The 54903-nt window shown below is 72.0% G+C and carries 55 protein-coding genes (2 of these 55 running past the window's edge); 28 read left to right on the forward strand and 27 right to left on the reverse strand.

What is annotated here, in order from left to right; all coding sequences use genetic code 11:
* Positions 1–19, forward strand: the final stretch of a protein-coding gene (locus AC0VYN_RS29955) for a hypothetical protein (protein WP_475533480.1). Its footprint begins 950 nt before the window's first position; the window shows 19 of its 969 coding nt (coding positions 951–969); its start codon lies beyond the left edge, outside the window; its stop codon occupies positions 17–19.
* A gap of 506 nt (positions 20–525) precedes the next feature.
* Here AC0VYN_RS29955 and AC0VYN_RS29960 read toward each other — a convergent pair.
* The 4 genes from AC0VYN_RS29960 to AC0VYN_RS29975 form a co-directional block, all read right to left on the reverse strand.
* Positions 526–654: a hypothetical protein gene (locus tag AC0VYN_RS29960; protein ID WP_475533481.1), complete on the reverse strand. Its 129-nt coding sequence runs from the start codon at positions 652–654 to the stop codon at positions 526–528.
* Positions 654–995: a hypothetical protein gene (locus AC0VYN_RS29965; protein WP_475533482.1), complete on the reverse strand. Its 342-nt coding sequence runs from the start codon at positions 993–995 to the stop codon at positions 654–656. The genes AC0VYN_RS29960 and AC0VYN_RS29965 overlap by 1 nt, the downstream gene beginning before the upstream one ends.
* Positions 992–2440, reverse strand: a complete 1449-nt coding sequence (locus AC0VYN_RS29970; RefSeq protein WP_475533483.1) for an AAA family ATPase — start codon at positions 2438–2440, stop codon at positions 992–994. Before AC0VYN_RS29970 ends, AC0VYN_RS29965 begins: the two co-directional genes overlap by 4 nt.
* Before the next feature lie 70 nt (positions 2441–2510).
* The gene (locus AC0VYN_RS29975; RefSeq protein WP_475533484.1) at positions 2511–2756 is read right to left on the reverse strand and encodes a hypothetical protein; all 246 of its coding nucleotides are present in this window, start codon (positions 2754–2756) and stop codon (positions 2511–2513) included.
* 304 nt (positions 2757–3060) lie between these two features.
* Between AC0VYN_RS29975 and AC0VYN_RS29980 the strand changes: the two genes are divergently transcribed.
* The 3 genes from AC0VYN_RS29980 to AC0VYN_RS29990 all read left to right on the forward strand — a co-directional run bounded on the left by AC0VYN_RS29980 (position 3061) and on the right by AC0VYN_RS29990 (position 5379).
* Complete coding sequence (locus AC0VYN_RS29980) at positions 3061–3315, forward strand: hypothetical protein (RefSeq protein ID WP_475533485.1); 255 nt, start codon at positions 3061–3063, stop codon at positions 3313–3315.
* A gap of 719 nt (positions 3316–4034) precedes the next feature.
* On the forward strand, positions 4035–4325 hold the full coding sequence (locus tag AC0VYN_RS29985) for a hypothetical protein (RefSeq protein ID WP_475533486.1): 291 nt from the start codon (positions 4035–4037) through the stop codon (positions 4323–4325).
* Between the two features lie 769 nt (positions 4326–5094).
* The gene (locus AC0VYN_RS29990; RefSeq protein WP_475533487.1) at positions 5095–5379 is read left to right on the forward strand and encodes a hypothetical protein; all 285 of its coding nucleotides are present in this window, start codon (positions 5095–5097) and stop codon (positions 5377–5379) included.
* Positions 5380–5624: 245 nt separating this feature from the next.
* On the opposite strand, the gene AC0VYN_RS29995 is transcribed toward AC0VYN_RS29990, so the two are convergent.
* Positions 5625–5987 (reverse strand): hypothetical protein, encoded by a 363-nt coding sequence (locus AC0VYN_RS29995; protein ID WP_475533488.1) that lies wholly within the window; start codon positions 5985–5987, stop codon positions 5625–5627.
* Between the two features lie 301 nt (positions 5988–6288).
* Here AC0VYN_RS29995 and AC0VYN_RS30000 point away from each other — a divergent pair, with 301 nt between their 5' ends.
* Together AC0VYN_RS30000 and AC0VYN_RS30005 are read left to right on the forward strand one after the other, a co-directional pair.
* Positions 6289–6897, forward strand: a complete 609-nt coding sequence (locus AC0VYN_RS30000; RefSeq protein ID WP_475533489.1) for a hypothetical protein — start codon at positions 6289–6291, stop codon at positions 6895–6897.
* A gap of 218 nt (positions 6898–7115) precedes the next feature.
* The gene (locus tag AC0VYN_RS30005; protein ID WP_475533490.1) at positions 7116–8048 is read left to right on the forward strand and encodes an alpha/beta fold hydrolase; all 933 of its coding nucleotides are present in this window, start codon (positions 7116–7118) and stop codon (positions 8046–8048) included.
* Positions 8049–8286: 238 nt separating this feature from the next.
* Here the strand turns inward: AC0VYN_RS30005 and AC0VYN_RS30010 are convergent, their stop codons facing one another.
* The 6 genes from AC0VYN_RS30010 to AC0VYN_RS30035 all read right to left on the reverse strand — a co-directional run bounded on the left by AC0VYN_RS30010 (position 8287) and on the right by AC0VYN_RS30035 (position 11910).
* On the reverse strand, positions 8287–8538 hold the full coding sequence (locus AC0VYN_RS30010) for a hypothetical protein (protein ID WP_475533491.1): 252 nt from the start codon (positions 8536–8538) through the stop codon (positions 8287–8289).
* A gap of 174 nt (positions 8539–8712) precedes the next feature.
* Positions 8713–8991 carry a hypothetical protein gene (locus tag AC0VYN_RS30015; protein WP_451687890.1) on the reverse strand — a complete coding sequence of 93 codons (279 nt, stop codon included), beginning with the start codon at positions 8989–8991 and terminating at the stop codon, positions 8713–8715.
* Between the two features lie 223 nt (positions 8992–9214).
* Positions 9215–10081, reverse strand: a complete 867-nt coding sequence (locus AC0VYN_RS30020; RefSeq protein WP_475533492.1) for a tyrosinase family protein — start codon at positions 10079–10081, stop codon at positions 9215–9217.
* Positions 10065–10532 carry a tyrosinase family oxidase copper chaperone gene (locus tag AC0VYN_RS30025; protein WP_475533493.1) on the reverse strand — a complete coding sequence of 156 codons (468 nt, stop codon included), beginning with the start codon at positions 10530–10532 and terminating at the stop codon, positions 10065–10067. The genes AC0VYN_RS30020 and AC0VYN_RS30025 overlap by 17 nt, the downstream gene beginning before the upstream one ends.
* A 144-nt stretch (positions 10533–10676) precedes the next feature.
* Complete coding sequence (locus AC0VYN_RS30030; protein WP_475533494.1) at positions 10677–10952, reverse strand: hypothetical protein; 276 nt, start codon at positions 10950–10952, stop codon at positions 10677–10679.
* A 142-nt stretch (positions 10953–11094) separates the two neighbouring features.
* Positions 11095–11910 (reverse strand): hypothetical protein, encoded by an 816-nt coding sequence (locus AC0VYN_RS30035; protein WP_475533495.1) that lies wholly within the window; start codon positions 11908–11910, stop codon positions 11095–11097.
* Positions 11911–12297: 387 nt separating this feature from the next.
* Between AC0VYN_RS30035 and AC0VYN_RS30040 the strand changes: the two genes are divergently transcribed.
* From AC0VYN_RS30040 to AC0VYN_RS30075, 8 genes are read left to right on the forward strand one after another with little or no spacing between them, the layout of a single operon-like run.
* Positions 12298–13389: a DUF3344 domain-containing protein gene (locus AC0VYN_RS30040; RefSeq protein ID WP_475533496.1), complete on the forward strand. Its 1092-nt coding sequence runs from the start codon at positions 12298–12300 to the stop codon at positions 13387–13389.
* 44 nt (positions 13390–13433) lie between these two features.
* Positions 13434–14729: a glycosyltransferase family 4 protein gene (locus AC0VYN_RS30045; protein ID WP_475533497.1), complete on the forward strand. Its 1296-nt coding sequence runs from the start codon at positions 13434–13436 to the stop codon at positions 14727–14729.
* Positions 14726–16153, forward strand: coding sequence for an exopolysaccharide biosynthesis polyprenyl glycosylphosphotransferase (locus tag AC0VYN_RS30050; protein ID WP_475533498.1), 1428 nt, complete (start codon positions 14726–14728; stop codon positions 16151–16153). Before AC0VYN_RS30045 ends, AC0VYN_RS30050 begins: the two co-directional genes overlap by 4 nt.
* Before the next feature lie 5 nt (positions 16154–16158).
* On the forward strand, positions 16159–17502 hold the full coding sequence (locus AC0VYN_RS30055; protein WP_475533499.1) for an O-antigen ligase family protein: 1344 nt from the start codon (positions 16159–16161) through the stop codon (positions 17500–17502).
* The gene (locus AC0VYN_RS30060) at positions 17499–19193 is read left to right on the forward strand and encodes a lipid II flippase MurJ (RefSeq protein WP_475533500.1); all 1695 of its coding nucleotides are present in this window, start codon (positions 17499–17501) and stop codon (positions 19191–19193) included. Before AC0VYN_RS30055 ends, AC0VYN_RS30060 begins: the two co-directional genes overlap by 4 nt.
* Positions 19177–19941, forward strand: a complete 765-nt coding sequence (locus tag AC0VYN_RS30065) for a polysaccharide deacetylase family protein (RefSeq protein ID WP_475533501.1) — start codon at positions 19177–19179, stop codon at positions 19939–19941. Before AC0VYN_RS30060 ends, AC0VYN_RS30065 begins: the two co-directional genes overlap by 17 nt.
* A 1-nt stretch (position 19942) precedes the next feature.
* A complete protein-coding gene (locus AC0VYN_RS30070) occupies positions 19943–21097 on the forward strand; it encodes a glycosyltransferase (RefSeq protein ID WP_475533502.1) in 1155 nt (384 codons plus the stop codon).
* Positions 21094–21750: a YveK family protein gene (locus AC0VYN_RS30075; RefSeq protein WP_475533503.1), complete on the forward strand. Its 657-nt coding sequence runs from the start codon at positions 21094–21096 to the stop codon at positions 21748–21750. Before AC0VYN_RS30070 ends, AC0VYN_RS30075 begins: the two co-directional genes overlap by 4 nt.
* 77 nt (positions 21751–21827) lie before the next feature.
* Here AC0VYN_RS30075 and AC0VYN_RS30080 read toward each other — a convergent pair whose 3' ends face one another.
* Positions 21828–23138 carry a glycoside hydrolase family 26 protein gene (locus tag AC0VYN_RS30080; RefSeq protein ID WP_475533504.1) on the reverse strand — a complete coding sequence of 437 codons (1311 nt, stop codon included), beginning with the start codon at positions 23136–23138 and terminating at the stop codon, positions 21828–21830.
* A 167-nt stretch (positions 23139–23305) separates the two neighbouring features.
* On the opposite strand from AC0VYN_RS30080, the gene AC0VYN_RS30085 reads away from it, so the two are divergent.
* Positions 23306–24568, forward strand: a complete 1263-nt coding sequence (locus AC0VYN_RS30085; protein WP_475533505.1) for a carboxylate--amine ligase — start codon at positions 23306–23308, stop codon at positions 24566–24568.
* Positions 24569–24570: 2 nt separating this feature from the next.
* Positions 24571–25836 (forward strand): NAD(P)-binding domain-containing protein, encoded by a 1266-nt coding sequence (locus AC0VYN_RS30090; protein WP_475537015.1) that lies wholly within the window; start codon positions 24571–24573, stop codon positions 25834–25836.
* Positions 25837–26046: 210 nt separating this feature from the next.
* Here the strand turns inward: AC0VYN_RS30090 and AC0VYN_RS30095 are convergent, their stop codons facing one another.
* The 4 genes from AC0VYN_RS30095 to AC0VYN_RS30110 all read right to left on the reverse strand — a co-directional run bounded on the left by AC0VYN_RS30095 (position 26047) and on the right by AC0VYN_RS30110 (position 32280).
* Positions 26047–26934 carry a chaplin gene (locus AC0VYN_RS30095; protein WP_475533506.1) on the reverse strand — a complete coding sequence of 296 codons (888 nt, stop codon included), beginning with the start codon at positions 26932–26934 and terminating at the stop codon, positions 26047–26049.
* Between the two features lie 245 nt (positions 26935–27179).
* A complete protein-coding gene (locus AC0VYN_RS30100) occupies positions 27180–28064 on the reverse strand; it encodes an ABC transporter permease (protein ID WP_475533507.1) in 885 nt (294 codons plus the stop codon).
* Positions 28061–30709 (reverse strand): CocE/NonD family hydrolase, encoded by a 2649-nt coding sequence (locus tag AC0VYN_RS30105; protein ID WP_475533508.1) that lies wholly within the window; start codon positions 30707–30709, stop codon positions 28061–28063. Before AC0VYN_RS30105 ends, AC0VYN_RS30100 begins: the two co-directional genes overlap by 4 nt.
* Positions 30710–30837: 128 nt before the next feature.
* Positions 30838–32280: an APC family permease gene (locus tag AC0VYN_RS30110; protein WP_475533509.1), complete on the reverse strand. Its 1443-nt coding sequence runs from the start codon at positions 32278–32280 to the stop codon at positions 30838–30840.
* Positions 32281–32623: 343 nt separating this feature from the next.
* Here AC0VYN_RS30110 and AC0VYN_RS30115 point away from each other — a divergent pair, with 343 nt between their 5' ends.
* On the forward strand, positions 32624–33481 hold the full coding sequence (locus tag AC0VYN_RS30115) for an SCO4651 family lipoprotein (protein ID WP_475533510.1): 858 nt from the start codon (positions 32624–32626) through the stop codon (positions 33479–33481).
* A 78-nt stretch (positions 33482–33559) separates the two neighbouring features.
* Here the strand turns inward: AC0VYN_RS30115 and mmsA are convergent, their stop codons facing one another.
* Positions 33560–35062, reverse strand: coding sequence for a CoA-acylating methylmalonate-semialdehyde dehydrogenase (mmsA, locus tag AC0VYN_RS30120; RefSeq protein ID WP_475533511.1), 1503 nt, complete (start codon positions 35060–35062; stop codon positions 33560–33562).
* Positions 35063–35797: 735 nt separating this feature from the next.
* On the opposite strand from mmsA, the gene AC0VYN_RS30125 reads away from it, so the two are divergent.
* Together AC0VYN_RS30125 and AC0VYN_RS30130 are read left to right on the forward strand one after the other, a co-directional pair.
* The gene (locus AC0VYN_RS30125) at positions 35798–35989 is read left to right on the forward strand and encodes a helix-turn-helix transcriptional regulator (protein WP_077801771.1); all 192 of its coding nucleotides are present in this window, start codon (positions 35798–35800) and stop codon (positions 35987–35989) included.
* Between the two features lie 51 nt (positions 35990–36040).
* Positions 36041–36625 (forward strand): GNAT family N-acetyltransferase, encoded by a 585-nt coding sequence (locus tag AC0VYN_RS30130; RefSeq protein ID WP_475533512.1) that lies wholly within the window; start codon positions 36041–36043, stop codon positions 36623–36625.
* Here AC0VYN_RS30130 and AC0VYN_RS30135 read toward each other — a convergent pair.
* Positions 36612–37649 (reverse strand): zinc-dependent alcohol dehydrogenase family protein, encoded by a 1038-nt coding sequence (locus AC0VYN_RS30135; protein WP_475533513.1) that lies wholly within the window; start codon positions 37647–37649, stop codon positions 36612–36614. The genes AC0VYN_RS30130 and AC0VYN_RS30135 overlap by 14 nt on opposite strands.
* Before the next feature lie 176 nt (positions 37650–37825).
* On the opposite strand from AC0VYN_RS30135, the gene AC0VYN_RS30140 reads away from it, so the two are divergent.
* Positions 37826–38065, forward strand: a complete 240-nt coding sequence (locus AC0VYN_RS30140; protein WP_475533514.1) for a heavy-metal-associated domain-containing protein — start codon at positions 37826–37828, stop codon at positions 38063–38065.
* A gap of 106 nt (positions 38066–38171) precedes the next feature.
* Entirely contained in the window at positions 38172–40430 is a 2259-nt protein-coding gene (locus AC0VYN_RS30145; protein WP_475533515.1) for a heavy metal translocating P-type ATPase, read from the forward strand.
* Here the strand turns inward: AC0VYN_RS30145 and AC0VYN_RS30150 are convergent.
* Both AC0VYN_RS30150 and AC0VYN_RS30155 read right to left on the reverse strand, forming a co-directional pair.
* Complete coding sequence (locus tag AC0VYN_RS30150) at positions 40396–40962, reverse strand: anthrone oxygenase family protein (RefSeq protein WP_475533516.1); 567 nt, start codon at positions 40960–40962, stop codon at positions 40396–40398. The two genes, AC0VYN_RS30145 and AC0VYN_RS30150, sit on opposite strands and share 35 nt — an antisense overlap.
* Positions 40959–41798 carry an SDR family oxidoreductase gene (locus AC0VYN_RS30155; RefSeq protein WP_475533517.1) on the reverse strand — a complete coding sequence of 280 codons (840 nt, stop codon included), beginning with the start codon at positions 41796–41798 and terminating at the stop codon, positions 40959–40961. Before AC0VYN_RS30155 ends, AC0VYN_RS30150 begins: the two co-directional genes overlap by 4 nt.
* Positions 41799–41937: 139 nt before the next feature.
* On the opposite strand from AC0VYN_RS30155, the gene AC0VYN_RS30160 reads away from it, so the two are divergent.
* Together AC0VYN_RS30160 and AC0VYN_RS30165 are read left to right on the forward strand one after the other, a co-directional pair.
* Positions 41938–42972, forward strand: coding sequence for a LysR family transcriptional regulator (locus AC0VYN_RS30160; RefSeq protein WP_475533518.1), 1035 nt, complete (start codon positions 41938–41940; stop codon positions 42970–42972).
* A gap of 64 nt (positions 42973–43036) precedes the next feature.
* On the forward strand, positions 43037–43174 hold the full coding sequence (locus AC0VYN_RS30165; protein WP_475533519.1) for a hypothetical protein: 138 nt from the start codon (positions 43037–43039) through the stop codon (positions 43172–43174).
* 805 nt (positions 43175–43979) lie between these two features.
* Here the strand turns inward: AC0VYN_RS30165 and AC0VYN_RS30170 are convergent.
* Together AC0VYN_RS30170 and recD2 are read right to left on the reverse strand one after the other, a co-directional pair.
* The gene (locus AC0VYN_RS30170; RefSeq protein ID WP_475533520.1) at positions 43980–45278 is read right to left on the reverse strand and encodes a citrate synthase; all 1299 of its coding nucleotides are present in this window, start codon (positions 45276–45278) and stop codon (positions 43980–43982) included.
* Between the two features lie 242 nt (positions 45279–45520).
* Complete coding sequence (gene recD2, locus AC0VYN_RS30175) at positions 45521–47779, reverse strand: SF1B family DNA helicase RecD2 (protein ID WP_475533521.1); 2259 nt, start codon at positions 47777–47779, stop codon at positions 45521–45523.
* A gap of 68 nt (positions 47780–47847) precedes the next feature.
* Between recD2 and AC0VYN_RS30180 the strand changes: the two genes are divergently transcribed.
* Positions 47848–48432, forward strand: coding sequence for a Uma2 family endonuclease (locus tag AC0VYN_RS30180; protein ID WP_475533522.1), 585 nt, complete (start codon positions 47848–47850; stop codon positions 48430–48432).
* A 12-nt stretch (positions 48433–48444) separates the two neighbouring features.
* On the opposite strand, the gene AC0VYN_RS30185 is transcribed toward AC0VYN_RS30180, so the two are convergent.
* From AC0VYN_RS30185 to AC0VYN_RS30195, 3 genes are read right to left on the reverse strand one after another with little or no spacing between them, the layout of a single operon-like run.
* Entirely contained in the window at positions 48445–49020 is a 576-nt protein-coding gene (locus AC0VYN_RS30185) for a hypothetical protein (RefSeq protein WP_475533523.1), read from the reverse strand.
* Complete coding sequence (locus AC0VYN_RS30190) at positions 49017–49190, reverse strand: DUF397 domain-containing protein (RefSeq protein WP_475533524.1); 174 nt, start codon at positions 49188–49190, stop codon at positions 49017–49019. The genes AC0VYN_RS30185 and AC0VYN_RS30190 overlap by 4 nt, the downstream gene beginning before the upstream one ends.
* An 8-nt stretch (positions 49191–49198) precedes the next feature.
* Positions 49199–50035, reverse strand: a complete 837-nt coding sequence (locus AC0VYN_RS30195) for a helix-turn-helix domain-containing protein (RefSeq protein WP_475533525.1) — start codon at positions 50033–50035, stop codon at positions 49199–49201.
* Between the two features lie 220 nt (positions 50036–50255).
* Between AC0VYN_RS30195 and AC0VYN_RS30200 the strand changes: the two genes are divergently transcribed.
* Together AC0VYN_RS30200 and AC0VYN_RS30205 are read left to right on the forward strand one after the other, a co-directional pair.
* The gene (locus tag AC0VYN_RS30200) at positions 50256–50666 is read left to right on the forward strand and encodes an ATP-binding protein (protein ID WP_451687952.1); all 411 of its coding nucleotides are present in this window, start codon (positions 50256–50258) and stop codon (positions 50664–50666) included.
* A 55-nt stretch (positions 50667–50721) separates the two neighbouring features.
* Positions 50722–52080, forward strand: coding sequence for an ankyrin repeat domain-containing protein (locus tag AC0VYN_RS30205; RefSeq protein WP_475533526.1), 1359 nt, complete (start codon positions 50722–50724; stop codon positions 52078–52080).
* Positions 52081–52099: 19 nt separating this feature from the next.
* Here AC0VYN_RS30205 and AC0VYN_RS30210 read toward each other — a convergent pair whose 3' ends face one another.
* A complete protein-coding gene (locus tag AC0VYN_RS30210) occupies positions 52100–52717 on the reverse strand; it encodes a TOPRIM nucleotidyl transferase/hydrolase domain-containing protein (RefSeq protein ID WP_475533527.1) in 618 nt (205 codons plus the stop codon).
* A gap of 72 nt (positions 52718–52789) precedes the next feature.
* On the reverse strand, positions 52790–53776 hold the full coding sequence (locus AC0VYN_RS30215) for an RNA polymerase sigma-70 factor (protein WP_475533528.1): 987 nt from the start codon (positions 53774–53776) through the stop codon (positions 52790–52792).
* Between the two features lie 135 nt (positions 53777–53911).
* On the opposite strand from AC0VYN_RS30215, the gene AC0VYN_RS30220 reads away from it, so the two are divergent.
* Positions 53912–54397 (forward strand): carboxymuconolactone decarboxylase family protein, encoded by a 486-nt coding sequence (locus tag AC0VYN_RS30220; RefSeq protein ID WP_385465826.1) that lies wholly within the window; start codon positions 53912–53914, stop codon positions 54395–54397.
* A 203-nt stretch (positions 54398–54600) separates the two neighbouring features.
* A protein-coding gene (locus tag AC0VYN_RS30225; protein WP_475533529.1) for a LacI family DNA-binding transcriptional regulator crosses the window boundary here: on the forward strand, positions 54601–54903 show its start. It continues 738 nt past the right edge of the window; only the first 303 of its 1041 coding nucleotides appear in the window; the start codon lies at positions 54601–54603; its stop codon lies beyond the right edge, outside the window.

Genomic DNA, 54903 nt, shown 5'->3' on the forward strand with positions numbered 1-54903 from the left:
CCTGGACTACTACAGCTAGCCGCCTCAGTTCCTTTGGAACGTGGTTTTCGCGTCATGTAGCGTGACGGCATCGGGAACACAACGCGCACCCGGCTTGACACTCAGAAGACATCGGCGGCGATGCGCGCTGCCTTGTTCCCCGCCAGATAGCCCCGGAGACTTGGACTCTCCGGGGCTATCTGTTGGACTCGCCGGCTGTCAGTGAATCGCTCTGTACGGCGCCCATTCGCTCTCGCGCGTCTCTGTCATCACAGACGACGTGAAAGGCGCCGAGAGACGCGCTCAGAGCGCTCTAGGACGTGCTCTGTGTCGAGGCGTGAGAGCGCGTACGCGTCACAGGCTGACGAGACGCTTTCCATGTCTCGTATCCCTTAATGGCCGTGGCCTCGTCCCGCTCTCCGAAGCGGTATTGCTTTCCGGTCCCGGGGTTGTTCCAGCAGGGCACCGACCGCAGAAAGCGGCGGAACTCCTTGGGGCTCAAGCCGTGGTCCTTGGCCACCTGCGACGCGCTCTTGGCCATCACCATCACTGCTCCCCCGCCTCACCGTCGATGATCTCCCGCAGCATCTTTCGCCACCGTCGACACTTGGCCCGCGCTGCCTTGGTGGACTCGTGGTCACAGTCGCGGTGGCTGCTCTTGTTCTTCGCGGTCATCACTCGCCCTCGCCGTTGAGGATTGCGCGCTCTCGGTCCAGCATCTCGTCCCACAGGTTCAGGAAGGTTCCGAAAGCGTTGGTGGCCCAGTCGCTCCGATCAGCCCCCGCGTCCTCCAGTTCCTCCCGCTCGTCCTGGCAGTCGGCGCACAGGCCGGTCAGCCGCCACTCACAGACGTACTGCTCCGGGTCGTCGTCGGGGTCGGAGTGGCGCAGGGTGCCGTCCACGTTGAACACGGGCGCACCACACCCAACGGGTGCAGAGAGGCAGCGGCCCTCACTCACGGCGTCCGCCACGGAATCGCCGGTAAGTGCGGCGGTGAATTCGTCCAGCGTGGTCACGTCTTCTCCTCAGTGATCGGTGCGTATCCGTCACGCACTGCGCGGATGAACTTGCCAGTCATGCGCTTGAGGGTCACGGTCACCGTGTTATCCGATACACCCTGCGTCCGCATGTAGCCCTGGATTTCTGCGGTGGTCTTGTGTCCGCCGTCCAGGAATTCATAGATGAGCGCGGCGTTTGTTCCTGGGCGGGGTGTGGCGGATGCCTGCGCCTTCGGCTTGGCCTTCGCCGCCGACTTCCCGTCGGCGTGGAACTCGACTCTCACCGTCTTGCCCTCGGCTTTGGTGATCCGCATATGGGCGGCGACCTCTTCGAGTCTGACGCCCTCGGGCCGTAGGTTGGAGTTGTCCTTGAACCACACCAGCCGTGAATGGCCGTCGCTCACCTTCTCCACCCGGTAGACAGCGCCTTGGATCGCGTCCGTCTTACCCTTGTCACCACGCGGGCGCTTCTTCTCGGTGTGGCCCACGTGGTCCGTGAGCACGGCGCAGGCTCCACCCTCAGTGAATGGGCGGATGAACGTCTTGAGGATGCGGTCCATGACCTCCGCCGCATCGGCCTTCATCTCCCATGCGTGCTCGGCCGCACGGGTCACGGAGTCCAGCGTCACGAGAGCCGTCTCCGTCTGGTCGATCCCTCTCGGGTCGTCGTCAATGAGCGTGGGTGTGGTGGTGGGCCGGAGCAGAACGCTTAGGTGACGGTTGATCTTGGCCCGCGAGACGCCCAGCGCGGCAATGCGTCGGATCATCTCCTCGCCGGTCTCCCACTCGAACTCGTAATGGACCGTGTTCAGCCCGGCACTGATCATCTCCGCGTGCAGACGGGCTTGAAGCTCGGTCTTGCCCGTACCGCCCTCACCGAAGATGACGTTGGGGATGCCTGGAGCGAACAGACCGCGCCCTCTCTGGCGGGATTCACCACACCCACAGTTCGGCGCACAGTCGAACCAATTCAGGGTGCTGTGGGTCCATTCGTCTTCGCCCTGAACCCAGAACGGACACCCCGCGTCCTCGCCTTCGAGAAGGCCGATGATGGCCCGCCGCTTCTCGTCCACGTCGATATCCACGACGGCGTGAGGGTTCCGCTTCTTGACCGCCTGGGCGTACTCCCAGCGGGTGGGAGCAACCAGCTTGCCGAGGCGCTCCGGGAGCGTCAGATAGCCGGACTCGGCCAGGTCGTGGATGTCTTCCCGCTCGTCGGGGTCGAACTCCTCCCACTGTTGCTCGATGGCGTCGCGCTCGGCCTCTATCTCCAGCGCTTCGGCGTGCGCGTCCTCGATGACTTCGGAGAACACGGGCCGGAAGTCTTCCAGCACCTCATCCAGGGCGTAATACCGCGTGCCATTGATCGTGAGCGGCAGGTGTTCCCATATCCACGTGTGAAAGAAGCGCTCTTCCGGCTTTAGGTCTGCCGCACCGTCGCTGATAACGTCGTTGGTGTTCATCGCTCATGCTCCCTTATGGGAATTCGAGATTGGGCGGAGCTGGACCCTCCGCCCATTCTCTGCTCGACCGTCACTCGCCCTCTTCGGGCGTGTAGAACTGGAAGAACACCGACTCGCCCCGAACGCTGATGGTGACCTTGTATCCGCGCTTTGTGGCGCGGTTCCTGATCTGCTGGGCGAAGATCTTCGGCTCGGTGTGGAAGTCCTCTCCGTGCTTGACTTCCCACGGTGAGCCGTCGCTCCATTCATCCCAGTTGTACTTGGGCTTACTCCCGCCTCGGGAAGACGGGGGCATTTCCTCTCGCCGACTGGCCATAACGCACTCCTCGGAATCGCTGCTCTCTGTGTGCAGATTCACTGTTACACATCTCTGTTATCAGCGGCAATGACGCTATGGAGTCGAGGAGACCGCGAGGATTGAGATGTGACACAGATCACATACAGCGCTCTGACCTGCGGTAATGATGGTGCATGTATGTGCCATGTATCAGGGGTACCTTTCACTCCATCACGGAGCGTGATCACCGAGGCTTGCACTCGCCGGCTCGCCCGTGGCATGTTCCACACCAGCCGAGAAGTGCTCGGTGGTGTGGGGCTTTGAGCCCGGCAAAGGAGGCATATTGGCCGAGGTCGTGGATTTCCAGGGGGAGATGGAGCAGCCGTTCAAGGACTGCCGCTGGGATGAGTGGCTGAACAACCGAGACAAGGTGTGGGGGGTCCGTCAGGGAAAGGACTTCCACTGCCCGCCGGAGTTCTTCATCCTGGAGCTGTGGGACCGCCTCGATGAACACTTCCGACTCTGGTACAAGCTCCGCACCGAAGGGCCGGACAAGGGCGTGGTCCACTTCATGATCACCGAGGCTTGGGCCGACTAGCCGTAAAGCTCTGTGCTGCGCTCTCGGGCGTTGTCAGAGCGCGCGTGTCGAGTTCATCGCGCGAGCGCTGCGTGAGCTCCTGAGACGCGCTGAGAGCTGCCTAATGCGTACGTGTGCGCTCTGTGTCTCGTCGCATGTCGCGCGCATGAGTCGGCAAGTCCATCTCGGGTCGTTGTCCCGTGTCGGATGGTTGTCCTACTCGTGCGCGCGCTCGCGTATTCCGCGCGGGTGTATGCGTACGCGCGTCATGACACTCCCTGACGTGACGGTGACAATGACGAGTGACAGAGCGCGTGCTCTATAGAGCACGCTCGCACTCTCGTGACAGTCGTCAGAGTGTCACTGTGTTTTCGCAGATGAGGATAGCCATTGAGGCGTGACAAACAGCGCTGAGTGACAGTGTCACCAGTTGTCACGCGTCACTGTGTTTTCGCAGCTCAGCGCCGGAATGACAGGTGACAGTGACACTTTTTGCGAAGTGTCACGAAGATCGTTTGTCACCTGACATGGAGCAGCACTCTTGATCTTGAGGTGGGAGCAGTCGAGAGCGCGACCGATCAAGAGGCGGAATAGAGCACGAGATAGTGCGTGGGCAGTGAAGCCGCAGATGCGCCGAGAGAATCGAGGGAGAGAGACGACAGAGCGCGTGGAGTGTCCGGGTTGGTGGGGCGAGTGAAGCGCGCGGGATTGATTGAGACCGAAAGGCTGGTGTGGGACGTATGGGGATGCTTGCCGCTCCGCAGGGGAAGTGGTTCGCGCGGTTCGAGGTGACAGGGGCAGAGGGAGACGACGGCGGGGGCTGGGAGGGCTCCGAGTCGATGTACCGGGAGGTGATCGCCTGGGATGACGAGGGGCACGCGATGGTGATCAACTTCAAGGACGGGTGTCTGACGCGGGCCAACGGGATGAGCGCCTTCTCCGGGCTGGCGACCGCGTTCGAGAGGGACGCCGTGGTGGAACCGGAAGACGATGACGACGAACCGGGATACGACGAGGAAGACGGGGAGTGAAGCGACGGCACGTGGACGCTGCCTGAGGGGTGCGTGAGCGAGACGGTATGGCTGGTGTGGGGCGTGAGCAGTGATCGGGGCTGAGAGCCGCCTCAGTGAGCGTGGATGGCCAGGCGTGCCTCTCGTTCTGGGGCCCCCGGCTCGCATGTGCGCGAGCGGTAATGTGGCCAGCTCAGGACGGTGAAGCACCTGTTCCAGGCTGCACACGGTCAGGTGCTTACGCCGTCTGGGCGCGCGTTGACCGGCTTCATCCACGTCTCTAAGCTGCGTGTTTGTCACGACACCGCAGGACGATAGAGCAGGCGCCTTCTAAGCGCTTGGCCGCAGGTTCGAGTCCTGCCGGGGGCGCCAGTCTCTGCCCTCCCGTCGGGGAGGGCCTTTTCCTGCTCAGGGCCAACCTCAGCCGCCAGGCCGAACCCCGAACGCCCTCTGACGATCAAGGCCGGACACCGGGATCGTCCGGCCGTCACCGGCTGGCGGCGGGTGGCCGTGTCGAATACGTGCCGAGGTTCTCCACCGGAGGACGAGCCGGATCCGGGCCCTCCGGCACCTGGGCAGGCGCGACCGTCGTTGCGCCACTTCGTCAGGCGCGCGCCGGTTGTAGTACACACCGCCCGGTCTGTGACTCGAGGACGTAGGGAGACAGCACGGTCTTAGCGGGGCATCGGTGCCCGCTAGCCCGATCCAAGAAACCCAGGGTCGCCGGCACGGCCTCCCAGCCTCTCTCCTAAAGCGGTGACCCACACCTGTCGAGTGAGACCATCCATGGATGGCAGACGCACGGCCACCCCAGGGATGGACTCTTCAGCAGATCCGCGATGCATCGGGGGACTGGGAGGCTGTCGCGCTGGATCCCGATCGGTCGGCGAAGTGGGTCACCTCCGCCGGGACCCACGAGATGCCTCGCCCAGAAATCGCTCTCGGATTCCACAGCCTGTGCCTCGTAAAGCCTGTCGGTGACGACGACTGGTACATGGGCAGCCTGCACGATGACGGCAGCGTCGACTGCTGGGCAGCGTATGACGACCTCTTCGAGGCGCTACGCGGCCTGTAGGAGCTGCGCCGCGGCCCGCGTGCGAGGCGCGTTGAGTACCTGACTGCGTGACAACGATGACGCACAGTACACGAACAACCGCGCCGCCTACCGCCGTCCGCAGCCGAAGCAAGCCGTGCCGCCTGACACCAACGACGCCGAATGACGGCGTACCCCAGCGCCCCAGTCCGCCGGATGCACCAACCAGCGACAGCAGTTGAGGCGGGAGCGGATCGAACTCCCACAGCGACTCCCGAGGGTCGATGTCATTCCTCGCGGTGCTCAGCGAACACCTGCTGCTGCTCGTCATGCCAAGTCCAGTTCGCCGGCCGGGAGAAGGGCAGGCTTCGAGCAAGGCTGGAGAACTGGTCGGATGGCTCCCGGCTCGCCTTGTTCACCACGATCGCCGAGAGCATCGCTGCTCGTCCGTCCTCATTACCGTGCAGGCAGACATCCTTGAGCAGGTAGGTCATGACCCCGCGGTGAGGCGGTATGGAGTCGAAGCCCCGTGCCGCCAACTCGGCACTCAACTCCCCGTACGTGATGGCCTGTCCTCGACGGGCCCACTCCCGCAGGATCTCCACGGCCGCCTCGACCGCGGCCGGGTACTCCGGGTCCTTGGTCCTCATGCCCCCTCCCCCATCGCATTGGCCACCGCCCGGCCTCCTCATGCCGGCCAGGCACCGGCCCAGTACCGCTACAGACAGATCCGAAGAGATCGTGCCAGAACGGTGTCCGAACCTGCAGGGAACTACGGGAACTGACGGGGACCAGGTCGCCGGAAGTGGGCCGACCGTCCAACCGCCCCGCTGGAACTCTGCCCTACCCAGACCTGATGGACGGCTGAGCGGACGAGGCGCACGTGCCAGTTCCAGTACTCGCGCTCCGTGGCAGCAGCACAGCCGTACGCACATCGGTACCCTCCCCTCCATGGGGCTCGACATCACCGTGCTGATCGTCGACCCCTCATGGCTGGTGCGGGTCCCCCCGCGGGAGCGGCTGCCGCGGCTGAGAGATGCCTGGTACGCCGACGAGACAGGGCTGTGGGACCACGATGCGCCGGCGGTCGAAGGCGGGTGGGTGTGGCCGCAGGGGCCGGACGGTGCCTTCTTCGCCGTGTACGAGTTCCTGCACACCCTCGGCTCCTTCAAGGCGCACTTCTGGGCCGGGCAGCGATGGGAACGCGTCCGCGACCATGCGGACCCCCTGTTGCGCGACGCGCTGGACGCGTTGCTCAGCGGGCTCTTCTGGGACGGACCGGACGGCGAGGCTCAGCACACCGACACGGCCTTCTTCGGTGAGGCCGGCCACGGGGTGCTGCTCGCGCGGTCACCGGAAGGCGTGCGGGAACTGGCCTCGGCCTGGGATCGGGCCCTCTCCCACCTCGGCCGGATGCGGGAGCCCTTCGCCGAGCACGCCGCGGTTCCTGATGGCTGGGTCGGTGACTTCGACGCGTTCATGGACCTGCTGACGCAGTGGGGGCACGTCCTGACCGAAGCGGCGCGCCGAGGGTGGTGCGTCGTGGGGCTGAGCGAGTAGTTCGCCTCGGCACACGGCGTGCCCGGCACGTGCGCGGCGGGCCTCCACGCCCCCACGCCCGTGGCCGACAGGGTGATCCTCACGTTGTGTCACCGCGTGGCGGCTCGACGTGTACTGCCGTACGGGATCGCCCACAATTGAGTGATTACCTCGGTATAGATACCGTGCTGGTAATGATGGGACGGTTCGCCACCCTTCCGTCCTCACCGGAGCTGTCCATGCGCACTGCCGTCACCAACGCCCAGGAACCCACCACAGGGTGCTCCGGTCCCGTTGCTGCTGCACCGGGACAGGTGGAGGAACGCGGCCTCGTGCTCGACGGGTTCGCCTACCAGTGCCGCATCGTCCGTCAGAGCGCCCCACAGACCGTCCCATTGGTGCTGCTCGGGGGATCCTCGCAGAACAGGTACTCGTGGCAGGGGCATGAGAAGTGGCTGGCGCCGCTGTGCACGCTGGTCACCGTGGACCTCCCCGGGTACGGCACCGCGGACTTCCTGCCCGCCGAGTACGACATCGACTTCCTCGCCGACGCGGTCGAGCACATGCTGGTGGAGATCGGGATGCCGGAGGTCAACCTCTTCGGCGGTTGCTTCGGCGAGGTCGTGGGCCTGCGCTTCGCCCAGCTCCACCCGGAGTTCGTCAGCCGCATCCTCTTCTGCGGCGCGGCCAAGCGCCTTCCCGACATCTACACCGAGGCCGTACCCCGCCTGTCGCACGCGCTTGAACGCGGAGAGATCGACAAGGCCGCCGAGGGGCTGGTGCGGCTGTTCATGTCGAACCCGGGCGCCGGCCAGGTGCGCAAGCACGCGGCCGTCGCGCGGCTCCTGCAGCGGCAGTTCCTGAACCAGACACCGGACGAGATCAAGAAGGCCGTCGAGCACAACACGAGGCTGACGACGCACGGTTGCTACCGGCCGCTGCCCGTCCCCGACGTGCCGTCGCTGGTGTTCACCGGGGAGTACGACACCCTGTGCACCCCGCAGATGGGCCGCGAACTCGCCGCCATCATGCCCTCGGCACGCTTCACCACCATCAGGGAAGCCGACCACCTGGTCACCGTGGAGCGCAGGGAGGAGTCGGCGGACCTGATCGGCCGGTTCTGCACCGGCCGCCCCATCGACGACCTGCCGTACTGCACTCCCCTGGAGTGACCGACCGTGGACCAAAGGGGGCGGTCCGCGGCCGCGGGCACGCCCCCGCCCGACAGTGCGGTCCGGCATCCATCCCGACGCCCTCCCCCACGGCGAAACGCCAGATGGCCGACCCCGGGTGAACGGGTCGGCCATCTGGCATGCGGCGCAGCCGCTGCCCACGACACTGCGGCGGGAGCCAGGTGCGGATCAGCTGGACTGACGGCTGCGTCGAGTGGGCGCAATTGCCTCAGTCGAATCAGGGGTGGTGAACAGAGCAGTCCACGGTGCTGTTGCCCTTGATCGCGCAGCCGTCGCGCGAGACCACGACGTGCACCTTGCCGTCGTTCGTCTTGTACTTGGTTTCGCTCTTCTGCCCGCAGTGGCCGTCACTGGCCTTCTCGTTGCAGGCAGGGATGTCGACGCCGTGCGCCTGGGCGGTACCGAGCCCCATCAGTACGGAGCCCCCCAGGACTCCCGCCGCCACTGCAATCTTCTTGAACTTCTGCATCCGCTTTGTCCTTTGCGGTAGTCCCCCCAGGCGCTGTACTTCTCGAACCATGCGGCCACTGCCCGTGTGCCCTGGAAGATAAGTCACGAGATCAACGCTCGGGTTAGTGAGAAATGTCAGGGAGAGGCCCCGGGACTCGCGTCCCGGGACCTTTCCTTATGCGTCTAGCAGGCGTCAGCCCGTGAAGCCGCGGGTGGAGCAGTCGACCTTGTGACCCTGCTCGTTCTTCTGGGTCCCGTGGTCACCGTCGTTGCCGAAGGTCAGGAGGCCGCCGACGACGCCGTTCAGGACACCGACGTTGCCGATGAGCTGGTTCGAGTCACCGGAAACCGAGCAGCCGCCGCCCTTGACGGCGAAGTCCGCACCCTCGCCGGCCACCGCGGTACCGGCGCCGAGGGCACCGACGCTGCCGAGCATCGCGACGACGACGGCAGCCTTCTGGATCTTGCGCATTACCTCTCCGTTTCTGTGAAGAGCAACACGGTCCGTGTTGAACCGGTCACTGTTAGTACCTACCTTAGAGGACGTTCCGGGCTTTTGGCGAATGAAGCGCCCATCACCGTAGATTTCTTGTGAAAGTCCTTGTTGGTGCGCTGTTCCGCAGGAATCGGACACGGCTCCCGGCGTGTCTCAGCGGCGCGTTCGGACACCGGGACTCCCTCGTGCACCGCGGCCCTCACGCGTACCTGTAGATGCGGCCGACGTCCTCGAGGTCGGCCGGTGTCACGTCCCAGGGCGGCAGCTTCTGGTGCCGGGCGACGACGCGGCCGTGCTGCGTGTCGCCGGAGTCCGGCGGTGTCGCGGGGAGGTAGCGGGCCCCGCCGTGCCGGCGCTGCCAGCGGTACCACTGCAGGTCCACGAAGGCGTGGTGCAGCCAGAAGACCGGGTCGTTGACGGAGGCGGCGCCGAGCATGGTCCCGCCGACCCAGCGGTGCACCCTGTTGTGGTTGCGCCACGAGGCGCTGCCCCGGCCGGTGCCCCAGCCCTCCAGCTTGTTGCGGAAGCCCCGCGTGACCGTCGAGTCCCAGGGCGACACGTCGTAGACGGCGTCGTCCAGTGCCCGTGCCAGCTCGCTCTTCGTGGGCAGGTCGATCGGACCGCGGCTGCGGCCGAGGTCCCGGGTGAGGAACTCCGAGTCGGTCACGCCCTCCGTGAGGGGCCAGTCGCCCGTCCCGTGGGCGAACGGGCCGGTGGTCACCTGCCGGTCGGAGGGGCGCCCGTTGCCGCCGAGGAGATCGGCCGTCCAGGGCGCGGAGGCGGCCGTGCGGTCGCGTGTCCAGTCCCAGTACGGAAGGGTCACCGCGGAGTCGATCCGCCGCAGGGCGGTCTCCAGGTCGAGCAGGAGGCGGCGGTGCCAGGGCAGGAAGGACGGCGCCATGTGCGCGGTGCGCAGTCCTCTCTCGCCGTCGGAGGCGAAGTACGCGAGGTGCATGCGCACGAACTCGTCGTACTCGCCCCGGCGTTTGAGTTCGAGCAGTGCCTTGACGAAGCTGCTCTTCTCCGCCTTCGTGAGCGTGCCGGCGTCCTTACGCACGTACGCCATGGCGGCCTCCCTCGTGCTGGTCTCCCTCGGCCGGCTGTGCCGCGGCGCGCAGGTGTTCGCCGGGGCCGAGCTCGTCGACGGCGGCGCGGGCGGCCTCGAGGGGCGTGGGGTACGAGCAGTAGTGGTCGACCATGCTCAGCCAGGTGCCGTCGGCGCGCCGCATCAGATGGAGGGGGCGGCCGTCCACCGTGACGTGCCATGGGGCGTCACCGGCCGGGCCGCGTGCGGGCGTCCGCACCCCGCGGATGCGGCGGCCGCGGTAGGTCTTAGCGAAGCCGGTGCCGCCCGGGAGACTGCCGCGGGGCGGCGGGGCGGCGGCGACCAGCGCGGTCAGCGCCGCGGCCAGCGTGGCCGCGCGCACGCCGTGCGCCAGGTCTCTTCGTGTCGTGCCCGCCGGTCCGGGCGCTGCGTCGTCGGTGTCCACAGGAACGCCGCCGGTGCTGATGACCATGGTCCACTCCTCGTCCGATCGGTTGCCGGCAGCCGTAACCGTCGAACGTCCCTCGCGGTCACCGCGGCGCCGCCGGATCGGTGAAACCCGTACGGAAAAGGGCGGCCCCGGTGGAACGGGACCGCCCTTCGCCGGGACGTGCTCTCAGCCCCGCATCGACAGACCGCGGCGCAGCGCCTTGTCCTGCGTCAGCGCGTTCCTCGCGTTGTCCACCTTGTGGAGCGGCGAGTCCGCGTTCCCGGCGTCGAGCAGGGCCCCCGGGTCGTCCAGCGGCGTGTCGAGGACGCGCACGTTCTTGAACGGGGCGGACGTGCTGTCGTCGATGCTGTGCTGCATCGGCTCGGCGGCGAACGCGGGTGCGGCGGCGCCGGAAGCGATCAGGGACCCGACGACGACGGCGGCGGCCTTCAGGGACTTCATCGTGTTCCTTTCTTCGGCAACGCGGGTCGCCGGAGGAGGTTCTCTGTCGCCGTGCCCAACGAGCCCGAGGCGGAGCGGAACCGGGAACGCCGGAGATTCGCAAGTCCTCATATGAGAACTCTGAAAGACCGGCTCCGGGGACTCAGGAAGCCGGCCGGAGCACCGGTGCGGGAGGCGTGAGCGCGGGGAGCGTGACGGCCGGCAGCGCGGGAGCCTGCGCCGACGACGGTGACGTGGTGGACGGCGTCGCCGGGGCGGGCAGGACCGACACCTCCGGGTCGCCGACGGTGAGCGCGTCGACGAGTTTGCTCACCTCGGCGAGCAGGTGGTCGAGCGAGGTCTTCGTCGCGGCGGCGGCGTCCGCGGCGCCGGAGGCGTCCGCGCTGCTCGCGGTGTCGGTGGTGCCCGCGGTGTCGGTCGTGCCCGCGGTGTCGGTCGTGCCCGCGGTGTCCGTGGTGCCCGCCGTGTCGGTGGTGTCCGTGGTGCTCGTGATGCCGTCCGTGGAGAAGATCGTGCCCAGGAGGCCGTCGACGGCCTCCTTCACGGCCTCCAGCGCGTCGCCGATGATGTCGGCGCCGGTGGCGGGGACCAGCAGTTCCGTCGCCGGGGCCCGTGTGGCGGCCGAAGTCGCCGAGGTCTTCGCGGCCGCCTTGTCCAGGGCGCCCTTGGCCGCCTCACCGAGTTTCCTGGCCTCGGCCGGGGGGAGGCTGCGGTCGTCGTCCGACCCGACCACGGCCGTCAGCAGGTCGGCGACGGGATCGAGTTCGGCCCCGCGGGCGTTGAGGTACTCGACCTCTCCGAGGAGCGTCTGCACGGCGGGGACCGGCGCGATGGGCGACAACACGCGGGTGTGCCCGGGGTTCGTGTCGGCCGCCATGGCGACGGGGCCGGTGATCCCGGCCAGGAGGGCGGCGCACAGGGCGCCGAGTGCGATGGGCCGTGCGGGCAGGGCACGCATGGGGGTCCTTTCTGCGGAGGTCGGAGCTTGAGCCCACCGTCGGCGCGCCCCTGACCGGCCGCAACCGGTGATGCGCCGCGGCGGCCCCGCCGTTCACCCTGCTGCCGCGACGTCCCTGATGAGGCACGGTGCGGCGCCGCCGTGCCGCCGTCCCCGTTCGGCGGCACGGCGGCGACCGTGCGCATGGCCGTCCGCCGCGGTCGGCCGGGCGGCGATCCGGCCCGCAACTCCTTCACGTTTCCAACACAGATCGCGGTATGCCCCGAATTTCGGTGAATTGGTCCGCTTGGTGGCTAGAGTGCGGAACGCTGACGCACCCCTCCCCAGGCGGACGCACGCCCTGTGTCGCTGCCCGCCGCTCCCAGCTCCGAAAGGGCACCGACGGTCATGCGCCAATCCCCTGGCCAGCTGCTCCGTAGCGCGACGGTGGGCGTGCTCGCCCTCGCCTCGTTGTGGGCCTCCGGCGGTTCCGCGGCGGCCGCGCCGGCCGCGCCGCCCGCACCCGAGGCGGACAGCCTCGCGTTCGCCCAGCGGTACGCGGCGCTCCAGCACGGCGGCATCGTGCGCGCCGCGAACACCTCCATCACCTGCCGCGCCCAGGCACCCTCGTGCGCGACCGCGCAGGCGGGCGGGCGGGGAGTGAACGGGGACTTCGACATGTACTACGTCGATGTCGACCGCGACCCGAACACCTACAACTCCTCCGCCGCGGAGGTCCGCCTGCCCGCGGGTGCCCGGGTGTCGTACGCGCGCCTGTACTGGGGCGGCAACCTGCGCGTGGGAGAGCAGAAGCCGTCGGAGGACAACGGACGGGTGCTGATCGCCGAACCCGGCGGGGCGTACAAGGAGGTCCTCGCGGACACCCTCGTCGGACACCGCGTCACCGGCAGCGTGGACGCCTTCCAGGCCTCGGCGGACGTGACGGCCCTGGTGCGCGACAGCGCGCCGGGCCTGTACACCGTGGCGCAGGTCAACGTGGCCGCCGGCGGTTCCGCGGCCGGAGCGTGGGGCGGCTGGACGCTGGTGGTGGCGTACGAGAACCCGGAGGAACCGCTGCGGCACCTCGCGCTCTGGGACGGCTTCGCACCGCTGCGGTCCCACGCGGCCGAGATGCGGCTGAGCGGCCTGGACTTCGCCGCGGGCGCCGGGGGCCGGGTCGGCCTGGTGGCGTACAACGGCGACCACGGCACCACCGGCGACTCGCTCACCCTGGCCACCCGCCCCGGGTCCGGCTCCGTCCGGCTCGGCGGCACCGCCGACCCGTCCGGCGACGTCCTGAACTCCACCATCAGCGGGCCCGCCGGGGCTCCCCCGGCGCGGGTCCCGGCGTACACCGGCACCCTCGGCTACGACTCGGACGTCTTCGACGTCCCCGGTGGTCTGCCGCACGCCGGTGACCAGGCGACCGTCCGGCTCGCCTCCGAGCGCGACGACACGTGGGCCGGCGTGCTCTTCGCCGCCGTCGACGCCCGGCTGTGAACACGCCGCCCCCCGTCCCGAGCACCTTGTCGAGTGAGGAAACCGTGTCCGTGGCCCCGTCACCCCGCTGCCGTCCGCCACGGGTTCTGCACCTCACCCAGCCGGTGGACGGCGGCGTGGCACGCGTCGTGACGGACCTGGTCCGGGCACAGCTGGCGGACGGCCTCGAGGTCACCGCGGCGTGCCCCGACAGCGCGCTCACCACCCGGCTGCGGGCGGTCGGAGCGCACGTCCGGCCCTGGCAGGCGACGCGGTCACCGGGCCCCTCGCTGCCGCGCGAGGTACGGCGCCTCGCCCGGCTGATCGACGACGTACGCCCCGACCTGGTGCACGCGCACAGCGCGAAGGCCGGGCTCGCCGGGCGGCTCGCGGTGCGCGGGCGGATCCCGACGGTCTTCCAGCCGCACGCCTGGTCGTTCGAGGCGGTCGGCGGGAGCACCGCGGCCCTCGCCCTCCGGTGGGAGCGGTGGGGGGCGCGCTGGGCCACGCGCATGCTGTGCGTGAGCGAGGCCGAACGCGCGACCGGCGTCCGGGCCGGCATCAGCGGCAGGTGGACGGTCGTCCCCAACGGCATCGATCCCGAGCGCTACCGCCCGGCCCCGGCCGGCACCATGCGGGCCGGGCTCGCCCCGCTGGCCGGCGTCCACCCGTCGGCACCCCTCGCGGTCTGCGTGGGACGGCTGTGCCCGCAGAAGGGACAGGACGTCCTGCTACGGGCGTGGGAAGCCGTCGTGCGCACGGTGCCCGACGCCCGGCTCGTCCTGGTCGGCGACGGACCGGACCGCGACCGGCTGCGCCGGGACGCCCCCGAGTCCGTGCTGTTCGCGGGCGCCGTCGCCGACACCTCCGTCTGGTACCAGGCCGCCGATCTCGCCGTCCTGCCGTCCCGCTGGGAGGGCATGGCGCTGGCCCCGCTGGAGGCGATGGCCTGCGGCGTTCCGGTGCTGATCACGGACGTCGACGGAGCCCGGGAGAGCCTGCCTCCCGCCCTCGCCGCCCGGTGCGTGGTCCCGTCCGAGGACCCCGCGGCGCTGGCCGCGGGCATCACCGGGCTGCTGCTCGACGCGCCGCTGCGCGCGTCCCTCGGCGAACAGGGCCGCCGGCACGTGCTGTCCCTGCACGACGTACGACACACCACCGCGGCGGTCGCGGACGTCTACCGCGACCTCCTCGGTCCATGGCCCGCCTCACACAGTGCGCGCCCGTTCGCGGCGATCGAACGCGCCACGACCCACGGCGCCGAGCGGGGCCGACCGCTCGGCACGGGCCGGGGCTCCGAGGCGGACCCGACACCACAGGACGTCGAGTCCACCGAGCACAGGGAGTCCATCCACTCGTGACTGCCGAACGTACCGTGTCCTCCCCCGGCGCCACTCCGCGGGACCACGGCTTTCCCTCCGTCTCCGTCATGCCGCCGCTCGGCACCGCGACCGGTGGGCGGTCCCCCGTCCCGCGGCGCCCGGCGCCCGGCGCCTCGCCGGTACCACTGTTCCTCGTGGACGCCGGCGCGGCCGTGCTGGGCACGCTCGCGCTCACCGGCACCCAGCGCCAGCCGCTGCTGATCACCCTGCTGGTCGTCACCTCCCTGCTGCTGCGCGTCCGCGACGCGCGGCCGCCGGTGCCGGCCGTGCTGGAGGAACTGCCCGCCGTGTGCGGCCGCACCGCCGTCGCCTGGCTGGCGCCCGTGGCGCTCTGGGCGGCGTACCGGCCGGAACACGCGCTGTCCGCCGGCACCGTGCTGACGGGCGTCGTCCTCCAGGCGGGCGCGTGCTGTGCGCTGCGCGCGGCCGTGCACGGACGGCGGCGCGCCGCGCTGCTGCGCCATCCGCACGCCGCGCTCGTCGTGGGTCCGCCGGCCACCGCCCAGCGCGTGGCCGCCGCCGTGCTGCGCCACCCGCGGTGCGGCGTGCGGCCCGTGGGCGTGGTCGCCGACCACGCGGAGGGCGCCGAGGGCATCCCGGTGCTGCGGACCGGCGAGGAGGTCGAACGGGCGGTCATCCAGAACGGGGTGCGCGCGGTGCTGACCGTCCACCCCTCCGCCCGCGCCGAACAGGCGCCGCTGCTGCGCACGCTGGCCGAGTCGGGCTGCGTCGTCTGGGAACTGGACGCCGGCTCCCCCTCGTACGCCGCGAAGGAACGGCTGGCCGGGTTCGCCTGCCGGCGTCTGGACCTCTCCCCCGTGCGCCGCGACGGCGCGGGCAAGCGGCTGCTCGACATCCTCGTGTCGGGCACGCTGCTGCTGCTGGTCAGCCCGCTGCTGCTGGCGTGCGCGGCGATGCTGCGCCTCAGCGCCGGTCCGGGCGTGGTGTTCCGCCAGGAGCGGATCGGCAGGGACGGGAAGCCGTTCACGCTGCTGAAGTTCCGCACCCACCGCCCGGTCAACGAGCACGAGTCGGCGACGCGGTGGAGCGTGGCCAACGAGAACGAGATGAGCCGGTTCTGCCGCATGCTGCGGCGCACGTCGCTCGACGAGCTGCTCCAGCTGTGGAACGTGCTGCGCGGCGACATGAGCCTCGTCGGGCCGCGTCCCGAACGCGGCTACTTCGTGGCGCAGTTCAGCGGGGCGCACCCCGGTTACGCGGCCCGCCACCGGATGCGGACCGGCATCACCGGCCTCGCCCAGATCCACGGGCTGCGCGGTGACACCTCGATCGAGGACCGCTGCCGGTTCGACAACGCCTACATCGACGACTGGTCGCTGTGGCAGGACGTCTGCATCCTGCTGCGCACCGCGGCCACGCTGGTCCGCCCGACGGGGAGCTGACCGACGTGAGCCACGCTCTCGCACCGCTCCCGCGCAAGGCCGCCGCGCTCGCGCCGGTCCTGCCCCTGGCGGCGGTGCTCGCCCTGCTGGCGCTGCCGCCGGCCGGGCACGGCGCGGGGCCCGCCGACCTGGCCTCCGGCCTGGTGGTGGGGTACTGCGTGATCCGTCTGCTGCGGGACGGCCGGCGCCCGTTGCCGCCCGCCGCGGCCCTGGTGCTGGGCCTGCCGGTCGTGGGCATCGCGCTCGCCGCGCTGGGGGCGTCCTCGCCCGCGGCCGGGCTGGCCGGCATGGGCCGCTACCTGCAGGTCTTCGTACTGGTCCCGGCCGCGGTGCTGCTGCTGCTCCGGGACCGCCGCGACTTCCGGGTGCTGGCCTGGACGCTCGTGGGGCTCGCCCTGTGCGAGGGCGCCGTCGGCGTCCACCAGTACGTCACCCGGACCGGCGCCTCCTACCAGGGCGAGGACATCCGGGCCGTCGGCACCTTCGGGGCCGAGGACGTGATGGGCATGGCGTCCGTGGTGTCCCTCGGTCTGGTGTGCGCCACCGGGATCGCGCTGGGCCGGGCACCGGCGTGGCAGCGCGCGGCCGCCACGGGCTGCGCGCTGGCGCTGCTCGCGCCGCTCGCGCTGTCCTTCAGCCGGGGCGCCTGGATCGCGACCGTCCTGACGTGCGGCGCGCAGCTGGCGCTGGCCGGGCTGCGCCGCACCCTGAAGGTGGCCGCGACCCTGGCCGCCGCGGGGGTCGTCCTGGTGGGCGGGTTCGGCGTCGGCACCGCGCAGCTCCAGGAGCGGATCGACAGCATCGCCCAGGTCACCGACGCCCCCGACCAGTCGGTCGTCGACCGGTACACCCTGTGGTCGTCGGCCACCGGCATGTGGCGCGACCACCCGCTGACCGGCGTGGGCCTGAAGAACTTCCCCGAGTACCGCGACGGGCACGCCACGCTGGCCCTGTCGTCTGGCAGCGACGTCGAGGGCGCCGGCGCGGAGTACCGGAAGCAGGCGCTGCTGTCGCCGCACAACATGTACCTGCTGGTGCTGAGCGAGCAGGGGCTGATCGGACTGCTCACCCTCGCCGGGAGCTGGCTGGCGCTGCTGGTGTGCGGGACGCGCCGGCTGCTGCGCGCCCGCCGCGGCGGGCCGGGGCTCGACTGCGCGCTGACCGCCTGCGGCCTGCTGCTCTGGGTGCTCACCGACTTCCTGTACGGCGACATCGGCGGCCCCTCGACCCTGGTGACCGCCATGGCCCTGGGGCTCGCGGCGTGGTGGGCGCTGGCCGACGGCGAGCGGCGGGGCGCCGTGCCGCACGACGGGGCGCGGAACCGCGTCGAGGAGGCAGTGGCCCGATGACCGTGGTGCCCTCCCAGTTTCCCGGACCCGGGACCGACGAGGCGGCGCCCGTGCCCGCGGCGCGTACGTCCGCCCCGGCACCGGCCGGCCCCGAACATGCTTCACCCTCCCGGAGGTTCCTCGCCCGGGCGGCGCTCGTCACGGCGGCGCTGTCCATCGCCGGCTCCCTGCTGGGCCTGGTGCGCGACCAGTCGCTGGCCCGGCTGTTCGGCGCCGGCAGCGACACGGACGCCTTCCTCGTCGCGTGGACCGTGCCGGAGCTGGCCGCCACGCTGCTGATCGAGGACGGGCTGGCGCTGGTGCTGATCCCCGCGTTCAGCCTGGCGCTGGCCCGCCGCGCCCGGGGGGCCGCCGGGGACCCGGTCCGGGCCCTGGTCGCGGCCACCCTGCCGAGGCTGTGCCTGGCCCTCGCCGCGGTGGCCGCGCTGGTCGCCGGTGCGGCTCCCCTCCTGGTCCGGGCCCTGGCGCCCGGCCTGCCCGATCCCGGTCTCGCCGTCGACTGCACCCGGCTGACGGCGATCAGCCTGCTGGCCTTCGGTCTCGCCGGGTACTGCAGCGCCGCGCTGCGGGCCCACCGCCGCTTCCTCGCGCCCGCGGCGATCTACGTCGCCTACAACACCGGCATCATCGCCGCGATGTTCCTGCTGGGCGGCCGGTGGGGCGTGCGTTCCGCGGCGGCCGGCGTCGCGGTGGGCGGATGCCTGATGGTGGCGGTGCAGCTGCCGTCGCTGTGGCGGCAGCTGACGTCCCGCGCGCCGGCGTCGCGCGGGCCCGGGACCGGGGCGGAGGCCGAGGAGCGGCCGATGCGCTTCACCCTGGTCGCCGCCGTCCTGCTGTTCGCCCTGTGCCGCCAGTCGCAGGTCCTCGTCGAGCGCTTCCTCGCCTCGTCGCTGCCCGCCGGGGCCATCTCGCACCTGAACTACGCGCAGAAGGTGGCCCAGATCCCGATGACGCTGTCGCTGATGGTGTGCACGGTCACCTTTCCCGTGGTGGCGCGGGCCCTCGCGGACGGCGACACCGAACGCGCGCGCAGCCGGGTCCAGCGGGACCTGGTACTGGCCTCCTGCGTGGTGCTGATGGGCATGTGCGCGGTGATCGCCTGCGCCCCGCAGATGATCGGACTGCTCTTCCAGCGGGGCGCCTTCACCACGGGCGACACCGTGGCGACGGCGGACGTCATGCGCGTGTACGCCCTGGGCCTGCTCGGCCAGACCCTGGTGGGCTCCCTGATCCGCTCCTACTTCTCGGCGGGCCGGCCCAGCTGGTACCCCGTCGGCGTGATGGGCGCGGGGATCGGCGCGACGTCCCTGATCGGCGCCGCGACGGTGGGTCCCTGGGGGGTGGCGGGGATCGCCGCCGCCAACGCCTTCGGCATCACCGTCACGGCCGGGCTGCTGCTGGCCGGGCTGCGGGCGGGCCGACGCGGCAGCCCGCACGGGGTCACGATCCGCGTCCGGCACGTCCTGGCCGAGCTGAGCGGGCTCGTGCTCGCGGCGGCCGCCGCCACCGTCGCCGGGGCGTTCGCCGCGAGCCGGTTCGGGTCCCCGGCGGCGGGCCTCGCGGCCGGCTGCCTGGCCGTGACCGCCGTCTTCGTCCCGCTCGCCTGGTCCTCGGGCGCCCTTGGTTTCCCATCCGCACTGCGTTCCGTACGCACCGTCACACGAAGGCTCACCCATGGCCGCTTCCGTTGATTCCGTCCAGACCGCCGGGCCCCTCGCGCCGCGCCCGGGCCCGCTGCCCTGGGTGGCGATGTACCACTCGGTCGGCGACTGCTCGGACGATCCGTACCGCATCACGGTCACTCCCGGGCGACTCGGCAGGCAGCTGGCCTGGCTGCGCCGCCGGGGGCTGCGGGGCGTGTCCGTGTCCGACCTGCTCGCCGCCCGCGCCCGCGGCGAGGGGCGGGGCCTGGTCGGGCTCACCTTCGACGACGGGTACGCCGACTTCGTCACCGCCGCCCTGCCGCTGCTGCGCCGGTGGAACTGCGGCGCCACCCTGTTCGTGCTGCCCGGACGGCTCGGCGGCGACAACGCCTGGGATCCGCTCGGCCCGCGCAAGCCGCTGCTGACCGCGGACGGCATCCGGCAGGCGGCCGCGGAGGGCGTGGAGATCGGCTCGCACGGGCTGACCCATGTCGACCTCACCCGCGCGGACGACCTGGCCCTGAAGACCGAGGTGGTCGAGAGCCGGGAGCGGCTGGCGGAGCTGACCGGCGTCCGGCCCGACGGCTTCTGCTACCCGTACGGCACGGTCGACGCCCGCGCCGTCGAGGCCGTGCGCGCGGCCGGATACGCCTACGCGTGTGCCATCGACCCCGGCCCGCTGACCGGTCCGCACGCCCTGCCCCGCGTCCACGTCGGCCAGAACGACACGGCCTGGCGGCTGTACCTCAAGCACCGGCTGCACCGGCTGCGGCGGCGCCCCGTGGAAGGCCTGTGAGATGAGGGCCCTGCACATCATCACCGGCCTCGGCGTCGGCGGGGCCGAGCAGCAACTGCGCCTGCTGCTGCGCCATCTGCCCGTCGAGTGCGACGTCGTCACGCTCACCAACCCCGGTCCGGTCGCCGAGGGGCTCACCGCCGACGGGGTCCGCGTCGTCCATCTGGGCATGGCCGGCAACCGCGACCTGACGGCGCTGCCGCGGCTCGTCCGGCTGATCCGCGCCGGCGGCTACGACCTGGTCCACACCCACCTCTACCGGGCCTGCGTCTACGGCCGGCTCGCCGCGCGCGTCGCCGGGGTCCGCGCCGTCGTCGCCACCGAGCACTCCCTGGGCGACTCGCAGATGGAGGGCCGCAGGCTCACCGCCGGGGTCCGCGCGCTGTACCTCGCCAGTGAGCGGCTCGGCTCGACGACGGTCGCCGTCTCCTCGGCGGTGGCCCACCGGCTGAGGCACTGGGGCGTGCCGGCGCCCCGCATCGAGGTCGTCCCGAACGGCATCGAGCTGGACCGTTTCCGCTTCGACCCCGAACGGCGGGCGCGCTCGCGCCGGCGACTCGGGCTGCCGCAGGACGCGTTCGTCGTCGGCGGTGTCGGCCGGCTCACCCGGGGCAAGCGGTTCGGCGTCCTCGTCCACGCGCTCACCCGGCTGCCGGAGGACCACTGGCTGCTGCTGGTGGGCGGCGGTCCCGAGGAGCACGTGCTGCGCCGCACCGCGCACGAGGCCGGTGTGTCCGGCCGTGTCCTGTTCACCGGCGAACGCCCCTACGTCCCCGACGGCTCCCCGGGCCCCGACCTGCCGTCGCTCACCTCCGCGATGGACCTGTTCGCGTCCCCGTCGGAGGACGAGGCCTTCGGGCTGGCGGCGGTGGAGGCGCTGGCGGCGGGGCTGCCCGTGCTCTACGCCTCCTGCCCGGCGATCGAGGACCTGCCCCCGTCGGCGACCGCGGGCGCCCGGCGCGTGCGCGGCGGCCCCGACGCGTACGCCCGCGCCATCGCCGAGGTGAGCGCGGCGGGCGCCGGGCCCCGCACGGTCCCGGACGTCGCGCACCGCTACTGCATCACCCGCAGCACGGCCCGCCTCGTCGACGTCTACGCGGCGGCGGTCTCCCGTTCGCCGTCGTCCCTCTCACCCCTCGGAGCAATCCCCTCATGACCGACACTCCGACCCGCCGGCACGCCCTGTCCGCGGTTCGTGTCAAGAAGCTGCCGCCCTGGTCCGTGCTCGTGGCGGGCGCCCTCGCCGGCGGCCTGCTCGGCGGCGGATACGGCCTCTTCACGCCGGACACCTACACGGCCACCAGCTATGTCGTCGCCGTGCCGACGGCGAAGTCGACCCCGGAGGCCGCCCGCGGTTTCGCGCAGGCGTACGGCCGCGTGGCGACCCAGCTCGCGGTGCTGGGGGACGCGCAGGTGTGGGCGGGCGTACCGGTGCGCACGCTGCAGGACCAGGTGCGCACGGCGACCTCGCCCGACGCGCCGATGGTCGCCGTCACGGCCACCTCCTCGCGGCCGGGTCTCGCCGTCGACATGGCCAACGCGGTCACCCGCGCGCTGACGCAGCACGCGGACCACTCCAAGAACAACACCCAGGTCCGGCTGGTGCAGTTCTCCCGTGCGGTGAGGCCGAGCGGCCCGTCGTCCGCGTCGACGGCGGTGACCACCGCGGTGGGCGCGAGCGCGGGCGGGCTGCTGGGCGGCCTGGCCCTGCTGGCACGGCCGAGGCGCACCCGCCGGGAGGAGGACGCCGCGCCCGTCCCGTCGGTACCCGGCCCAGCCACCGCCGCCGACGTGCACGGAAAGCGGTGACGGCGGGGGGCCCGGCCGGGCCCGTCGCCGGGGAGCGGCTGTCCGTCGCCCCGTCCGGTGACGGGGCGGCGGGAGCGCTAGCCGGCGGGCGACCACCACTCGAAGCGGAGGCAGAGCTTGCCCCCGAGCCAGTACTCCGCCCAGCTGCCCAGGTCCAGCGGCGAGCATCCCTCCGGGGGCCGCGGCACGGTGGGCTCGGTCGGTGTGGGCACGGGCGCGGTGGGCGTGGGTGCGGTGGGAGTGGGCGGAGCGGTGGGCGTCGTCCCGTCGGCGAGCCGGGAGACGACGGACCGGTAGACGCGGGACGCGTCCGGGTTGGCCCCGCACTGCCACACGCCGTGCGGGCAGTAGTCGGTCAGCGTGTTGTACAGCGGTTTGTGCTCGGCGATCCACGCCAGCATGCGCCGCATGTACTCGGGGTTGTCGCCGTTGCGGAAGAGTCCCCACTCGGGGAAGGAGATGGGCTTGCCGTGGGCCTTGGCGAAGTCCACGTGCGCCTGGAGCCCGTACGGCTCCTTCACCTGCTGGTCGAAGGACATCCCGGACGGCTGGTCGTAGGAGTCCATGCCGATGACGTCGACCGTGTCGTCGCCCGGGTAGCACTCGGTCCACGGGAGGGCGTCCCGGCCGCGGCTCGGCGTGAAGTCGAACCGGAACTTCTGGCCCGGCACCGCGCGCATGGTGGTGACGATCCTGTTCCAGTACTTCTTCCAGGCCGCCGGGTCCGGCCCGCACCGGTGGGTGTACGTGACGCCGTTCATCTCCCAGCCGAGGACCAGGACCGTGTCCGGCACCTTCAGCCGGACCAGCCGCTCGGCCAGGGTCCGGAAGTGGTGGTCGAACTCGCCGGCCGCGCCCCGTCGCAGGAGCTGCCGGACCTCCCGGTCGGAGACGCCCTCCTCGTTGCGCTCCTGGAGGGGCACGTTCAGGACGAGCATCCGGTCGTCCTTCGCGTTGCGCCAGTGCGCCCAGGGTTCGAGGAAGCGGACGTCCCCCTCGATGTCCTGCCAGCGGTTGCCCGGCAGGTAGGTGTGGCCGACCCGGAGCTCCACGCCGCCGAGCCAGCGGCTGAGCTGCGCCATGCGTGCCACGCCACGGGCGTCGGAGGCGAGGAAGGCGCCGAAGGCCGGTGCCTGCGGCCCCGGTGCCGGGGCGGACGCCGAGGGAGGGGCGGCCGGGGACGTGGCCGACGGCGTCGCCGACGGCCCGGGACCGGCCGGGCGCGGACCGGCGGACACCGCGGGGGCCGGCGACGGAACGGGTGGCTCGGTGCCTCGCACCACTCCCACCCCCGCCGCGGGCCCGGACGCCAGGACGGCCGACGCGGCCACCGTCACCGCGCCCACGGCCAGCCTGCCGAACCGGATCCGCTCGTGCTGTGGAGCCATGCCTGTCCCTTTCTTCGCTCTCGTCCGACCTCTGCCGCTGCTCTCGCTATTGACGAACAGTCATATGAATTCAGACACAGGACATTCGGGTGCGCCACTGCCTTGAGGCTTTCGAGTGCCGGACTCGCCCGTGCGGGTGAAACGAAATCAAAAGAAGGAGAAACTGCATGTCGTTGCTCGACACCCGGGTCCCCGCGGTGATTCTGCGGATCGACCCGAATCCCTTTCACCACGGAACTCTGGGCGCCGTGCGTTCCCTCGGCCGGGCCGGCGTGGCGGTGCACGTCGTCGCGGACTCGGCCGGAAGTCCCGTACGGAGGTCGCGTTACGTACGGCGGATGCACCCCCCGCCCCTGCCGGGAGCGTCCGCGGACGACATCCTCGGCGTGCTGCGCCGGGTGGCCGACGAGATCGCGACCACGGCCGTCCTGGTCCCGATGGACGACGCGAGCGCGATCGCCGTGGCCCGGATGCGGGACGCCCTCGCCCCCTCCTACCTGCTGCCCGCGATGCCGGGCACGCTGGCCGAACGCGTCGCCGACAAGGCCGAGCTGGCCGGCGTGTGCGCCGCCGCCGGCGTTCCGCATCCCGTGACGCTGGTCCCGGACAGCGCGGCGGAGGCCGCCGACGCCGTGCGGCGCCTCGGCGAACCGGTGGTGGCGAAGTGGAGCCGCCCCTGGCTCCTGCCGGCCGGAAGCGGGCTGCGCAGCACCCAGCTGGTGCGGTCCGCGGCGGGGGCACGGGAGCTGTACCTGCGCACCGGGGAGGCGGGCAGCCCGCTGCTGCTCCAGGCCTACCTGCCGCCGGGTCCCGGCCGGGACTGGTTCTTCCACGGCTACGCCGACCGCTCGGGGGCCCTGCGCGCGGGCGGACCGGGCACCAAGCACCTGGCCTGGCCCCGCGGGGCGGGCCTGACCGCGGTGGGCCGCTGGACCCCCAACCCGCAGGTGCGGGAGCCGGCCGAGCGGCTCATCGGCGAGCTGGGCTACCGCGGCATCCTCGACCTCGACTTCCGCCGCTGCGGCACGACGGGCGGCTATCACCTGCTCGACTTCAATCCGCGCCCCGGCGCCCAGTTCCGGCTCTTCGCGGACAGCGCGGGACTGGACGTCGTACGGGCGCTGCACCTGGACCTGACGGGCCGCCCGCTCCCGGACGGGGCGCCGCTGGCCGGGCGTTCCTTCGTGGTGGAGAACTACGCCCCGCTCACCGCGCTGCGCCCGGCCCCGGACGGTCGGGAACTGGCCTGGTACGCCGCGGACGACCCCGGCCCCGGATGGGCGATGTGGGTCCTGTGGGGCCGGCACGTCTCCGGCCGGCTGCGTCAGCGGCTGCTCCCGGCGGCGCCGGCCCGGACGGCACCGGCGGCACACCTGATCCCCAGGGCGGCCCCGGCCCCCCTGACCGACAACGAGAAAGCGAGCAAGTGATGATGTACGACCTTCTGGTGGTTGGCGCGGGTCCGTACGGACTGTCCATCGCCTCCCACGCCGCGGCCGCCGGGCTGAACCTGCGCGTGCTCGGCCGTCCCATGGCGTCCTGGCGGGACCACATGCCCGGCGGCATGTTCCTGAAGTCGGAGCCCTGGGCGTCCAACCTCTCCGACCCGCACGGACGCTGGCGCCTGGACGCGTACTGCGCGGAGAAGGGGCTGACGGCGCGTCACGCCCAGCCGATCCCGGTGGAGGAGTTCGCGTCGTACGGCCTGTGGTTCGCGCGTCACGCGGTGCCGGAGGTGGACGAGCGCATGGTGGCCCGGGTGGCGTCCGGCCCCGGCGGCTTCACCGCGGTCACCGAGGACGGCGAGATGCTGCACGCGCGGACGGTGGCCATGGCGGTGGGAGTGATGCCGTTCATCGAGGTACCGCCCGCGCTGCGCGGACTGCACCCGTCGCTGGTGACGCACAGCAGCCACCACAGCGACCTCTCCCCGTTCCGCGGCAAGGACGTGACGGTGATCGGCGGCGGCCAGGCCGCCCTGGAGACCGCGGCGCTGCTCGCCGAGCAGGGCACCCGGGTGCGGGTGCTGGCGCGGGCGGAGCGGGTGCGGTGGAACGACGTGCCGCCGCCCTGGGAGCGCCCCTGGACGCAGACGGTCCGTTCGCCGCACAGCGGGCTCGGCCCCGGCTGGCGGAACTGGTTCTACTCCGAGCGCCCCGGCGTCTTCCGGCGGCTGCCGGAGTCGACCCGGACCCGGATCGCGGCCACGGCACTGGGTCCGGCGGGCGCCTGGTGGGTGCGGGACCGGGTGGAGCGCGCGGTGGAGCTGATGCCGGGCCACGAGGTCACCGCGGCCTGCGCGGTGCCGGGCGGCGTACGGCTGGACACGGTGAGCCGCGAGGGCACCGTGCGCACCCTGGAGACCGAGCACGTCATCGCCGCCACGGGGTTCAAGCCGCGCTGCGACCGGATGGGGATGCTCGCCGCCGACCTGGGCGGCACGCTGGCGGTGCTGCCCGACGGTTCCCCGGCGACCGGCCGGGAGTTCGAGTCGTCGCACCCGGGCCTGTTCATGGCGGGCCTGGTGACGGCGTCCGGTTTCGGTCCGGCCATGCGCTTCGTCCACGGCGCGACGTTCACCGCGAAGACCCTCGTCCAGGGGGTGCGCCGCCGGATCAGGTCGACCCCGCTCCACGGAACGGTCCCCGTCCCGGGAGTGGCCGGGCGGAGCGCGTCGCCGTCGCCGGTGAGTCACTGAGGGGCGGCGCCCCCGGCCACGGGTCGCTGCCGCGAGGCGGGCCGGCGGCGGCCCGCCCGGGTGCCGCCGGCCGGGGCGCGACCGCCCGGGCACACCACAACGCCCCCGGTCCGGCCGGCCACCTGAGAGGGTGGCCCGGGTCGGTCCGGGGGCGTCGTGCCGCGTACGGGAGCGGGTGCCGGACGGGTCGCGTCCGGCACCCGGCAGTGGCTAGCGGCGCGAAGCGAGGCGGCCGCGGCGGTACAGCATCGCCCCGCCCACGAGCAGCGCGCCACCGGCGACGGAGGCCGCCAGCATGCCCTCGCTGCCGGTCTCGGCCATCTGCGGCGTCTCACCGGGCTGCTCGACACCCACCGAAGGCGGCGTCTCGACCTCGCGCACGGGGGGAGCCGTGCTGGGGGCCGGCGGCTTGACGGAGGTCGCCGGAGGCGTCTCGTCCTCGGTGCCGTAGCCGGGCGGCGTCCAGTCGACGGTCTCGGCGCACGCGTTGCCGTACGTGTCGTTGAGCGCCGCGAGCGCGTTGACGTTGATGCCGCACACGTTCACCGGCGCGTGGATCGGCGCCTGAAGGTTGTTCCCGGCCAGCAGACCGTAGGAGTCCTCGGTGTGCCCGACGGCCCGCGCGCCGTCGGCGGAGCCGTACGAGGAGTGGGACGACCGGTCCTCGTGCGAACCGTTGTCGCACCCGTTGCCGTGCGTCTCGTTGAGCGCCGCGAGCACGTTGACGGTGTTGCCGCACACGTTCACCGGCGCGTGGACGGGCGCCTGAATGTTGTTCCCGGACGCGATCCCGGAAGCGTCCTCGGTGCGCCCCTCGGCCCGGGCACCGGCGGCGGAGCCGGACCGGTCCTTGCGCGAGCCGTTGTCGCACCCGTTGCCGTGGGTGTCGTTGAGCGCCGCGAGCACACCGATGGTGTTGCCGCACACGTTCACCGGCACGTCGATGGGCGCCTGAACGTTGTTACCGGCCAGCAGACCGGAAGCGTCGTCGGTGGCTCCCACCGCGATGCTGTCGGCCAGTGCCGGGGTGCCGGACAGGGACAGAATGCCCGTGGCGGCGGCCGCCGCGAACACTCCCCTGCTCAGGGTCTGTCGCAATGTGGTGATCTTCCTGCTTGAAGTACTGCGCGAATTCCTGCGGGAAAGGCCCGTGTACCGCGGTATGGAGCAGGCGACGGCCTCGGTGCCCATTGCCTTGCCGGGCACCGCGCGTTCCTTTCTCGTGGCGTCGCATGCCTACTTCCTCATCAACCCGGCGCGTGGGAATCGGTTGCGCAGGTTCACCCGGTTGGACCGCACAGCGAGCGGAAAGGGCCCGAAAGGACGGGTGGGCACGTGCCCGCTCAGGACACCACGTCCTTGCGGGCGAATCCCCGGAAGGCCAGCGCGAACAGGACGAGCGCGAACGTCACGGAGACCGCGGTGCCCTGGATCATGCCGGACCACTCGGGGTGCGGCTGGACGACGTCCGCCCAGGCGAACTGCCAGTGGGCGGGCAGGAAGTCGCGCCAGTGGCCGAGGGCGGTCACGGCGTCCAGGACGTTGCCGACGATGGTGAGGCCCACCGCGCCGCCGACCGCGCCGAGCGGGGCGTCGGTCCGGGTGGACAGCCAGAACGCCAGTGCGGCCGTGACCAGTTGGGACACGAAGATGTACGCCACGGCCACCACGAGCCGCAGCGCCGCCGTCCCCGGGGCGAGCGAGCCGCCCGTCGGGATCGCCAGCGGCCCCCAGCCGTAGGCGACCGTGCCCACGGCGAGCGCGACCAGCGGCAGCAGCACCATCGCGGCGAGGCTGAGCCCCAGGCCGACGGCGAGCTTGGAGGCGAGCAGCCGGGCGCGCGGCACCGGCGCGGCGAGCAGGTAGCGCAGGGAGGACCAGCTCGCCTCCGAGGCCACGGTGTCCCCGCAGAACAGGGCGACGGGGACGACCAGCAGGAAGCCGGCCGACACGAACAGGTTGACCGCGGCGAAGTTGGCGCCGGAGGCGGTGGCCGTGTCCATCAGGGTGATGCGGTCGCCGGGGCCGTCCGGCTCGCCGCCGATCGCGAAGGCGACGACCAGGACGAACGGCAGGACGGCGAGGATCGCGCCCATGACCAGAGTGCGGCGCCGCCTGAGCTGGCGCACCAGCTCCACCCGCAGGGGCAGCGTGCGGCCGGGCCGGTAGCCGTAGGCGGACTCGGCCGGCCCGGCGGGCTGCCGGGTCCGCTCGGTGAGCGTGCTCATGCGGAACCTCCGATCAGGGTGAGGAAGGCGTCCTCCAGCCGGCGGTGCGGGCCGACCGAGGCCACCGGCACCTCCAGCCGGACCAGTTCGGCGACGAGGCGGGGCGCCGTGCCGTCGGTGCCGAGGCGGACCAGGAGCCCGTCGTCGGTGTGCACGACCGAGGCCACGCCCGGCAGCGCGGCGACCTTCTCCACGACCGGTTCCTCCACGGGGACGTCGGTGCCGACCAGGAGGGTGTCGCCGGAGCCGATGATCTCGGCGACCGGGCCCGCCTGGACCAGGCGTCCGCGGTCCATGACCACGAGGTGGGTGCAGGACTGCTCGACCTCGGCGAGCAGGTGGCTGGAGACGATCACCGTGCGCCCGGCCGCCGCGTACCGGATCATCACCTCGCGCATCTCGCGGATCTGGGGCGGGTCGAGGCCGTTGGTCGGCTCGTCGAGGATGAGCAGGTCGGGCAGGCCCAGCATGGCCTGGGCGATGGCGAGGCGCTGGCGCATGCCCTGCGAGTAGGTGCGCACCGCGCGGGCCAGCGCGTCGCCGAGGCCGGCGATCTCCAGGGCCTCGTCCAGGTGGGCGTTCCCGGGCGGGCGGCCGGTGGCCCGCCAGTACAGCTCCAGGTTCTCCCGGCCGGACAGGTGCGGCAGGAAGCCGGCGCCCTCGACGAAGGCGCCGACCCGGGAGAGCACGGGGGCGCCCGGCCGGATCGCGTGGCCGAAGACGCGGATCTCGCCGTCGTCCGGCGTGATCAGGCCCATCAGCATGCGCAGGGTGGTCGTCTTGCCGGCGCCGTTGGGGCCGAGCAGGCCGAGGACCTGCCCCTTCTCGACGCGGAACGACAGCTCCCGTACCGCGTACCGGTCGGTGGCACCGGCGTAGCGCTTGGTCAGGCCGGTGATGCGGAGCGGGACGTCGGCGAGCGCGGGGTCCGGGGCGGGCGGGGCGGTGCGGCGGCGGCCGGTGAGCAGCAGGGCCAGGGCGGCGGCGAGGCCGGCGAGCGGCAGCCACCACACCCAGGCGGGCAGCGGGGCGGCGGCCGTGGTGACGCCGGGCGCGGTCGGCACCGCGAGACCGCCGGCGAGGGAGACCGTGTACGTCGCCGGGGCGGCCGGGGAGGCGTAGCCGAGGTCGGTGGAGGCGAGGACCAGGCGCAGCCGGTGGCCCTTCTGGACCTCGTGGTCGATCGCCGGGAGGGTGAGGGTGACGTCCTTGCCGGCCTTCGCGCCCTCGACGCGGACCGGGGTGACCAGTTGGGCGGGGAGCACGGGGGCGCCGCCGGGGCCGACGTCGTACACCTTGGCGAAGAGGACGGCGTCGTCGGAGGTGGAGCGGACGCGGACGGTCGCCGTCGGGGAGCCGGTGATCCGCAGGTCCTCGGAGAGCGGGGCGGACTGGAAGGCGGCGTACTGGCCGGGGAAGTCCAGGGACACGCCGACGCCGAGCGAGGAGAGCTGGGCGAGCCCGCCGGAGCCGCCGATGCCGGGGAGGGCGGAGACGGCGGGCGGGTTCGCGCCGGCCGGGTTGGCGAAGCGCTGCTCCCGTCCGGCCAGGGGCACGGACTCGGGGCCGCCGCCCAGGCCCGGGTACCGGTCCGCGCTCGCACCGCGCAACTGGGCCCGTCCGTCGGCCGAGTCGACTCCGCCGGTGCGGGTGACCCGGAAGGCGGGGCCGGTGGCGGCGCCCGCGTCGTCCTTCAGGTAGCGGTCGAACCAGGAGTGCACGCGGGCGCGGACGCGGTCGGTCTCCATGTCGCCGCCGTCGTGGCCGCCGGCGATCCAGTCGACGTCGACGGGCGCGCCGTTCGCGCGGACGGCCCGGGCCGCGGCGTCGGCCTGGCCGAGCGGGAAGAGGGAGTCGGTCTGGCCCTGCGTCAGCAGGGTGGGGACCCGGATGCGGTCGCCCACTGCCTGCGGGCTCCGTTCGCCGAGCAGCTTCACGGCCGCCTGGTCCGGCACCCCGGACTCGGCGACCCGCTGGTACATGCGGCAGAGGGCGTCCTCGAAGCGGTCGCAGCCGCCGCCGGTGTTGACGAAGATGCCCGCCCACAGCTTCTTGAAGACGCCGTTCGGGAACAGCGCGTCCGCGAGGTTCCAGTAGGTGACGGCCGGGGCGATGGCGTCCACCCGGTCGTCGTGGCCGGCCGCGAGCAGCGCGACGGCGCCGCCGTAGGAGGCGCCGGCCATGCCCACGCGCGGGTCACCGGCGCCGTCGAGCCGCACCTGCGGCTGCTCGGCCAGCCAGTCGATCAGCCGGGAGACGTCGGCGACCTCGCCCTCGGGGTCGTTCAGCCCGATCCTCCCCGTGGACCTGCCGAAGCCGCGTGCCGACCAGGTCAGCACCGCGTACCCGTCCCTGGCGAGGCTCTCCGCCTGCTCCCGCAGGTCCGCCTTGCTGCCGCCGAAACCGTGCGCGAGCAGGACGGCGGGCCGGCGGCCGTCGGGGCCGGCGGTGAAGTAGGAGGTGTCCAGGCGCACCCCGTCGCCCACGGACATGATCCGGTCGGTGCGCCGCACCGGGGGCGGGTCGTCGGAGGCGGCCGCCGCCCACGTCCCCGCACCGGCGAGCACGACGGCGGCGGCCGCGGCGGAGAGCATCCGCCGCGGCCGCCGTAGCAGCCCCCGCATGCGGGGCAGTCGAAGATCCATGCGTCAACGGTACGGGCCACCGCCCGCACCGGGGGCCCTCCGGGGGCTGAACCGGTGCCCCTCCCGCGGGCGTACGGGGCCCCGCCGCCCTACCGCGGACGCTGTACGGGCGGCGGGGCGGGCCCGGCTCACGCGCGGGCGGGCTCCTGGGCGTCCCGGGTGTCCTGGGCGTCCTCCGGCAGCGTCACCAGCCAGCGGGTGTCGCGGCGCGGGCGCAGGTACAGGACCCAGTACAGGGTGGCGACGGCGGTGATGCCGCCGGTCCACAGCAGGTAGCCCGCCTCCTGCTGGGTCAGGATGTAGGCGAGGACCACGATCAGCAGGACGGGCACGGCGGGCCACAGGGGCATGCGCCAGGCGTGGGTGTGCCGGTGGGAGCCGCGCCGGCACAGCAGGGCGGCGATCGCGACCAGCAGGTACATGCCGGTGACGGAGACGCCGGTGACGCCGTACAGGGTGTCGAGGTTGACGAAGCAGAGCACCGCGCCGGGCACGCCGACCGCGAGGGTGGAGACCCAGGGCGAGCCGAACCGGCCGAGCCTGGCGAAGAGGTCGTTCACCGGTCCGGGCCACGCCTTGTCGCGGGCGGAGGCGAACAGCACGCGCGAGTTCTGGATGACCATCACGATGCCGGCGTTGATGATGGCGAGGGCCACGCAGAGGCTGACGAAGGTGCCGACGGCGGAGTCGGACCAGGCGGTGACCATGGAGCCGATGTCGCCGCCGGTCAGTTCGGTCAGGTCCGAGGCGCCGAAGGTGATGGCGGTGACCGGCACCAGGATGACCACCGTGGAGATGGCGAGAGTGGCGAGCACCGTACGGGCGACGTTGCGGCGGGGGTTCTCCAGTTCCTCGGAGAGGTAGACGGCGGTGGAGAAGCCCTGCGTGATGAAGAGGGCGATGGCGAGTCCGGATACGACCAGCATGGCGGTCACGGTGTCGGCGTGGCCGTCGGCGCCGGCCACCTCCATCGAGACGAGGCTGCCGGGGCCGCGCTCGCCGTGGGCGAAGCCCAGCACCGCGACGACGGCCGCGGCGATGACCTCGAGGACCAGGAAGACGCCGGTGATCCAGGCGTTGGCGCGCAGGTCGAGGAGGCCGGCCAGGGTGGCGAGCACCATGACGCCGGCGCCGGCGACCGACGGGTCGAGGTGCACGATCGGTTCGAGGTAGTCGGCCGTGCCCATGGCGATGACCGGCGGGACGATCATGACGACGAGCAGGGACAGCACGAAGACCAGCCAGCCGGCCAGCCGCCCGGCCATGGTCGACACCATGGCGTACTCGCCGCCCGCGCTGGGGATGAGGGTGCCCAGCTCGGAGTAGCAGAACGCCACGGCGATACAGAGCAGGGAGCCGATGGCGATCGTCAGGGCGGTGGCGGTGCCGAGCGAACCGAACAGGTCGGGCACGACCACGAACAGCGTGGAGGCGGGGGTCACGCACGACAGCGTCAGAAGAGTGCCGCCGACCACCCCGATGGAACGCTTGAGCGTCCGGGCCTCCGGGTGGTCCGGCCGGTCCGGTGGCGCTGCTTCGACGGTCTGGGCGGGGCGGAGCGTGTCGGTCATGGAGCGGTTCCGATCGACTCGTGCTGTCTGTTTCGGGCGGGAGCGCTATCGCCTCCGGCGGCTTGGTCGTACGTGGTTCTCGTCCGCTCCCGGCGCACGATAGAACCCCGACGAAAACCAGCACGTCAATGGGTGTTTACCTACGAAATCCGTTGCCGGAAGTCGACAGATCAACGGGAAAGCGCATCAGGGGCCGTCCGCTGCGGCCCGTTGAGGCGTGCGGGAACCGTAGCCGGGGCGGTGAAAAAACGTGCGGCCTTCCGGTATCCGGACGCTGTCGGCGGTGGCCGGTAGAGTCCTCCGCACAGGTGAATCACAGGATCACGGCAACGGGTGGGAACTCATGAAGCTCAAGTACGCGGCGGCCTGGGTGGGGCTGACGGCGGCGACGATCGTGGCGACGTCGGCGTGCGGTTCGGAGGGCGCCAAGTCCGCCGCCGAGACCGCGGACAAGGCGGCGACGAAGGCCGTGGACAAGGCGGACACGATCATGGCGGCCCTCACCCGGGCCACCGACCGCACCGAGGAGCTGGGCTCCGCGGAGGTCAGGACGACGACCGACCTCGGCACGGGCAAGCCCGTCGCCATGGACGGCACGTACTCCTGGGGCGACGGCTACGCGCTCGACGTCGAGATGGACACCGAGGCCGCGCAGATGCAGTCGCTCACGGACTCCCCGACGGTGCGCACGCTGTTCGTGGACGGCGCGTACTACTACGACATCGACCCGCAGCCCGCCGGCCCGCTCGCGGGCAAGGAGTGGATGAAGATCGACGGGTCGGCCGTCTTCGGCGAGTCGGGTGCCGCCGCGTTCAACGGGGGCGGCGGGGGCGGCAGCCCGGCGGACTCCATGAAGGGCCTCAAGTACGCGAGCGACGTCGACGACCTCGGCACGGAGAACGTCAACGGCAAGTCCACCACCCACTACCGTGCCGTCCTCGACGAGAAGGACCTGGGCAAGTTCCAGGAGGCCATCGGCGGCGAGGACAGCCTGCTCAACTCCGGCGCGGGCAGCGGCTCGATCACCATGGACATCTGGGTGGGCGACAAGGACCTGCCGGTGCGCCTGAAGCAGAAGTTCGGCGCCATGACCGTCACCATGGACTTCGACAGGTTCGGTGCCACCAAGGAGATCGTGGCACCGCCCGCCGACCAGACGGGCGACCTGACCGACGAGGTGAAGGCCCAGCAGCAGGGCTGAGCCGGTACGCGCACGGGCACGACGGTGCCCCGTCCCGCACGGGTGGGACGGGGCACCGCGCGTTGTCCGGGCTTCGCCTCAGTGGTTGCGGGGGAAGCCCAGGTCCACGCCCGCAGGGGCGTCGGACGGGTCCGGCCAGCGGGTGGTGACGACCTTGCCGCGGGTGTAGAAGTGCGTGCCGTCGTTGCCGTAGATGTGGTGGTCGCCGAAGAGCGAGTCCTTCCAGCCGCCGAAGGAGTGGTAGCCGACGGGGACCGGGATCGGGACGTTCACGCCGACCATGCCGGCCTCGATCTCCAGCTGGAAGCGGCGGGCCGCGCCGCCGTCCCGGGTGAAGATCGCGGTGCCGTTGCCGAACGGCGAGGCGTTGATGAGGGCCACGCCCTCCTCGTACGTCTCGGCGCGCAGCACGCACAGGACGGGGCCGAAGATCTCGTCCTGGTAGGCCTTCGCCGTGGTCGGCACCCGGTCCAGCAGGGAGATGCCGATCCAGTGGCCGTCCTCGTGGCCGTCGACGGTGTGGCCGGTGCCGTCGAGGACGACCTCGCAGCCCTCGGCCGCCGCACCCTCGACGTAGCCGGCCACCTTGTCGCGGTGCGCCCTGGTGATGAGGGGGCCCATCTCGGACGCCGGGTCGTCGCCCGGGCCGATCTTGATCTTCTCGGCGCGCTCGCGGATCTTCTCCACCAGCTCGTCGCCGATCGCGCCGACCGCGACGACCGCGGAGATCGCCATGCAGCGCTCGCCCGCCGAGCCGTAGGCCGCGCTCACCGCGGCGTCCGCCGCCGCGTCCAGGTCGGCGTCCGGCAGCACCAGCATGTGGTTCTTGGCGCCGCCCAGCGCCTGGACACGCTTGCCGTTGGCGGAGGCGGTGGTGTGGATGTAGCGGGCGATGGGGGTGGAGCCGACGAAGGAGACCGCCTTGACGTCCGGGTGCTCCAGCAGTCGGTCCACGGCCACCTTGTCACCGTGCACGACGTTGAAGACGCCGTCGGGCAGTCCGGCCTCGGAGAGCAGCTCGGCGATCCGCACGGCCGCCGACGGGTCCTTCTCGCTCGGCTTGAGCACGAACGTGTTGCCGCAGGCGATGGCGATGGGGAACATCCACATCGGCACCATCGCCGGGAAGTTGAACGGCGTGATGCCAGCGACGACTCCGAGCGGCTGGCGGATCGAGGCCACGTCGACGCGGGTGGCGACCTGCGTCGACAGTTCGCCCTTGAGCTGCACGCTGATGCCGCACGCCAGGTCGACGATCTCCAGGCCGCGGGCGACCTCGCCGAGGGCGTCGGAGTGCACCTTGCCGTGCTCGGCGGTGATCAGGGCGGCGATCTCGTCGCGGTGCGCGTCCAGCAGCGCCCGGAACGCGAAGAGGATGGAGGTCCGCTGCGCCAGCGAGGACTGACCCCAGGTCAGGTAAGCCTCCTTGGCGGCGGCGACCGCGGCGTCCACCTCGTCCACCGAGGCGAAGGCCACCTTGGTCGTGACCTCTCCGGTCGCCGGGTTCGTCACCGGCCCGTACGTGCCCGAGGCGCCTTCGGCGGACTTGCCGCCGATCCAGTGGTTGACGATGTTCGTCATGACCGAGAACTCCTTCACAGTTGGCGGCGACGGGTCGTAGCGTGCCGTTCGTCCAGCTCACGGGCCGCGGCCGGCGGCGGTCGGGTCGCGGTCGGGGCCATGGGTCCATCTCAGCAGCCGGGGCGCCCGGCGCGCGCCCGACACTGTGTATGCGGTTTAGGTCCCGGCGTAGACACGTGGGGCAGTACGGCGGAACCTCCGGCGCGGGGCCGAGGCGGGCGGGGAGTCGTCGCTCGCCCTTCGCTCCTGCCAGGGCGAAGCGGCCTTCCCGTGCCGGAGGCGTTTCGTGGGAGGAGGCGGCGGCGCCGGGAGCGCCGTCCCGCCCTGGTGCCCGGGTCCGGCGCCATCGCGTTCCCCTCCGTACCCGGCCTTGGGTCTTCCCCGGTTTCTAGCCCCGCGCACGGAGCCTGTCAATGTTTTGTCCGGACATTCGGACGACGTACCCCGGCCGGCGGGTCGGCCGGCCCGGTCCGGGCGGCGCCGCCGTGCCGGAAGTCAACCCTCCACGCCCCGGCCCCGGGGTACGTCTGTGTGGCACTTGTGTCACAAACGCCGCGTCCGTGTCACGGGTGTCACGAGCACGCGGGCCTTCCGTCACACTCGCGAACGGGGCCGGTCCACCCGGGCCGGGGCGTCGTTCACCCGGAACAGGCTTGGTGATCGCCAGCGCAGCGCCCGGCTCCCCCCGGCGGCCGTCCCCGGTCGCCGCCGCGGTGCGCGCGGGGAGGTGCGTTCGTGACCGACCGAAGGCTCTGGTCCTACAAGGACATCGCGGCCCACATCCGGGTGCAGCCGGACACCGTGCGGTCCTACCGCAAGCACGGTCTGCTGCCCCCGCCCGACCACGTGGAGGGCGGAAAGCCCTACTGGTACGCCGACACGGTCCGGGCCTGGGTGGCGTCCCGGCCCCGCAACCGGGGGCGGTAGGGCGGGAAAAGCGTTCTGTGCCCCACGGCCGCGTGGGGCACAGTGCCGTCCATGGACTTCTCCGTGAAACCGGTCCTGACCGGCGACAGGACCGTGCTGCGCCCCTTCACCGAGGCCGACGCCGAGCCCATGTGGGAGATCATCAACGATCCCGAGGTCGTCCGCTTCACCTTCCCGCCGGGCAGCGCCCTCACGCCGGAGCGGCTGCGCGCCTGGTACGGCTCGCGAGCCGCCCCGCACGACCGGCTCGACCTCGCCGTCACCGACCCCGCCGACGGCGAGCTCCTCGGCGAGGTCGTGCTGTACGAGTGGGACCCCGCCCACCGCTCCTGCACCTTCCGCACGCTCGTCGGGCCGCGGGGGCGCGGCCGGGGCATCGGCACCGAGGCGACCCGGCTGATCGTCGGGCACGGCTTCGAACGGCTCGGCCTGCACCGGATCCAGCTCGAGGTGTACGGCACCAACCAGCGGGCCCGGCGTGTCTACGAGAAGGCCGGTTTCGTGGTGGAGGGGGTGCGCCGGGAGGCGGCGTGGCGCGACGGGGAGTGGGTGGACGAGGTGCTGATGGCCGTCCTCGACCACGAGTGGGCCGTCCACCGCGGGCACCCCGGGGCGGCGGGCGTCAGGGCTCGATGACCGTCACTCCCGCGCCCGGCGCCGTCCCCATCGCCTCCAGGGCGGCCGGTACGGCGTCCAGCCCGATGGTGGAGGTCACCAGCAGGTCGGGGCGGAGCACGCCCGCGCGGACCAGCTCCAGCATCGGCGGGTAGGTGTGCGCGGCCATGCCGTGACTGCCGAGCAGTTCCAGTTCGAGGGCGACGGCACGCGCCATCGGGACCGGTGTGGTGCCGGTCGGCGAGGGCAGCAGGCCGACCTGGACGTGGCGGCCGCGGCGGCGCAGGCCGTTCACGGACGCCGCGCAGGTGACGGGCGAGCCGAGCGCGTCGAGGGAGAGGTGGGCGCCGCCTCCGGTGAGGTCGCGTACGGCCTCAGCCGTGTCCCCGGTCCGGCCGGCGTCCACGCACGCGGCCGCGCCGAAGGTCCGCGCCAGCTCCAGGGCGCGGGGCGAGACGTCGACGGCGACCACCCGTGCGCCGGAGGCGGCGGCGATCATCACCGCCGACAGGCCCACCCCGCCGCAGCCGTGCACCGCGACCCACTCCCCCGCCGCGACCCGGCCCCGCTGCACCACGGCCCGGAACGCGGTGGCGAACCGGCAGCCGAGGGAGGCGGCGGTCGCGAAGGACATGTCCTCGGGGACGGCGACGAGGTTGACGTCGGCGTGGTCGAGCGCCACGTACCGGGCGAAGGAGCCCCAGTGGGTGAAGCCCGGCTGGGTCTGCCGTTCGCACACCTGCTGGTCGCCGGCCGCGCAGGCGGCGCAGCTTCCGCAGGCGCACACGAAGGGCACGGTGACCCGGTCGCCGGGCCGCCAGCCGGTCACCCGCTCGCCGGCCGCCTCGACGACTCCGGCGAGTTCGTGGCCGGGTACGTGCGGCAGGGTGATGTCCGGGTCGTGGCCCTGCCAGCCGTGCCAGTCGCTGCGGCACAGCCCGGTGGCCTCGACGCGGACCACCACGCCGTGCGGCGCGGGCCGCGGATCGTCCACCTCCCGCACCTCGGCGGGCTCCCCGAACTTCTCGAACACGACCGCGCGCATCCGCTCTCCTCACTTCCGTGTACGGCAATCCCGCTGCCGCACGGAGGCCGAACGGGATTCATACCCCCTAGGGGTACAGTGGGAGTTGCGTGGTCCGACGCTGGACCACGGTACGCGCGGGTACCCGCCCACTCACGGGGACCCGACCCCCCGCACGGCCCGACGAGGAGTACGACATGACCGCCCAGACCGACACCCAGAATTCCGTCACCACCGTCTACAAGGTGAGCGGCATGAGCTGCGGACACTGCGAGGGCGCCGTCTCCGGCGAGATCTCCGGGATCCCGGGCGTCGGCTCGGTGCGGGCCGTCGCCGCGACCGGCGAGGTCACCGTCGTCTCCGAGGCCGCGCTCGACGACGCGGCGGTGCGCGCCGCCGTGGACGAGGCGGGCTTCGAACTCGTCGGCAGGGCCTGAGCGCCGCCGCCACCCGTCCCCGCAGCACCCACCGCCCCGCCGACCGGGACGCCCTCCGGCCCACGGGCCGCCGCTCCCGGCCCGGTCGGCCCCCTGGAGCCCGGACATGACCACCACCGCGGACACCCCCACCGCCACCGAGCCGGACCTCGCCGAGGTCGAACTGCTCATCGGCGGGATGACCTGTGCGTCCTGCGCGGCCCGCGTCGAGAAGAAGCTCAACCGCATGGACGGCGTGACCGCCACGGTGAACTACGCGACGGAGAAGGCCCGCATCACCTACCCGGCGGCCACCCCCGTCGCCGACCTCGTCGCCACCGTCGTCCGGACCGGCTACACCGCGGAGGAACCCGCGCCGCCGCCGGAGCCCGCCGCCGGGGACGACGCCTCCCCGCACGGCGGGCGGGACGAGGACCCCGAGCTGTCGGCCCTGCGCCGGCGCCTGGTGGTCTCGGCGCTCCTCGCCGCCCCCGTCGTCCTGCTCGCGATGGTCCCGGCGCTCCAGTTCGACAACTGGCAGTGGCTCTCGCTCACCCTGGCCGCCCCCGTCGTCGTCTGGGGCGGGCTGCCCTTCCACCGCGCCGCCTGGACCAACCTGCGGCACGGCGCGGCCACCATGGACACGCTGGTCTCGCTCGGCACGCTCGCCGCGTTCGGCTGGTCGCTGTGGGCGCTGTTCTTCGGGGACGCGGGCATGCCCGGCATGCGGCACGGCTTCGACCTCACCGTCTCCCGCGCCGACGGCTCCTCCGCGATCTACCTGGAGGCCGCCGCCGGGGTCACCGCCTTCCTGCTCCTCGGACGCTGGCTGGAGGCCCGCTCCAAACGCCGCGCCGGCGCCGCGCTGCGGGCCCTGATGGAGCTGGGCGCCAAGGACGTGGCCGTACTGCGCGACGGCCGGGAGGTGCGGATCCCGGTGTCCCGGCTGGCCGTCGGCGACCGGTTCGTCGTCCGGCCCGGCGAGAAGATCGCCACCGACGGCACCGTGGCCGAGGGCACCAGTGCCGTGGACGCCTCCCTGCTGACCGGCGAGTCGGTGCCGGTGGACGTGACCGCCGGCGACACCGTCACCGGCGCCACGGTCAACGCCGGGGGCCGGCTGGTGGTCGAGGCCACCCGGATCGGCGCCGACACGCAGCTCGCCCGGATGGCGCGGCTGGTGGAGGACGCGCAGAGCGGCAAGGCCGAGGTGCAGCGGCTCGCCGACCGGATCTCCGGTGTCTTCGTGCCCGTCGTGCTGCTGATCGCGGCCGGCACGTTCGGGGGCTGGCTGGGCGCCACCGGTGACACGGTCGCCGCGTTCACCGCGGCCGTCGCCGTGCTGATCATCGCCTGCCCGTGCGCGCTCGGCCTCGCCACGCCGACCGCGCTGCTGGTCGGCACCGGGCGCGGCGCCCAGCTCGGCATCCTGATCAAGGGGCCGGAGGTGCTGGAGTCCACGCGGCGCGTGGACACCGTCGTCCTGGACAAGACCGGCACCGTCACCACCGGCCGGATGACCCTCCACGAGGTGTACGCCGCCGAGGGCACCGACGAGGAGCAGGTGCTGCGGCTGGCGGGCGCGGTCGAGCACGCCTCCGAGCACCCCGTGGCCCGCGCGGTCGCGGCGGGCGCCGAGGAGCGGACCGGGGCGCTGCCGGACGTGACGGACTTCGAGAACGTCCCCGGACGCGGCGTGCGCGGCCGCGTGGAGGGCCGTGAGGTGGCCGTGGGACGCCTCTACGACGAGCTGCCGGACGGGGTGGCCCGCGCCAAGGAGGAGGCCGAGAGGGACGGTCGTACGGCCGTCGTGGTCGGCTGGGACGGCGTGGCACGGGGTGTCGTCGCCGTCGCGGACGCCGTGAAGGAGACCAGCGCCGAGGCGGTGGCCGAGCTGCGCCGGCTGGGCCTCACGCCGGTGCTGCTGACCGGCGACCACAGGCGGGTCGCCGAGTCGGTCGCCCGGTCCGTCGGCATCGACGAGGTGATCGCGGAGGTGCTGCCCGAGGACAAGGTCGCCGCGGTCCGGCGGTTGCAGGCGGAGGGCCGCACGGTCGCCATGGTCGGGGACGGCGTCAACGACGCCGCCGCGCTCGCCGTCGCCGATCTGGGTCTGGCGATGGGCACGGGGACGGACGCGGCGATCGAGGCGGGCGACCTGACGCTGGTGCGCGGGGACCTGCGGGTGGCGGCGGACGCGATCCGGCTGTCCCGGCGGACCCTGACGACGATCAAGGGCAATCTCGTGTGGGCCTTCGGCTACAACGTGGCCGCGCTGCCGCTGGCCGCCGCGGGGCTGCTGAACCCGATGATCGCGGGCGCGGCGATGGCGTTCTCCTCGGTGTTCGTCGTCACCAACAGTCTCCGGCTGCGCACGTTCCGCTGACCCGCGAGGCGGACGCTCCCGCCCGGTCGGTGGAGGACCGGTCCGCGCCGTACAGGACCAGGGCCCAGGCCAGGCAGGCGAAGGCCGCCGTGTGCAGCAGCGCGCGCACGATGTTCCAGGTGACCCAGGCCGCCTCGAACCGTTCCCGGACGGCGGCCAGGTCGCCGATGGAGTCCGGGACGCCGGCCCGTTCCAGCTCGTCGTTGAGCGGGACGTTGACCGCGCCGGTCACCGCGAACGCGACCAGGTAGAGCACGAGCGCGGCGACGAGCCAGGGCAGGGCCGGCCGCCCGTGGCCGCGCCAGGCGAGGAACGCGGCCAGGGCGATCAGTGGGATCGACCCCACGAACGGAAGCATGAACACAGGGTTGAGGATCGCCTTGTTGATGCCCTGCATCGTCTCCACGAGCGTGTGGTCGGAGGTGCCGCGCAGCCCCGGCATCACGGCGTAGGCGAAGGCGGCGAAGAGCCCCGCCATCAGGCCGGAGGCGACGACGGCGGCCAGGAGGGTGCCGGTCTGGGTGGTTCTCACAAGGCGGCCTCCGGAGCCCAGACGCCGGCGGCCGCGGCCTCGGTTACGTGGTCGGTTAAGTCGCGGGCCGGGCGGCCGAGGACCTGCCGGACGCCGTCGCCGAGGTGGGCGTTGCGGCCGTCGAGGACGTGCGTGAACAGGTAGGTCAGCAGGGCGGTGACGTCGGCGGGGACGCCGTGCGCGGCGAGTGCGGCGGCGTAGGCGTCCGCGGGGACCGTGACGTAGCCGATCTCGCGGCCGGCCGCCGCCGCGATCGCGGCCGTGGCCCGCGCGAAGGTGAGCAGCCGGGGGCCGGTCAGGTCGTAGGTGCGGCCGGTGTGCCCGCCCTCGGCCAGGACGGTGGCGGCGACCTCGGCGATGTCGTCGGCGTCGACGAACGGCTCCTGGACGTCCCCGACGGGCAGCGCCAGCTCCCCGTCGAGGAGGGGGCCGAGGAAGTCGCCCTCGCTGAAGTTCTGGGCGAAGAACGAGGCACGCAGGACCGTCCACTCGGCGCCCGAAGCCGCCAGCGCCTTCTCGCAGGCCTCGGCCTCGGGCTCGCCGCGCCCGGAGAGCAGCACCAGACGGCGTGCTCCGGTCCGTACCGCGAGATCGGCGAAGGCGCCGATCGCCTCGGGGGCGCCGGGCACGGCCAGGTCCGGCTGGTAGGAGACGTAGACGGCGTCCACGCCGGCCAGGGCGGGCCGCCACGTCGTGGGGTCGTTCCAGTCGAAGGGGATGCCGCCGGAACGGGAGCCGATCCGGACCGCGTGGCCGCGTCCGGTCAACCGGTGCACGACCCGGCGTCCGGTCTTCCCCGTTCCGCCCAGGACCAGGGTGAGCGCGGGTGACGTCATGGTGATCGCCTCGGCTTTCGTGTACGACGCTGCGGTGACCGCTTCCTGCGGTGTGCTCCCAGCCTGTTTCACCCGAGGGTCGCCATCAACTGCCGATCCTGCAAGGATCGTTGACCAGTGGTTGACGGTAGGGGGAGCCGTGGAACGACGTGAGATCGAGATCTTCCTGACGGTGGGCGAGGAGCTGCACTTCGGGCGCAGCGCGGAGCGGCTGCACATCTCGGTGGCCATGGTGAGCAAGACGGTCCAGAAGCTGGAACGGTCGGTCGGTGCGGCTCTCTTCGAGCGGACCAGCAGGCGGGTGGCCTTCACCGCGATCGGGCGGCGTCTCTTCGAGGATCTGAAGCCCGCGCACCAGGGGATCCTCGACGCCTTCGCGCGGGCGGTGGCCTCGGGCCGGGGCGTGGACGGCGTGTTGCGGGTGGGGTTCCTGGGGACGGCGACCGCGGAGTTCGTGATGCGCGCGGCGGAGCTGCTGCGGACCCGGCATCCGGGCTGCGAGGTACGGCTGCACGAGAGCCGTTTCATCGACGGGACGGCGCCGCTGCGCGACGACGTGATCGACGTCCTGCTCATCGACAACTTCGCCACACCGCCGTCCACGCTCCCACCGGGCCACGTCGCGGGTCCGCTGCTGTTCCGGGAGCCGCCGGTGCTCGCCGTCTCGGTACGGCATCCGCTGGCGCGGCGGGAGGCGGTGGACGTGGCGGAGCTGGCGGAGTACGAGGTGCTGCGGCCGCGGGCCTCCGAGGGGTCCCTCCCCGGGCAGGCGGACCGGTGGGCCGCTCCCGAGGGTGCGGAGCGGTTGTTCGCCGCGGGGAGGTGGGATACGCCGTCCGGCCTCGGCAGGGCGCCGGGGGGCCGGGGCCCCGGGCGGAGCACGGAGTTCGGCAGCATCCAGGAGATGTGCGCGCTGATCGGCGCCGGCCACGGCGTCTATCCCGTCCCGACCCACGCGAGCGTGTACGACGCCCGCCCCGACATCACGTTCGTACCGATCAAGGGCGCCCCGGCGTACGAGTGGCGCCTGATCTGGCTCTCCGCGGCGGACAACAGCCGCGTCCGCGCCTTCTCCGAGGCGGCCCGCGACTACGTGGCGGCGCACCCCGATCCGCTGACCGCGACGGGATCGGGCAGAGGCGCCGGCCACCGTCCGGCAGCCACGGCGCCATGACCTCGCCGCGTAATGATCAATGCGGCGACTGCCGCGGACAGCGGTACGGCAAGGGGGAGCCGACATGCGGAACACCGACGGCACGCCTGCCCTCGTCCTGGCGGTGGCGATCGTGGGTCTGGTGGTGCGGCAGCAGCTGCGCCCTCGCCCCGTGCGGCGTACCGGTTCGGCATCGCCTCGGCCGACCGGCACCACCCCCTGACCGCGCTACTGGGGACCGCATCGCTGTACGCGTACCTGGCGATCGGCCTGGGGACGCAGGACCTCCTGGTGCGCGGGCGCGCCGCCGCGCTGTGACGCGGGTCCACATTTCACGCGGGTCGACGGCCTGAGCCTCTGGAGTCCGGCACGCACCTCACATAAGCTCTTCACAAGGCTCGCGCATCTTCCTTACGCTGGAGTCTCGCTCGACGTATCAGGGCTCTTGCGCAGCTAAGGGACATATGCAAGAGACGCAGATCACAGTGACGCGAACGTAACCATCGAAGGGGTTCGAGGGTCTAAGTTGGCGATGTCAGGCAGCGTCTTGGGGGGCGCCACCTGGCATCTGGGGATGTCTTGGGGGACTTTCCCAGAGATGCGTTGCCGGGACACGTACACCGGGAAGCTTTGAGCGGCCCTCCCGGGCGTGCGCTGTCCCGGCAGACCGCAGGCAGCCGGCACGTGAGCAGCAAACAGCAGTAGGCAGTAGTTCGCAGGGGCACGACGGGTTCCGCCCATCGTGCCCGGCACAGCGATTCAGGCGCTGTCCTCACAGACGCCCGGCCGGATCCCGTGGGGGGAATCCGCTCCGGGACATGGGAAGGCGCCCTGGTCGTCGGCCCGTGGGGGGACCGGCGCCGGGGCGCCTTCTTCTTATGCGGCTGCCGCACGCGCCCGCAGAACGCGGGGGACTGCAAGCGCCCGAAGGGGCGCGGGGAACCGCGCGACCAGCCACAGCCGACCCGCAGTCGCCCACACCCCTCAGCGACGCACTCTCAAACGCACCGCACCCGCACCGGCAGGTGTCAGCGCTCCTCGACCGGGACGAAGTCGCGCTCGACGACGCCCGTGTAGATCTGGCGCGGGCGGCCGATGCGGGAACCCGGCTCCTTGATCATCTCGTGCCACTGGGCGATCCAGCCCGGCAGCCGGCCGAGCGCGAACAGGACCGTGAACATCTCGGTCGGGAAGCCCATGGCCCGGTAGATGAGGCCGGTGTAGAAGTCGACGTTCGGGTAGAGGCTGCGCGAGACGAAGTAGTCGTCGGAGAGCGCGTGCTCCTCCAGCTTCAGGGCGATGTCCAGCAGCTCGTCGGACTTGCCGAGGGCGGAGAGGACGTCGTGCGCGGCGGCCTTGATGATTTTGGCGCGCGGGTCGAAGTTCTTGTAGACCCGGTGGCCGAAGCCCATCAGGCGGACGCCGTCCTCCTTGTTCTTCACCTTGCGGATGAAGGAGTCGACGTCGCCGCCGGAGTCGCGGATGCCCTCGAGCATCTCCAGCACCGACTGGTTGGCGCCGCCGTGCAGCGGGCCCCACAGGGCGTTGATGCCGGCGGAGATCGAGGCGAACATGTTCGCCTGCGAGGAGCCGACCAGGCGGACCGTGGAGGTCGAACAGTTCTGCTCGTGGTCCGCGTGCAGGATGAGCAGCTTGTCCAGGGCGGCGACGACCGTCGGGTCGGGCTCGTACTCCTGCGCCGGGACGGAGAACGTCATGCGCAGGAAGTTCTCGACGTAGCCGAGGTCGTTGCGCGGGTAGACGAACGGGTGGCCGATCGACTTCTTGTACGCGTAGGCCGCGATCGTCGGGAGCTTGGCGAGCAGCCGGATCGTGGAGAGGTTGCGCTGACGCTCGTCGAACGGGTTGTGGCTGTCCTGGTAGAACGTCGACAGCGCCGAGACGACCGACGACAGCATGGCCATCGGGTGGGCGTCGCGCGGGAAGCCCTTGTAGAAGTTCTTGACGTCCTCGTGCAGCAGGGTGTGCTGCGTGATCTCGTCCTTGAACGCGGACAGCTCGTCGACGGTGGGCAGCTCGCCGTTGATCAGCAGGTAGGCGACCTCCACGAAGGAGGAGCGCTCCGCCAGCTGCTCGATCGGATAGCCGCGGTACCGGAGGATGCCCGCCTCGCCGTCCAGGTACGTAATGGCGGATTTGTAGGCGGCGGTGTTGCCGTAGCCGCTGTCCAGTGTCACCAGACCGGTCTGGGCGCGGAGCTTCCCGATGTCGAAGCCCTTGTCACCGACGGTGCTGTCGATCACCGGGTAGGTGTACTCGCCGTCGCCGTACCGCAGTACTACCGAGTTGTTGGTGTGCTCGCTCACGTCTTCCCTCACCGACGTAGTGCCTCATCTTCGAGGTGCCCTGACTGTCTCTACCATCCCCCACTTGGCTCAGGAGAGTGCACTCGGGGTCGACCATCGGGCCTATCGGCGGCACTGAGTGCCGTCAACTTGCCCATCCTGCCCGCTCTCCCGTGGTTGCGGAAGTGCTCTGTGACCTTTGCGACTCGTTTGATCGATCATTTTTTCCGGGCGGAGGGCCGCGGGGGCGTGGAGCTTGCGGGTCAGGAGCCCGTGAGCCGGAAGTCGAGCGCCGTGCAGCGCCGTCCGGCGGAGACCGTGCGCACCGCCTGCCCGATCGCCCGGCGCGAGCCGACGAGGACGACCAGCTTCTTGGCCCGGGTGACCGCCGTGTACAGCAGGTTCCGCTGGAGCATCATCCAGGCACCGGTGGTCACGGGGATCACCACCGCCGGGTACTCGCTGCCCTGGGAGCGGTGGATGGTCACCGCGTAGGCGTGGGCCAGTTCGTCCAGCTCGTCGAACTCGTACGGAACCTCCTCGTCCTCGTCCGTCAGGACGGTGAGGCGCTGGTCCACCGGGTCGAGCGAGGTGACCACGCCCACGGTGCCGTTGAAGACGCCGTTCTCGCCCTTGTCGTAATTGTTGCGGATCTGGGTGACCTTGTCGCCGACGCGGAAGACCCGGCCGCCGAACCGCTTCTCGGCGAGGTCGGGGCGGGCGGGGGTGATGGCCTGCTGGAGCAGCCCGTTCAGCGTGCCCGCGCCGGCCGGCCCTCGGTGCATGGGGGCGAGGACCTGCACGTCACGTCGAGGGTCGAGGCCGAACTTCGCCGGGATGCGTCGGGCGGCCACGTCGACCGTGAGCCGGCCGGCCTCCTCGGTGTCGTCCTCGACGAAGAGGAAGAAGTCCTTCATGCCGTCGGTGACGGGGTGCTGCCCGGCGTTGATCCGGTGCGCGTTGGTCACCACGCCGGACTGCTGGGCCTGGCGGAAGACGCGGGTGAGGCGGACGGCCGGGACGGGGCTGCCCTCGGCCAGCAGGTCACGGAGCACCTCCCCCGCGCCGACGCTGGGCAGCTGGTCGACGTCGCCGACGAAGAGGAGGTGGGCGCCGGGGGGCACCGCCTTGGCGAGCTTGTTGGCGAGGAGCAGGTCCAGCATGGACGCCTCGTCGACCACGACGAGGTCGGCGTCCAGGGGCCGGTCCCGGTCGTAGGCGGCGTCACCGCCGGGCTTGAGCTCCAGCAGGCGGTGAACGGTGGAGGCCTCGGCGCCGGTCAGCTCGGCGAGCCGCTTGGCGGCGCGGCCGGTGGGGGCGGCGAGGACGACCTTGGCCTTCCTGGCGCGGGCCAGCTCCACGATCGACCGGACCGTGAAGGACTTGCCGCAGCCGGGTCCGCCGGTGAGGACGGCGACCTTCCGCGTCAGCGCCAGCTTGACGGCGGCCTCCTGCTCGGGGGCGAGGTCCGTGCCCGTGCGCCCCTTCAGCCAGCCGAGCGCCTTGTCCCAGGCGACGTCCCGGAAGCCCGGCATCCTGTCCTCGCCGGTGCGCAGCAGACGGAGCAGCTGGGCGGAGAGGGCCAGCTCGGCACGGTGGAAGGGGACCAGGTACACCGCGGTGACGGGGTCGCCGCCCTCCGGGTCGGGCACCTTCTCCCGGACGACGCCCGGGTCCTCGCCGTCCTCCTCCGGCTCGGCGGCGAGCTCGGCGAGGCACTCGATGACCAGCCCGGTGTCCACCTGGAGCAGCTTGACGGCGTCGGCGATCAGCTTCTCCTCCGGGAGGTAGCAGTGCCCCTGGTCGGTGGCCTGCGACAGGGCGTACTGCAGTCCGGCCTTCACGCGGTCGGGGCTGTCGTGCGGGATGCCGACGGACTGGGCGATCTTGTCGGCGGTGAGGAAGCCGATGCCCCAGACGTCGGCGGCGAGGCGGTACGGCTGGTTCTTCACGACGGAGATCGAGGCGTCGCCGTACTTCTTGTAGATGCGGACGGCGATGGAGGTGGACACCTCGACGGTCTGGAGGAAGAGCATGACCTCCTTGATCGCCTTCTGCTCCTCCCAGGCGTCGGCGATCTTCTTCGTCCGCTTGGGACCGAGGCCGGGGACCTCGATGAGCCGCTTGGGCTCCTCCTCGATGACCGTGAGGGTGTCGGTGCCGAAGTGCTGGGTGATGCGGTCGGCGAAGACCGGGCCGATGCCCTTGACGAGGCCGGAGCCGAGGTAGCGCCGGATGCCCTGGACGGTGGCCGGGAGCACGGTCGTGTAGTTCTCGACGTGGAACTGCTTGCCGTACTGGGGGTGGGACCCCCAGCGGCCCTCCATCCGCAGCGACTCCCCGGCCTGGGCGCCGAGCAGCGCGCCGACGACGGTCAGCAGGTCCCCGGCGCCCCTGCCTGTGTCGACGCGGGCGACCGTGTAACCGTTCTCCTCGTTGGCGTACGTGATGCGCTCGAGGACGCCTTCGAGTACGGCGAGCCGGCGTTCGCCGGGGACGTCGCCCGTGGACTGGGTGGCCATGGTCCGACGGTATCGGTGAGGTGTGACAGGGGACGCCCCGGACCGGGTCTGCTCGGTATTCTCGGGGCATGGACTACGCCAGGATGCGCGCCATCGCCCAGGACCTCGGGGCTTACGCGGAGCAGCTCGAAGGCGCCTGGAGTGTCGAGATCGGGCCGTCCGGTCCGGTACTGGCGATGATGTGCCCATCGAAGCGGCACGAGGGAGCGGTCCGCCGCATCCGCAACCAGCTCAATGAGCAGCTCCCCACCACTCACCCGGGCTACGTGTGTGAGAACGGTCCGGAGATCGAGCACCCGGCGATCGGCCGTATGCGTCGCCCCGACGCCGTCGTCATCCCCGAGGCCGCTCTCGACGAGGAAGGCCTCGCTGTCGACGCGACGCAGGTCCTGGCCGCGATCGAGATCGTCTCGCCGTCCAACCCGGGCAACGACTACGACTACGACTACGACGAGAAGCTGGCCGACTATCCGGCCATGGGCATCCCGCACTACATGATCGTCGACCCGCGCACCGGCACGATCCAGGTGCACTCCGACCCCTGCAAGGGCCGTTACAGCCGTAAGGAGCCGTACATCTTCGGCGACTCGGTGCCGTTCGGGCCGTGGACGGTGCGAACGTCGGAGTTCCGCCGGTACGGCAGGGACGGCTGAAGGTCGGCCGGGTCAGGACCGTAGCCGTACGAGTTCGTCGGCTCGGCGGTGGTCCTTCGGCCGGCCGAGGGCTCGCCGCATGCGGATCAGATCCTCGAGTGCGGCGTAACGGATGGCGAAGCCCGCCGGGTCATAAGTGGTCTCGGCCCGGGTGAGGCAGGTCGTGACGTCCATGTCGCCCCAGGGGAGAGCAGGGGTGCACAGGTCTCCGTCGGCACCCGTGACCCCGTACCCCACCTGCTCGCGGGTGAGATCGGGCAGTTCGGCGCAGCCGCACCGGGCGAGCGCGTCCCGCAGGGCGTCCGCCTCGTGAGGGGTGCCGTCCCAGAGGAGGTCGAGGTCACCGGTCAGTTCGGTGGAGCCGTGCATGATGCCGGCGACCTGTCCTACGACCACCGCTCGCGAGCCGGCCTCGTGGAGCGCCCGGAGGAAGGGGAAGGGATCGAAGCCGAGGGCCCCGTCCGTGGCGAAGGTGCCCAGGGCGTCGTCGGCGTCCTCGGGGCGGTGCCCGGTGGGCGTCCGCTCTCGCGTCATCTCCTCGGTCCGGGCGATCGCCTGACGCAGGCGCAGGGCGGCGGTCTGGCTCACGCTTTCAACGCCTCGATGAAGGGCGCGAAGGCCTCCGCGGGGAAGGTGAGGATGGCGCGGGCCGGGTCCTTGCTGTCGCGGACGGCGACCTCCTGGGCGCGAGTCGCGATCTCGACGCAGTTGTTTCCGTCGTCGGGTCCCGAGTAGGAAGACTTGCGCCATATGTCCATGGAGTGCCTCACAGCTCCTTCGCCAGTCTGCTGATGAAGTCACGCGACCGTTCGGGGTCGAGTGCGACGTCCTCCACTTTACGGAAGCGCGTTCGAAAGGCGCTGAGCTGTGCCTCGGAATCGATGAAGGCAGAGCCATGAGGTACGTCGCGCACCACCGTGTCCAGTCCGGGGACAGGGCCACCCACGTAGGTCATGGAGCTGGCTGCCCTGGCGAAACCGTCCAGATCGAAGGGGATGACACGCACGGTGACATTGTCCGCTTCCGAAGCCTCCAAAAGCTTGGCGAGTTGGGCCCGGGCAGCAGTGCGGTCGCTGACCCTGATACGCAGTGCCGCTTCGTGGATCACCACCTCGTACGGGAGCGTGATCTGCTGACGCCTCATTCGGTGACTGACACGCAGTTCGAGTTCCTCCTGCGTGAGTTCGGGGACTCGGGCGGAGAAGACCGCGCGGGCGTACTCTTCCGTCTGCAGCAGACCCGGTACGTACAGGATCGCCACCTCTCGCAGGAACGTCGCGTGGTGATCCAGTTCGGCGAGGTCCAGGAAGGAAGTCGGCAGAAGCCCTCGGTACTCCTCCCACCAACCACGCGTTCGATCGGTGGCCACGGTGACCAGCGCGGCAACAAAGCTTTCGTCGGTACAGGCGTAGTGAGAGGCCAGTCGCCGGAGCCGCTCCTCACTCACACCCGACACCCCCGCCTCGATCTGGCTGATCTGAACGTTGCTCACGCCGAGCATCGCCGCAGCCTGCCGAGCGGTGAGGCCCGCCGCCTCACGGAGTCTGCGCAGTTCCACCGCCAGACGCAGCTGCCGCGCTGTCGGTTCGCGTCTCGTGGGCATTGACGGCTCCTCGGTCCAACGCGCCTGACGACGCGACCCGTTCGGGGCCAGATTACGGGACCGGCTTGCGACGCCGAAACTTTAAGGTCTACCGTCAGTGACGCGACGCACACCGTGCGGCATCGGGCCACCGGAAGCGCACCGCCCCGTCCTGCCTCGACGGCTGCGGCAATGACACCGGTCCCGCTCACACCCCCTCATCCACACGCCGGAGTTCCGCATGCCCGAGAACGAGCCCTGGGAGTACTCCCTCTACATCCCCAACGACCTCCGGGCCGTCACCGTCAGCCGCCGTACCCTCCGCCTGATCCTCACCATGCACGGGCTGATCCGCCTCGTCGACGTCGCCGAACTCCTCGCGACGGAGCTGGTCTCCAACGCCGTACGGCACACCAAGGGCCCCGCCGCCCTGCGCGTGCGCTGGTCGCCGCCGGGGACGCTGCGGATCGGGGCGTGGGACGCGGATCCCGAACCGCCCGAGCCGCCCCGGCCGTTCGACGCTGCGGCCGAGCAGGAGGACGGGCGGGGCCTGGCCCTCGTCCGGGCCTGTGCCGACGTATGGGGCTGGCATCCGCTGGCCAGACACGGCAACCGGGGCAAGTACGTGTGGTGCGAGCTGGCGGCGGCCTGACGGGGCCGCGAGAAATGGCTTGTCCGTACGCAGGCTTCCGGCGGATGCTCGGCGGGTGAGTGGTGACGGGGCCGGCCGGCGGCTCGTAGGGGCGGTGCGGGCAGGGGACGCGGGAGCCGTGCGGGCGTTGCTCGGTGCGGGGGCCGATCCGGACGTGGTCGGTGACGACGGGCTGCCGGTGCTGTGCGCGGCCGTCGCGGCGTACGACGCCGGCGTCGCCGACGCGCTGGTCGAGGGCGGGGCCGACCCCGACCGGGCGCTGCCGGACGGGACCACTCCGTTGTGGCGGGCCGTCGACGGTGGGTCTCCGGCCGTCGTCACCGCTGTACTGGGCAGAGAGCCCCGGCTGCGGTTGCCGGAGGAGACGCGCGAGCGACTGCTCGACCTCGCCCGCGGCTGGTACGAGACGGGCGCGGCCGAGGAGTTGCGGCGCCGGACGGGCGCACAGGGGCCGGCGGAGACGGTCCGCGTGCGGGACGACGCTCACGAGTACCACTGGATCGACCAGGTCTCGCTCGGCGGCCGTACCGTGCGGGCCGGGCACGGCGGCATCCTGACCTCGCTGGAGTGGGCGTTCCGCATCCTGACGCCCGTAGACGAGCTGATCGCCCGTGCCCTCGAACACCCGGACGAGGAGTACGCGACCTGGTGGGAGGTCACCTGGGTCCTCCTGCAACGCCGCAGCTTCGAGACCTGGTCGGCCGTGGTCGCCCACCGCCACCACCCCGACCCGGCGCACCGCCGCTTCGTGGTGGACTACCTGCGCGTACGGGGGGTCCTCGTGTGCGACTCCCCGTACGCGGAGACGGAGGGCGGTTTCCTGGCCGCCTCGGCCGTGGAGGAGACCGACCCCGGGATGCTCGCGCGGGTGCTCGACGCCTTCTCCGAGTACGAACACCCCGCCCTGGAGGTCGCCGCGCTGCGCCACGCCGGTCATCCCGACCCCCGGGTACGGCGGCGGGTCCCCCCACTCTTCCTCCCCGGTGCGGGCACCTCCCTGACGGTCCGGGCCAGGACCGCGCTGCTCGCCCTCCTCCGCGACCCGGACGCCGCGACCCGGCTCCACGCCGCCAGGGTGGCCGTGGCGGACGACGACTCCCTCGGCCCGGCCGTGGGGGCGTTGCTCGCGCTGGCCGGAGACCCGGACGCCGGACTGCGGGGCGGGGCCGCGGCGTTGCTGGCCTCCTGCCGGGACCGCACGCCCGCCGTCGCCGACGCGCTGTTCGCGCTGCTGGACGAGGATGACCTGATCGCCCGACTGGAGGCGGCCTACGGCCTCGCCCTGCGCGACGACCCGCGCACCGCCGACGCCATCGAGCGGATCACGCCCCTGCCCCCCGGCTTCGAGGACGACCACCGGTGGTCCGCGCTCTGGCAGTGGAGGTGGGACAAGGAGCGTCCGGCCTCCGCGTGACGGGGCGCCGCCGGTGCCGTCAGAGCGCGGCGAGCAGGCCGGCCAGCGGCGCGGGGGTCCGGTCGGCCTCCAGGGCCTCGACGAGGACGCGCCCGTAGTGGATCTTGCGGCCCTTCTTCGTGCCGAGGAAGCGGCGCAGCCGCTGCGCCGCGGTGCGGTCGCGTTGGGCGGGCTGCTGGAGGAAGGTCCGCAGGGCGCGCAGGTCGCCTTCCCCCTCTACGAGCTCGGCCACCCGGTCCTCGCCCAGGGCGCGGACGAGTTCGTCCTCCAGGTCGGCCGCACAGACGAAGAGGTCGTGCGGTGCCGCGTTCGCCCGCTGCAGGGCACGCACGTAGTAGCCCCGTTCCCGCTCGTCGCACAGCCCCGTGAGGCGCAGGTCCAGGCCGGACGGGCCGAGGAGGCCGGCGAAGCGGCCGACGCTCATCGCGCCGCCCATCGGCAGGACGCAGACGCCCTCCGCCGCCAGGTCCCGGCCCGCGCGTGCGGTCAGCGCGTCGACGGCGGCCGCGTCACTCGGTCCTTCGAGCAGCACGGCCGTCCGTACGGACAGGCGCCCCGCCAGCTCGCGTGCGGGCCCGCCGGGGCCACCGGCCGCCCATGCGGTGACCGCGTCCCGGAACTCCCCCATGTCCGTCATGGAGCCGAGTCTGCGTCCTCGCCGGCCGGCGCGGTAGCGAATTTCCCCGTACCCGCCGCCCCGGGCGCCCGCTCAGCGGTGCAGGGCGGCCTCCTGCCGCATGCCCAGGAGCTTCTCGGGATTGCGCACGGCGTAGAGGCCGGTGATGCGGCCTTCGTCGAAGCGCACCGCCAGCACGGTGTCGAGCTCGCCGTCGAGCCGGAGGATGAGGGCCGGGTAGCCGTTGACCTGGGCCGGGCCCATGGAAACGGCGTCGCCCTGCTTCATCAGCCCGCCGATCACGAGACGGGCCACCTTGTCGGCCCCGACGATCGGCCTCAGAACGGCCTGCTTGATGCCTCCGCCGTCGCCCAGCAGCACGACGTCGGGCGCGAGGATGTCCAGCAACCCCTGGAGGTCGCCCGTCTCGACCGCCCGCCGGAACGCGTCGAGCGCGTCCCGGGTCTGGGTCGGCGAGACGACCCCGCGCGGCCGGCGTGCCGCGACGTGCGCGCGTGCCCGGTGCGCGGTCTGGCGGACGGCGGCCGGGCTCTTGTCGACGGCCTCGGCGATCTCGTCGTAGTCCAGGTCGAAGACCTCGCGGAGCACGAACACCGCCCGCTCGGTCGGCGTGAGCGTCTCCAGGACCAGCATCATCGCCATCGAGACGCTGTCGGCGAGCTCGACGTCCTCGGCCACGTCGGGCGTGGTGAGCAGCGGCTCGGGCAGCCAGGATCCGACGTAGGACTCCTTGCGGCGGCCGAGGGTGCGCAGCCGGCTCAGCGACTGCCGGGTGGTGATCCGGACCAGGTAGGCGCGCGGGTCGCGCACCTCGGCGAGGTCGACCCCCGCCCACCTCAGCCACGTCTCCTGGAGCACGTCCTCGGCGTCGGCCGCCGAGCCGAGCATCTCGTAGGCGACGGTGAAGAGGAGGTTGCGGTGGGTGACGAAGGCGTCCGTGGCGACGTCCGTGCGCCGGCCGCCGAGCCGCTCGGCGCCCGCGTCGCCGTCCCGCTCCCGTCGGTCCTCGTTCTCGCTCATGACCAGCAGCTCCCGCTCGTTCGCCCGTGACGGTGTCATGCGCACAGGACGCCGGTCACCGCCGTCCTGTGACATCCGCTCCCCATGGCATACGTCACATCGCACGCCCGTCACGGGATCCGGGCCGTCGGCGTCTTGTGGTCGTTCCGTACCGACCACCGTGAGGACGAGGCCATGGACATCCGATTCAACCTCTTCGAGAACGAGCTCGCCGCCCGGTTCGCCAAGCGGTTCGCCGGCGCCGCCCAGCTCATCCACCAGTCGTCGCTGCCGAACTCCACGCAGGAGCTGGTGTCACTGCGCGCCAGCCAGATCAACGGCTGCGGTCACTGCATCGACATGCACACCAAGGAGGCCGCGGCGGCCGGTGAGACGGCGGTCAGGCTCGCCCTGGTCGCGGCCTGGCGCGAGTCGACCGTGTTCACCGAGGCCGAGCAGGCCGCGCTGGCGCTCGCCGAGGAGGGCACCCGGCTCGCGGACGCCCACCAGGGAGTGTCCGACGAGACCTGGGCCCTGGTGCGCAAGCACTATGACGACGATCAGACCGCCGCCCTGGTGTCCCTGGTCGCCCTGATCAACGCGGCCAACCGGCTCGCGGTGATCGTGCACCAGCCGGGCGGCTCCTACGAGGCCGGCATGTTCGCCGCCGCACTGGGCTGACCGACCCGCGGCGGGCGCCTCGGCCCGGTCCGGCCCGGAATTCTCCGGTCCGGGCCGGGCCGCCGCACGTCCCGCCGTCGCGGGCCACGGCGTCGACTTCCGGTCACGATTGGGTTTCAGCCACCCCTCCGCCTCTTGCCATCCGATCGTGTAATCGATTCCAATCCTCCGTGTAATCGATTCCACGAGGAGGTGGAACGGCGATGGCGAGCATCAAGGACGTCGCCGCCGAGGCGGGCGTGTCCGTCGCGACGGTCTCGCGCGTCCTCAACGGCCACCCGTCCGTCAGCCCGGACGCACGCACGCGCGTGCTGGCCGCCGTCGAGGCGCTGGGCTACCGCCCGAACGCCGTCGCCCGGTCCCTGCGCACCGCGCAGACCCGCACGCTCGGACTGGTCATCAGCGACGTGCTGAACCCTTACTTCACCGAACTGGCCCGCTCCGTCGAGGAGGAGGCCCGCGCGCTCGGCTACAGCGTCATCATCGGCAACGCCGACGAGCGGCCC

The sequence above is a fragment of the Streptomyces sp. 63XJN7_1_ISO-PGPR-S23-121 genome (assembly GCF_056173025.1).

Excerpts from the sequence above, each read along its gene's own strand:
- AC0VYN_RS30215 (WP_475533528.1), bottom strand. The coding sequence starts at position 53,776 with ATGACACCGTCACGGGCGAACGAGCGGGAGCTGCTGGTCATGAGCGAG.
- recD2 (WP_475533521.1), bottom strand. The coding sequence starts at position 47,779 with ATGGCCACCCAGTCCACGGGCGACGTCCCCGGCGAACGCCGGCTCGCC.
- AC0VYN_RS30115 (WP_475533510.1), top strand. The coding sequence starts at position 32,624 with ATGAAGCTCAAGTACGCGGCGGCCTGGGTGGGGCTGACGGCGGCGACG.
- AC0VYN_RS30210 (WP_475533527.1), bottom strand. The coding sequence starts at position 52,717 with ATGACGGACATGGGGGAGTTCCGGGACGCGGTCACCGCATGGGCGGCC.
- AC0VYN_RS30130 (WP_475533512.1), top strand. The coding sequence starts at position 36,041 with ATGGACTTCTCCGTGAAACCGGTCCTGACCGGCGACAGGACCGTGCTG.
- AC0VYN_RS30085 (WP_475533505.1), top strand. The coding sequence starts at position 23,306 with ATGTCGTTGCTCGACACCCGGGTCCCCGCGGTGATTCTGCGGATCGAC.
- AC0VYN_RS30010 (WP_475533491.1), bottom strand. The coding sequence starts at position 8,538 with ATGCAGAAGTTCAAGAAGATTGCAGTGGCGGCGGGAGTCCTGGGGGGC.
- AC0VYN_RS30035 (WP_475533495.1), bottom strand. The coding sequence starts at position 11,910 with ATGCGTGCCCTGCCCGCACGGCCCATCGCACTCGGCGCCCTGTGCGCC.
- AC0VYN_RS30220 (WP_385465826.1), top strand. The coding sequence starts at position 53,912 with ATGGACATCCGATTCAACCTCTTCGAGAACGAGCTCGCCGCCCGGTTC.
- AC0VYN_RS29975 (WP_475533484.1), bottom strand. The coding sequence starts at position 2,756 with ATGGCCAGTCGGCGAGAGGAAATGCCCCCGTCTTCCCGAGGCGGGAGT.
- AC0VYN_RS30165 (WP_475533519.1), top strand. The coding sequence starts at position 43,037 with ATGCGGAACACCGACGGCACGCCTGCCCTCGTCCTGGCGGTGGCGATC.
- AC0VYN_RS30060 (WP_475533500.1), top strand. The coding sequence starts at position 17,499 with ATGACCGTGGTGCCCTCCCAGTTTCCCGGACCCGGGACCGACGAGGCG.
- AC0VYN_RS30145 (WP_475533515.1), top strand. The coding sequence starts at position 38,172 with ATGACCACCACCGCGGACACCCCCACCGCCACCGAGCCGGACCTCGCC.
- AC0VYN_RS30190 (WP_475533524.1), bottom strand. The coding sequence starts at position 49,190 with ATGGACATATGGCGCAAGTCTTCCTACTCGGGACCCGACGACGGAAAC.
- AC0VYN_RS30140 (WP_475533514.1), top strand. The coding sequence starts at position 37,826 with ATGACCGCCCAGACCGACACCCAGAATTCCGTCACCACCGTCTACAAG.
- AC0VYN_RS30070 (WP_475533502.1), top strand. The coding sequence starts at position 19,943 with ATGAGGGCCCTGCACATCATCACCGGCCTCGGCGTCGGCGGGGCCGAG.
- AC0VYN_RS29985 (WP_475533486.1), top strand. The coding sequence starts at position 4,035 with ATGGGGATGCTTGCCGCTCCGCAGGGGAAGTGGTTCGCGCGGTTCGAG.
- AC0VYN_RS29960 (WP_475533481.1), bottom strand. The coding sequence starts at position 654 with ATGACCGCGAAGAACAAGAGCAGCCACCGCGACTGTGACCACGAGTCC.
- AC0VYN_RS30155 (WP_475533517.1), bottom strand. The coding sequence starts at position 41,798 with ATGACGTCACCCGCGCTCACCCTGGTCCTGGGCGGAACGGGGAAGACC.
- AC0VYN_RS30135 (WP_475533513.1), bottom strand. The coding sequence starts at position 37,649 with ATGCGCGCGGTCGTGTTCGAGAAGTTCGGGGAGCCCGCCGAGGTGCGG.
- AC0VYN_RS30200 (WP_451687952.1), top strand. The coding sequence starts at position 50,256 with ATGCCCGAGAACGAGCCCTGGGAGTACTCCCTCTACATCCCCAACGAC.
- AC0VYN_RS30005 (WP_475533490.1), top strand. The coding sequence starts at position 7,116 with ATGCGCACTGCCGTCACCAACGCCCAGGAACCCACCACAGGGTGCTCC.
- mmsA (WP_475533511.1), bottom strand. The coding sequence starts at position 35,062 with ATGACGAACATCGTCAACCACTGGATCGGCGGCAAGTCCGCCGAAGGC.
- AC0VYN_RS30000 (WP_475533489.1), top strand. The coding sequence starts at position 6,289 with ATGGGGCTCGACATCACCGTGCTGATCGTCGACCCCTCATGGCTGGTG.
- AC0VYN_RS30040 (WP_475533496.1), top strand. The coding sequence starts at position 12,298 with ATGCGCCAATCCCCTGGCCAGCTGCTCCGTAGCGCGACGGTGGGCGTG.
- AC0VYN_RS30015 (WP_451687890.1), bottom strand. The coding sequence starts at position 8,991 with ATGCGCAAGATCCAGAAGGCTGCCGTCGTCGTCGCGATGCTCGGCAGC.
- AC0VYN_RS29995 (WP_475533488.1), bottom strand. The coding sequence starts at position 5,987 with ATGAGGACCAAGGACCCGGAGTACCCGGCCGCGGTCGAGGCGGCCGTG.
- AC0VYN_RS30100 (WP_475533507.1), bottom strand. The coding sequence starts at position 28,064 with ATGAGCACGCTCACCGAGCGGACCCGGCAGCCCGCCGGGCCGGCCGAG.
- AC0VYN_RS29970 (WP_475533483.1), bottom strand. The coding sequence starts at position 2,440 with ATGAACACCAACGACGTTATCAGCGACGGTGCGGCAGACCTAAAGCCG.
- AC0VYN_RS30180 (WP_475533522.1), top strand. The coding sequence starts at position 47,848 with ATGGACTACGCCAGGATGCGCGCCATCGCCCAGGACCTCGGGGCTTAC.
- AC0VYN_RS29990 (WP_475533487.1), top strand. The coding sequence starts at position 5,095 with ATGGCAGACGCACGGCCACCCCAGGGATGGACTCTTCAGCAGATCCGC.
- AC0VYN_RS30195 (WP_475533525.1), bottom strand. The coding sequence starts at position 50,035 with ATGCCCACGAGACGCGAACCGACAGCGCGGCAGCTGCGTCTGGCGGTG.
- AC0VYN_RS30030 (WP_475533494.1), bottom strand. The coding sequence starts at position 10,952 with ATGAAGTCCCTGAAGGCCGCCGCCGTCGTCGTCGGGTCCCTGATCGCT.
- AC0VYN_RS30080 (WP_475533504.1), bottom strand. The coding sequence starts at position 23,138 with ATGGCTCCACAGCACGAGCGGATCCGGTTCGGCAGGCTGGCCGTGGGC.
- AC0VYN_RS30025 (WP_475533493.1), bottom strand. The coding sequence starts at position 10,532 with ATGGTCATCAGCACCGGCGGCGTTCCTGTGGACACCGACGACGCAGCG.
- AC0VYN_RS30105 (WP_475533508.1), bottom strand. The coding sequence starts at position 30,709 with ATGGATCTTCGACTGCCCCGCATGCGGGGGCTGCTACGGCGGCCGCGG.
- AC0VYN_RS30075 (WP_475533503.1), top strand. The coding sequence starts at position 21,094 with ATGACCGACACTCCGACCCGCCGGCACGCCCTGTCCGCGGTTCGTGTC.
- AC0VYN_RS30020 (WP_475533492.1), bottom strand. The coding sequence starts at position 10,081 with ATGGCGTACGTGCGTAAGGACGCCGGCACGCTCACGAAGGCGGAGAAG.
- AC0VYN_RS30065 (WP_475533501.1), top strand. The coding sequence starts at position 19,177 with ATGGCCGCTTCCGTTGATTCCGTCCAGACCGCCGGGCCCCTCGCGCCG.
- AC0VYN_RS30090 (WP_475537015.1), top strand. The coding sequence starts at position 24,571 with ATGTACGACCTTCTGGTGGTTGGCGCGGGTCCGTACGGACTGTCCATC.
- AC0VYN_RS30110 (WP_475533509.1), bottom strand. The coding sequence starts at position 32,280 with ATGACCGACACGCTCCGCCCCGCCCAGACCGTCGAAGCAGCGCCACCG.